The following is a 57,671-nucleotide window of genomic DNA, read 5'->3' as shown; positions in this document are numbered from 1 at the left end:
TCAGTCGCAGCACATACAAGGATCGCGCCGTCCATCTGAGCAGCACCAGTAATCATGTTTTTAACATAATCGGCGTGGCCCGGGCAGTCTACGTGAGCGTAGTGACGGATTGGAGAATCGTATTCTACGTGTGAAGTATTAATTGTAATACCACGTGCTTTTTCTTCAGGAGCTGAGTCGATTTGTGAGTAATCTTTCGCTTCACCGCCGTAAGTTTTTGCACAAATAGTTGCAATCGCAGCAGTTAAAGTTGTTTTACCATGGTCAACGTGACCAATTGTACCCACGTTTACGTGTGGTTTATTACGTTCAAACTTAGCCTTAGCCATTTTGATTTTCCTCGTTTACGTCGACACCAGTTTAGAGAAAAACAACCCTGAAAAACCTTCTTTATCGACATTCGCCTAAAAAACTAGACACCTAATACTTGAAAAGCAGACTATAATAGCCTGCTTCTTTAAAAACTTGTGGAATAACCACTAAACTGTATATCTGGAGCTCTTATCGAGATTTGAACTCGAGACCTCTCCCTTACCAAGGGAGTGCTCTACCACTGAGCTATAAGAGCGACATCTTCGATGGAGCGGGAGACGAGGATCGAACTCGCGACATGCAGCTTGGAAGGCTGCCACTCTACCAACTGAGTTACTCCCGCATGTTGGTACTGACCACTTCAATCGAAGTTAGATGGTGGTGAGAGAAGGATTCGAACCTTCGAAACTTTCGTAGCAGAGTTACAGTCTGCCCCCTTTGGCCGCTCGGGAATCTCACCATATCACACTTACACAGTGCTGTTCTTTCACTTCATACTACCACACTTTTAAGATGGTGCCGGCACACGGATTCGAACTGTGGACCTACTGATTACAAGTCAGTTGCTCTACCAACTGAGCTATGCCGGCTCTTTCTTAGTGTTTCGTACGTTTCGTATCGGAACGGTGTGCAGTTTAGCAAAACTCTGAATCGATGCAAGTGCTTTTTTCAAAAAAATCGCTAAAAACTCATAAAATCAATCCGTTTGACGATAATTCAACCGCTTTGATCACTGCGCGAGCTTTTATTTGGGTTTCATTCCATTCAGATTCAGGATTTGAGTCTGCAACTAACCCTGCTCCTGCTTGTACATAGACCTTTTTATCACGAATTACACAAGTGCGAATCGCAATCGACATGTCCATTTCACCATGCCAGCCTAAATATCCAACAGCACCGCCAAATACACCACGTTTCACAGGCTCAACTTCGTCAATAATTTCCATGGCACGAATTTTTGGTGCACCTGAAAGCGTCCCCGCTGGAAATGTTGCTTTAAACACATCCAAAGCATCGACATCATCACGGACTTCACCCTGTACATTAGAGACAATATGCATGACATGTGAATAACGTTCGATCACCATACGGTCAGTGACTTGCACTTTCCCAATTTTAGAAACACGTCCCACATCATTACGACCCAGGTCAATCAACATCAAATGTTCTGCAATTTCTTTTTCATCCGCCAATAGATCTTGCTCCAAAGCAAGATCCTCTTCTTTGGTTTTACCACGCGGGCGTGTACCCGCCAAAGGGCGTACTGTTGCGATGCCATTTTCTAAGCGAGAAAGAATTTCCGGTGACGAACCCACAATATGGAACGGCTTTTGATCCGTTAAGGTTTGTCCTTGTACCAAGAATAAATACGGCGATGGATTTAAATGGCGTAATGCACGGTAAACCTGCAATGCCTCACCATCAAAATCAGACACCATACGTTGACCAGGCACTACCTGCATCACATCTCCAGCACGAATATATTCTTTGACCTTTTCAACCGTCTCAAGGAATTTTGCTTTGCCTGTGATCGATTCAAAATGCGGTGCAGTATGTGGTTTCGCTTGCAAGCTGACGGGTATTGCGAGTAACTGCTCAAGCTGATCCAGCTTTTGCTGAGCTTGAGCATAAGCATCAGGCTGATTCACATCGGCATGATGAATTAAAAATAAGGTATCTTTTAAATTATCAAACACAATCACGGTTTGAGAGAGCATCAACCAAAGGTCGGGTAGCGTTACAGGATCAACAGCAGGCACGTTTTTCAGTTTTGGTTCAATATAGCGTACAGCGTCATAGCCTAAATAGCCCACCAATCCTCCAGTAAAGCTTGGTAGATCAGGTAATTCAACTTGAGTAGGGACTTTAAACTGGCTTTGAAACTCACGTATATAGTCAAAGGGATCAGCACAATCTTGCTGTTTAACCGTACCATCTGCCTGTTGAATGGTGAGTACACCTGCATTGCATGAAAAAACAGTCGATTCCCCTAGGCCAATCATCGAATATCGCGCCCAGTTTTCCCCACCTTCGACAGACTCAAATAGATAAGCTTGTTTTTGTTGTTTAAAACGTGCAAAAACAGAAAGTGGGGTTTCAGTATCCGCTAAACGTTGGCGGTAAACAGGAATGGTGTTATAGCCTGCTGCTTTTAATTGTTCAAATTGTACGAATGTGGTCATGAATCTTCTCTATGGTTTTAATTTCTGTGCGTTGTTTCTTTAGTGCTATCTCAAGCCCGCCATCGAAAAACCATAACCATCTTCATGCCTATCTCCTTATTCAATCTGCTTAAACCAATTCCACCAAACGATCGACCACTTGTTGTGGCTGGCAGTCATAGATACTCTCTCCATGATTATAGCCATAGCTGACCACAATACAATCAATACCTGCGCGTCTTGCCGCTTCAACATCATTACTTGAATCACCAATCATCAATGTTGCGGACGTTGTCGTATTCTGAGCTTGCACGCAATGCAACAATGGCAAAGGATGTGGTTTACGTTCAGCTAAACTATCACCACCAACAACCATTTTAAAATAAGGACTCAATTGCAGAATATCCAAAATGCCTTTCGCTAAATGTTCAGGCTTATTGGTGACACATGCCATAGCAATATCATGATTTTGACAATAGTCTAAAAAAGGCAGAACCCCTTCATAGACTTGAGTATTTACACAGAGTTCCTGAGCATAGACGTCAACAAATGTACTGAGGAGTTGTTCTTGCTGCTGCGCACTAACGTGCCCAAACAAATGCTCCAACACAGCCTCACATAGTTTAGCTGCACCCTTTCCGACCCAAACACGAACTTGCGCTTCAGTCACTGTCGCGAAGCCCAGTTTTTCCAAACTCAAATTCATCGCTCGATATAGATCAGCGGCGGAATCTACCAATGTTCCATCCAGATCAAATAAAACTAAATTACGGCTTTGTAACTGAGCAACAGACATATATTTCGACCCAAGAAATGAAAAAGGCATACCAACGTGGGCATGCCTTGATTGTAAAAGCTTCGCCCGATTATTTAAAGAACAGCCAAGCAATCACTGCTAAAATGATCAGTACAATAATCGAAATCAAACCAACAGAAGCGTTCTTTTGTTGCTCTTTTTCCTGAGCAACGCGTGAAACTGGCTCATCAATCGCGACAGGCTGTGGCTCAGGAACCACCTGAACACTCACACCTTCTGGAATTGGAGCAGGTTTTGGAATACCAACCTGTTGTGGCATACCATCACGACTGATCGGTGTTTCAACTGCTCGCTCAGCAATGCTTGGCATACCTTGATCATGTGATGCAGCCGTTACAGGCTCAATCTCAATTTCAGGTAATTCAATTTCAGCTGTCGCTGGCGCAAGTACAGAGAATACAAAGCTTGCAAATTGTACGATATCGCCATCATGTAATTCGGTTTCCTGCTCAACACGCACATCGTTGATAAATGTACCATTTGACGAATTGAGATCTTGTACCCAAAGCTGATTATCTTTTAACACTAAAGCTGCATGACGACGCGAGATATCCGCTGATTGCAACAAAATATCAGCATCTTGGTGTCGCCCCACCAACATGTCACGTTCGACATTCAGTTCTTGCCCCGTAAATTCACCTGTAATGGCTTGCAATTTCCAAGTCATAGATGCATATCCTTATATAATTTCTTGCAATCATAACATTGTGACATAAGCGCTTCTGTGCATCTACTGTGAAGACGCTGGACGGATTGTCGTAGTGGTCACTGTGTTTTTACTACGCTCTGTTTCCTTGACCGGAAGTTGCACCGTTTTCTGCTGTACTGGAGGCTCTTCAATCGCAACTGGTGTTGTCACTACCACTGTTTTTTTAGCTTGGGTCGCGGTTGGAACTTTTTGATAAGGTGAATTCACTATTGCGGGTTGCGGGTTATAAATATCCGTAACATTTTCTGGCAACTTAGCAAAATTACCATTCTTATCCATTGCTAATTGCAAACTATACAATTGATTATAGCGCTGTTGAGATAAACGTCTCACGTCATCCGAATCTCCAACAATGGTTGGATGAATAAAGACCAGCAGGTTACGTTTTTCTTTACTCTTTGAATCCGCGCGAAATAAACGCCCGACATAAGGAATATCACTGAGGATCGGTAAACCTTGGCGTCCCATCGTTGCATTATCAACGACCAAGCCACCCAATACCACTGTCTGCCCATGATCTGCCAATACGGAGGTCTTAATTGCCCGCTTGTTGGTAATTAAATCCGCGGCCTGACCTTTCCCTTCCACATTGGAAACTTCCTGTTCAACTTCCAAACGGACTGAACCACCCTCGCCAATATGCGGAACGACTTTCAGGGTTACACCAACATCTTTACGCTCAACCGTTGTATATGGGTTCACAGTACTATTGCCTGTCGTTGCCACAGAGCCCGTGACAAAAGGAACGTTTTGCCCCACAACAATATAAGCTTCTTCATTATCCATCGTTACGATGGATGGCGTAGAAAGAAGATTCGATTGGGTATTTTCTTTTAATGCTTGAATCAGTGCACCATAGAGTTGACGAGAACCATTGCTGCCTTCTTTATACTTGCCTAAACCAATTGCAGCACCAGTCCCCAGAGCAGCACCAGCACCAGCTGCACCACCCGTTAAATAACCAGCCGCAATTTTGGACAAGCTTGATCCAACATTGGAAAAGTTGATTAGCCCGACACCGCTATTTAAATCACCCATCGCCCATTGCACACCCAATTGGTCTGCATCAGTTCCAACCACTTCAATAATCGCAGCCTCAATTAACACCTGCTGACGACGTGTATCCAATTGCTGAATCGCTGCATCAATTTCACGCATCAACTGAGGGTCAGCTTTCACCACCAACGCGTTTTGTGTTGGATCGGCAATAATACTGACACCGCCCTGATTAAAACTGGTGATACCTGAGTTCTGACTATTATTCGAATTGCTATTTAAATTAATTGAAGGTGTCGAAACAGAAGAACCTGTTGATGAGCTTGAATTCTGATTGTTCGAAATTAAGTTATTAATCGAATTTGATCTATTATTATTGCTATTTGATGATGAAGATGACGCCGATTGTCCTGTCACCAAACCTTGTAAAATCTCAGCTAAGTTCTTTGCGCTGGCATATTTCAAACGAAAGACCTTAAGCCCCCCCAAACGATCTGCTGACGGTACATCCAACATTTCAATCATCTGACGTAAGCGTTTACGTGAATCTGGATCACCCTTAATCAAAATCCGATTGGTGCGATTATCCGCAATAATACGTACACGTGAACCAATAAAGTCCTTCGATGCACCTGTTGCACTCATGGTCTCCAACAAGCCAATGATTTCTTCAGCTTGGCTTGATTGTAAGCTAATCGCCTCAATATCATTTTGCCCTGTACCATCCAAATTACGCACAATATTTTCGAGCTGATAAATATTGGTTGCACGATCAGAGACAATTAAAGCATTGGTGCCAGCAACTGCCGCCAAATGTGCGAATTGTGGCATTAACGGGCGTAATGCAGGAATCAAATCATTCGGATTGGTATTTTGCAACCAAATCACACGCGTTACAATCTGATCCCCCCCTGCGCGACTACGTGCATCATAAGGAATCCCAGAGTTTTTCGCATTGCTATCTGGTACAAGCTTAACCGTATTCCCAGAAGGAAGCGCGACCACGCCATTAACGTTGAGTACACCTAAAAATAGGTCATACACTTCATCTTTATTGAGAGGCTTGTTGGAAATAACCGTCACATTACCGCGCACACGAGGATCAACAGCAAAGTTCTTCCCTGTAATATCTGCAACTTCATTAATAAATGCGGTTAAGTCTGCATCACGTAGATTAATCTTCCATGTTTGTGCTTGCACATTGGTACTGATTGTCGCGACCAAAGGTGCTGCGGCAAGTAATGCCCAAAGTGGACGTTGATGATTTAAAAAAGCCATAACCTGCACTTATTCCTAACTGATGTGTGACGTGTGATCACTAAAAACTTTGTTGTATGGTCATCACTTGATCACCACGTTTTATTTCTATTTTGGCATGCCCTTCACGACGTACTTGCTCTAATAATTGTACTTCGTTGAGTCCCTGCCCGACGCTTTGACCATTGATCGATAGAATACGATCACCAGAACGCAAACCCAAGGTATTTTTTAAATTCGATGGCGTCTTATCCGATATTTCATAACCATCTGTGCCACCACCGCTCACCCCCATATTTTTCAGATATTGATCGCGATTGTCCTGCATTTGTTGAATTGCCTGACCTAAAGCGGATTGTGGTGTGTTCTGTGTCGGTGCAACAGTTGGAGGCTGAACATTATTGGCACTATTAAGTACGGGTGCAATGGGTTGATATAAACCTTTGTCCAATCCCTTAAATTTAACTTCTCGGGTAGCACCGTTGCCTTGTTTCAAGATCACATGATCCCAATACACTTCTGCCAGTTGATATGACGTTGATCCCACCGTTTCGCCAACACGATAACGTTCAGCAGTATCATTCAACTTAATCACAGCAGAAGACAAGTAATTTGGCTGGCCTAACAATACACCTTGCAATTCCAAATTAACATTATCATCTGCCGAGGTCGCTGCCGGCTCATTAAATAGCGCAAAGGAGCTAATATTAGGGACTTGGGCTTGTTGTGAACCTAGATCAACCCGATCAAATTGCATCGGTTGTGGCGGCGCAACTACCCACCAAAATAAAGAAGCCAGTTTCCAACATAACCATAAGATGAGTAGTACTAAAATCAGACCACTGAGCTTGTCCAGCTTTTGCCAACGCAGTTGTTGCATTTTTTGAGTGATTGCTTTCATTAGAAACCACCTTGCAGCAGCGGCTGACGCGAACTGATCACATAAGTATCTAGCCCAGCCTTACCTTGGTAAGATGGAATATTCAACAGCATTCTTTGTGTTAGCTGCACATCCAACATCAAATTTGTGTCTAGGCTTAAATTTGCCATTTTCTGCTGACGTTGATCGCGGACATCAATTTTTAACTGCCCATTTTCATCTTTCAGATCAGCCACTAAAGATGGCATATTCATACGGTCCTGACGCTGGCCAAAAGTATAGCTCAACGCGCCACCACCCCAATTCAATTGACCTTCTGTCGCACTAAAGCCTTTTTCTTTTTGATAATTCAATTGTACGTCTTTCAATTGAATTGAATTTTCAGGCCATTGCCAGTTGGCAAAATATTTTAATGTTTCAGGTGAAATTTTACCCTGCAGGTCTTTGATCATCATTTTTTGACCTAAACCATAGGCAAAAATTCCATTGAACTGGGTATTACCACTATGAATATCGAGATCTGCGCCAACGCGTAGTAACAGCAAATCGAGGGGACGGGTTTTCCAATGCACTGATCCACGCAATTGACCGCGCTGCCAATCTGCTTGCCCCTGCCAGATATTACCACTAACATTATGTAATAATTGATTATCTTTTGAAAATTTCGCAATTAACCATGTTGCTGGAATTTGTAAAATAATAAAAATTAAAAATGCAAAAATGGCGAAAAGCCACCATCTCCATTGCTTGGTTTTTTTCTTCATTCCACCCTTACCAACATGCAAATATCATCCTTTTTGAGACAATCGCCCCCTGAATGACATTATGCATACTTTTTCAACATCGCCAATTCTCTCATATAAAAAAACCAAGCTTTTTAAGCCTGGCTTTTAATAAAGGATAAAGTCATCGTATGACAGAACGATGACTTTTAAACTTGTTTAGATTAAGAAATCTTCAAGTTTTGCACCTTTCTCTAACTCAGCAACTAACCAGCGTGGCTGTTTACCACGACCAGTCCAAGTTTCTTCAGCATTGCTTTTATTACGGTAGCGTGGCTCTACTGCTTTACGCGTTGTTTTCTTACGCTTTTGCTCGCCCACTTCCAATAATTCTTCAACACTGAAGCCAATCGCATCTGCAATTGCAATAATTTGATTATATGCATCTTCAATTGCTTGATCTTTTTTACTCGCAATTAAAGCTTCAGCTTCAGCTTGTAAACGTTTTAAATCTTCTACAGATAACTCGCTAATATCTGGTTTCATTAGAACCACTCCGACTTAATAGGGGAAATATATCACTCAAAAATAAAATGAATTTCAAATTCGATTCAATATTAATTTATAAATGATTAAATAATCAATATAAGATTACCCCACTTAATCATATATCAAGCACTAAATCGCATTTTATTTACAATAAACCCAAAAAAAAGCAGCCGTGTTATATAAAAACATATTTTATAAAAGTGAATAGCAGACTAGTAGCAATACGATTTATATTAATTTACTCTTAATTTTATCTAAAAAATTCTAATTTTATTGGGCTTATCAAGGTTCAAATACACCAATCTTTCCAAAGCAGCGTATTTGAACCTTATTATATGAATTTACTATATAATCAAACAAAAATAGACATAATCGTCTTTATAATAATTTAATGAGATATTAAAGAGTGATCCACGCTTTGCTCGAGTTGAATTATCTTTTGCCTAATCGTATCAGGGATATTTAATTTTTTTGAAGTTAGCTTATCAACACAGACCATAACCGCCTCACCAGTCGCGACCACTTGATTCTGTGTTTCACTCCATAACACATAATGCATACGAAAAGCGCTATTTCTTAACTCTTCAATCCTTGCACCAATATGCAGCACATCAGGGTAGAATACCGGACTTAAATATTTACACTGGCTTGATGCAACGACTGTCAATATATCCTGATCAAAGATATTCAACGCCATTAAATAAGCAATGCGTGCACTCTCGATATAACGATAATACTGCACATTATTTACATGACCAAAAGCATCCATATCTCCCCAAGCAACCGTTTGCTTAAGCACAACCGGATAGACAGACAGTTCCTTCATATTTTCACTCATATCTTAAAATTAAGAAAATTCACATCATTTTCAAATATTAAATTTAACTGCCTGATTAAATCAGGATTATCACCCAAAGTTGATTTAATCCTTAAATAGCTCATTAAAATATTATCTGGATATAAAGTTAATAATTGCTCTGCTTCTGCCTGCCGTTGTGTTGCCACATAAATATGCCATTTTGCAAAGCTAAGCATCGGCACACTGGTATAACGCTGTTCAAGTTGCATAATGCGCTGCTCGACATAGGCATAATCTGGGATCTGCTTCAATAATTGTTGTTGGAACCACAGATAAAATACTTCTGGATCAAACTGATCTTGCAATAAATGCAAAGCCAGATCTTCATGCTGCAAACTCATTTCTGGCATACGTGCCAATAATTTCAACCAGAGTACTTTACTACTGTATGGACGAGTTTGAATCTCATCCTGTAAAACCAGATAACGTTGCTGTAATGCAGCAAGATCGTCCACAGAAGCCTGATCAAATCGTATAAGTAACTGCTGTAGCCATAAGTCACGATGTTCTGCATCTAATAAACCGTATTGGGTTGTTTGCAAGAATAACCACGGCTCTTGTAAGGCAAGCTTCCCCCATAATGCAGTAATACGTTGCTGATAAGCTGTTTCAATCTCAGTCAACCACGGAGAAAGCTGATGCTGGGCAAGAAACTCTAGATGGGTCAGCGCTTTCTGTGTTTCCTGCCGCTCAAGATAAATATCTATGCGTTGTAATTCAGCTAGCTCAAATGCCATCGGTGCAGATTTTTCCAAACTCTGCAAGGCAGTTTCATAATCGCCATTCTTATAATCAAATTGCGCATCAATAATATGATTAAGCAATCCTGACTGAGTATAAACACGCTCAATAAATACTTGCTGATCTTTCGCCGCTTCCAACAGCCAGACAATGCCAAGCTGTTCATAAGGATGCAAATCTTTAAAATGAAGGATCGTTTCTTTTTTCCGCTGCTCGCGGGCAAAATATCGTTTACCGAATAACCAAGTTAATTGTGCCAATAAACTGATCAGAATAAATAGTCCAATGAGCCCTAAAACACCCGTTTGAAATTGCCAATCTCGCCAATAGATATAGACATAGCCATTTCCATAGCCATAACTCAATACAGAAAACAGTGCGAATAGCACCAAACTTGCAAGCACATAAATCAACAGTAAACGTTTCATAATGCCTTATCCCAACAAACCCAGTGCGGTTAATTTCGGTGTTGGTACTACAGGTAGATTTGAAATTTTCTCTAAGCGTAATTTCATTTGTTGACTATTTTGATCTGGTAATTCAGCAAGTAATTGCATCACTTCCAGAATAGATTTTCGATATTCTGTTCGTTGCCCTTGTTTTAAGGCTTGAGAAGCGAGTAACAAACGTAATTGTGCTTCTTTCAAGGTAATATTACGATTCATCAAGTTAGGTGAGTTGCGCTGTACTTTTTCTAATTTGAACCACTGCCACCACGATGCCGTTTCATTTTTTGTCATAGACACTTTCGGGTTTCGGATTTCTTGTTGAATCTTTTGATCTAATTGCTGCAACAAATTATCCAGTTGCTGCTGCTGTTGTGTCTGACTCAAAACATATTGTTGAATGGCTTGTTTATCCTGCTCAATCGACTTAACCAAGCTATGTTGTAACGCAGGAGATACTGCATATTGCACAATATGCTGTTGCACTTGATTAAGTTGATCCAGCGCATAGATAAACTGTTGTTGATCCAATGCAAATTGAACCAATTGCATTTGCTGCTTAATCAAAATAACTGGTGCAATCCCCGTCACCGTAGTCGGGATGGAGACACTATCTGTGGGCTCTACCGAGCTGGTATTTTGCAACTGGCGTTGTACTGCAACAAATTGATCATTCAATAAAGCATAACGCTGCTCAGTTTGATCTAATTGCTGTTGTAACTGCGGTACAGTTTGAGAATATTGTGCAACATCGTAACTGAGTTTAGCTAACCACAATAAACTCAATCCTAATATTAGATAACCAATTTTTCTCATACATGTCCTTGCCAATCACTCATGCGTTGAATGATCTCTGATGCAGATAAATTTTCAAGCTGAATAATGTTAAATCCTTGAGCAGTCTGGTCCCGCACCTGTCTCATAATCTGAACCAGACGTGAGCCTAAAACCAAATAAACCCACTCTGTCGCACATGCATGCTGTCCACATAGCTGCTGCCAATAGTTCCAACTCGCTTCACTACTAATCAACACCGCAACAGGCTGATTTAAACTTATTTTTTTTACAATTTCAGGAAATTTAGAAAAACTTTGTTCTGGGCATTGCCGGCGATAAAGCACAAAATTCAGAATCTCAACACCTTGTTGCTGCAATTGCTGCATCATAAACTGCCGCCCTCCCAAACCACGCCAGAATGCAATTTTCTTTAAATGCATCTGCTGTTTTAGGATAGGAAGCTCCAGCATTCCCTCTGAAGTTTCCACCTCAGGAACAACACTTGCTATTTTAAATTGGGCTAAAGCCTTTGCTGTAGTTTGCCCCACTGCGACCCATTGAATATGTTTAAGCTGATCAAGTTGTAATCCCGCTTGCTGTAAATAACGCATCCCAATATCAACAGCAGTCGGACTAACCACCACAATCACTTGAGTCTCAGCCAAGGCGAAGTAAAGTTGTTGCAAAGCTTCAGAAAAAGGTTCTGCAACCAACTCAAGTAAAGGCAGCGCTTCAACCTGATAACCAACTTCTCTCAGAGCTTGAGTTAAAACAGAAGCACGGTCATCAGGACGTGTATTAATAAACAGCATTAATACAACGCTTTGAGCAATTCACCCGCACCTTGCGCTAACAAGCGCTGAGCAAGCTGCTCACCGAGTTGCTCAGCATCAACTGTTGCACCAACCAATTGCTCTTTCAACAAAGTCTTGCCATCTACACTGCCAACACGCCCTTCAATGTGTAATTGATCATTGGCCAAAATCGCATAACCTGCAATCGGCACTTGGCAACCCCCTTCCAGATAGGCATTAAAGGCACGTTCTGCACGTACACAAATCGAGGTTTCTTCATGCTGTAAGGGTTGGATCAACTTTAATAATTCCACATCATCCGTACGACACTCTAAACCAAGCGCACCTTGCCCCACCGCGGGTAAACTTACAACAGGGGTTAAGCAATGGCGAATTCTATCCGCGAGGCCTAACCGTTTTAAACCAGCACTGGCCAAGATGATCGCATCATACAAACCATCATCCAGCTTGGATAAACGCGTCCCTACGTTTCCACGTAAATCGATAATTTCTAAATCAGGACGGAGCTGTAAAATTTGACACTTACGGCGTAGGCTCGATGTACCTACTTTCGCACCTTGTGGCAACTCATCAAAATGTGAATATTGGTTTGAGACAAACGCATCTAAAGGATCTTCACGTTCACAGATCACGGCCAAGCTTAAACCTTCTGGTAAATGCATCGGTACATCTTTCATTGAATGTACAGCTAAATCCGCACGACCATCCAGCAATGCTGCTTCTAGCTCTTTTACGAATAAACCTTTACCACCAATTTTAGCTAACGGTGTATCTAAAATCTTGTCGCCTTGGGTGACAAACTTAACCAATTCAACCGTTAAATCCGGATAAAGCGCATTTAAACGAGAACGAATATGTTCCGCCTGCCAAAGTGCAAGAGGGCTTTGTCGAGTCGCAATTTTTAAGGTTTTCATAAATTCAAGTTAAGTATTGATCAAAGCAATTGTTCCAAACTTAACTTGATCACCTGAAATTGCAAGTAAAAATTCATAAAGTGATCAATCATTCAGCTGAAAAGCGGGGTTTTATAATTGATGCATACACTCTCTTAAACTCGGCAAGTGGCGACGGCTGACAGACAATCGCTCCTCCAACTCACGCAAACGCACCTGATATTGCCCAGCAGCCACCAATTCCAACCCTTCGAGATAGTCGAGCGAGACTAAGGCATTACGATGAATACGGATAAAACGGTCTGCAAATTCTAATTCCAAGTCTTTCAGTGTTTCATCAATTAGCACACTGCCATTTTTATGGCGAACAGTGACATATTTCTGATCTGCTAAAAAATAATAAACATTTTCCAATGGAATCAGTTCTACCCCGCGATAGGTTTTCGCAGCAATTTGATGGCGTTGTGTTTTGGTATCGTACATATCGTCTTGTTGTTTTAAACCAGTCATTTGTGCTTGTGTAAGGTGAGTTAAATGATTAAACACCTGTTGTAAATCTTGTTGTGCAACAGGTTTAAGTAAATATCCTTGTGCTTGAAATTTAAATGCTTCCAATGCATGTTGATCATATGCCGTACAGAAAATAATCGCAGGTCTAGGATTGAGCTGATTGAGTTGTTCAGCACATTCCAAACCATTCATTCCTGGCATTTGAATATCTAATAAAACGACATCAGGTGAGTCGTTTTCAATATGATTTAACACATCCTGACCATGATGCGCCGTCGCAATGACTTCGTGCCCCATCTGGGTCACTAAACGTGACAAACGCTCTACTGCGAGAGGCTCATCATCAGCAATCAGAACTCTCATCCTCTCCTCCTTGTCACCGTTAACTTCATCCATATTTTTTATGGTTAACTTGACTTATTATTTTACTCGATAGTGGTAGCTCACCACCGTCGTATATAACGACGTTCCCCCATAAATCTGAAACTTAACCGTTTGCCCATAATAAGCTTTCAGGCGCTGCTTCACATTGTCTATCGCAATACCATTTCCCTTTCTCGATTTTATTGTATCGTGAGAATAAGGGTTAGTAATGACTATACTGACTTGATTTTGCAATATTTCAACCAATACGCTAACGGTCGAAGGTTGCAAAACTTTCTCCACCCCATGAAAAATACTATTCTCAAGCAAAGGTTGCAACGTTAATAACGGAATCGTCACTCGTTTTAATTCAATGGGTGTCGCCTGTATGTTCCATTCTACATTCAAACGGGCACCTAAACGCATCTTTTCTATACTTAAATATTGCTGACATAAGTCAATTTCCTCAGCCAAGCTCACCAACTTCAGTTCTTGAAAACTCGCTCGGAATAAGCGCGACAAATTAATCAACATATTTTCAGCTTTTTCAGGGTCAATCGCAATTAAGCTCACCACACTATTCATACTATTAAATAAGAAATGAGGGTGTATCCGTGCCTGCATCGCCTGAATTCGCGCATTCAATTCACTATATTGCTGATTCATCCATTGCTCACGCATATACAAGTAACGCAAACAGAAAGCGCCTAACAAAACCCCATAGCTTAAATGTAAACTGCTCCCATGAAATAAGATCTCCTCTGAAAATGAACCTGAACGTGCAGCCCAATATTGAATAATATTGATCGCACAGGTAGTCAACAGTACAATCAGTTGCAACAGTACAAAGCCCATTATCAAGGCGACTTTCTGACTAAACTTAGCAAAAAAATCCTTAAAATAATCAACTAGTGTTGCGAAAGACAAAATCACCCAATTAATAAAAACCATATATTGCAGTACACGGAAGCCCTCTAAGGCTTGCCATGAGCGAGCTTCAGCCAAAGCCAACACCATCGCCAAGACATTACTTGCAACAATTAATTCTAATAAGTATTGCCATTGCCCAATTTTCGTAAAAAAATAGGAGCCTGATGGATTCCCCTGACGAGTTTGCGATAACTTCTTACGTCGAGTTTCGGCAACTGCGTTTGGATTTGCTATACTCTTTTTTATTTTGCTGAGCCGCCATGACCACATCTTCTCAATCCTCTTCTTCAGCCAGCCCGAATCAAACCTCTGGAATGTGGGGCGGTCGCTTCTCTGAAGCAACAGATGCTTTTGTTGCAGAATTTACCGCATCTGTGCAATTTGACCAACGTTTTTATAAACAAGATATTGCAGGTTCAATTGCGCATGCCACCATGCTTGCCAAAGTAGGTGTCCTCACTGAAGCTGAACGCGATGACATTATTCAAGGTTTAAGCACTATTCAAGCTGAAATTGAAGCTGGTAACTTTGAATGGCGCATTGATTTAGAAGATGTACACATGAACATTGAGTCTCGTTTGACTCAACGTATTGGCATTACAGGAAAAAAATTACATACTGGCCGTAGCCGTAATGACCAAGTTGCAACCGATATCCGTTTATATTTGCGTGATGAAATTGACGACATCTTAGGTCTATTATTACGCTTACAAAAAGGCTTACTGGGTTTGGCTAGTCAAAACACCAACACCATTATGCCAGGTTTCACTCATCTACAAACGGCTCAACCCGTGACCTTTGGTCATCACCTGTTAGCATGGTTTGAGATGTTAGTCCGTGATACTGAGCGTCTACAAGACTGCCGTAAACGTGTGAATCGCATGCCACTTGGTTCAGCCGCCTTAGCTGGAACAACCTATCCGATTGATCGTGCTTACACCGCAGAACTTCTTGGCTTTGAAGCAGTTTCAGAAAACTCATTAGATGCAGTTTCTGATCGTGACTTTGCCATTGAGTTTAATGCAGCTGCATCTTTGATCATGATGCATTTATCACGTATGTCAGAAGAGCTTATTTTATGGACTTCGGCACAATTCAAGTTCGTGAATATTCCTGATCGCTTCTGCACAGGCTCATCCATCATGCCACAGAAGAAAAACCCAGATGTGCCTGAGCTGGTTCGTGGTAAGTCAGGTCGTGTTTTTGGTGACTTAATTAGCCTATTAACTTTAATGAAAGGCCAACCATTGGCTTATAACAAAGACAACCAAGAAGACAAAGAACCATTGTTTGATGCAATTGATACCGTTCGTGGTTCATTGATGGCATTTGCCGATATGGTTCCAGCCTTAGTGCCAAATATCGAGATTATGCGTGAAGCAGCTTTACGTGGTTTCTCTACTGCAACCGATCTTGCAGACTACCTCGTCAAAAAAGGCGTGGCTTTCCGCGATGCACATGAAATTGTTGGTAAAGCGGTCGCTTTAGGTGTAGCTGAAGAAAAAGATTTATCTGAATTGACACTTGAACAACTGCAACAGTTCTCTGATTTGATCACAGCAGATGTATTTGACAAAGCATTGACGCTAGAAGCTTCTGTCAATGCGCGTGATCACATTGGTGGAACCTCTCCAAAACAAGTTGAAGCTGCGATTGCCCGTGCGCACACTCGCCTAGAACAGTTATACGCTTAAGGATTTATGATGACTAGACAAGTACTTTGCCGCAAATACAAACAAGAGCTTGAAGGCTTAGACTTTGCGCCATTTCCAGGCGCCAAAGGCCAAGAGTTCTTTGAAACAGTTTCAAAACAGGCATGGCAAGAATGGTTAAAACATCAAACCACCCTGATTAATGAAAAACGTTTGAATGTATTTGAACCTGATGCGAAGAAGTTCCTCGAAGAACAACGTGAGAAGTTCTTTAATAACGATGAAAGCGTAGAAAAAGCGGAAGGTTGGACTGAACAAAAATAAGTCGTTTTGTCTCACCCTGCTGTAAAAAGAGAGCTGTATTTCAGTTCTCTTTTTACATGATATTTACATAAGTAATAAAGCCTTACAGAGTATACACACTTGTCTACATGACTCTTTCGGGTAGCGTGTTTATAGTTATATTCAGAAGGACAAAGAGATACGTTGATATCTCACGTAACGCATGATATTTCTCTCCCAGACTTTCCCCCGAAGTCTGGGATTTTTTTATTACGCCTCTCTCAAAATTAAAAAACCGCTCTAGTTAGAGCGGTCAGTGATTATTTTACTTTTACCATTATTTTTGATGCACTTTCTGTTCAATTTCTTCAATACTGGTATGACGTACATCGGTACCTTTCGCCATATAAATAACTTGTTCTGAAATATTACGTGCATGATCACCGATGCGCTCTAATGAACGCAATACCCACATCACGTTAATCACACGTGAGATATGACGCGGATCTTCAATCATATAGGTCATTAAAGTACGTGTTGCCGACTGATATTCACGATCAATATCCACATCCGCCATCACCACTTTCAAGGCTTGCTCCACATCTAAACGTGCAAAAGCATCTAATGCATCATGAATCATGACACGTACTTGGTTTCCAATATGACGTGTTTCCATATAACCACGAGGAGACTCACCTTCTTCACACAGGTTTTGCGCAATGCGTGCAATTTTTGCAGCTTCATCACCAATACGCTCTAAATCGGTATTGGCTTTACTCATTGCGATCACCATACGCAAATCAATTGCTGCAGGGTGACGACGTGCGAGAATTAAGGTTAAACCTTCATCAATATCACGTTCGAATTGGTTCACTGCATTGTCTTTAAACTGCACATCAATGGCTAAGTTCGCATCTGTGTCTAATAAAGCATGAATTGAGTTAGCAACTTGTTGCTCCACTAATCCACCCATGGTCATAAACTTGGTGTGCACATCTTGCAAGTCTTCATTAAATTGTGAAGAAATATGATGACTTAACACAGGATTGCTTGGGCTCACAGTATGCCTCCACTAGACACATGGAAAAAATGATTGGTGATTAAAACATAGAAATGATGAAACTTTTATGACAATAGCACGGATTCGTCCCCTGTTGATTGGTGTGAATTGATACAACAAAAATAAAAAAATCTGTTAGTCTAAATGCCTAGCTTGACGGAGCGCAGTTAACAAACTGCTGAGATTATCTTAATTACGCAATTTAAAGATAAGTACCGTTGAACCTGATCAGGTTAACACCTGCGTAGGAATCAAGCCCAACAAAAACTTCGCCTGCATTTATCTCATTCACGAGGTGAATCCGCCATGGTTTTTGGTCGTGCTTGATTCGTTAATGCCATACATAAGGATCATGCCATGAACCAATTAACGAATCTTTCCCCTGCTGATATTTCTGCTCAACATGAGCAAGCTGCAAAAGATTTAACCCGAATATTACCTGCATCTCGAAAAGTCTATGTTGAAGGTTCTCGCCCTGATATCCAAGTTCCCTTCCGTGAAATTAGCTTAACCGAAACGCCGACTGGCTTAGGTGGTGAACACAATCCACCCGTCATGGTCTATGACACTTCAGGCGTATATACCGATCCAAATGTACAAATCGACCTGAACAAAGGCTTACCTTTAGTGCGTCAAACATGGATTGAAGAACGCCAAGATACCGATGTACTTTCTGGTCTTAGCTCTGAGTTTGGTCAAGCACGTTTAAAAGATATTCGTACAGCTGAAATCCGTTTTGCCCACATTCAAAACCCACGTCGCGCGCAAACAGGAAAAAATGTCACGCAAATGCACTATGCCAAGCAAGGTGTTATTACTCCTGAAATGGAATATATCGCCATTCGTGAGAACCAGCGCCAACGTGAAAATGTAGATATGCGTCAGCATCCAGGGCAAAACTTTGGTGCACAAAACTTAAGAGAGATTACACCTGAGTTTGTCCGTCAGGAAATTGCTGCGGGTCGTGCCATTATTCCGGCCAATATTAATCACCCAGAATGCGAACCGATGATCATTGGTCGTAACTTTTTGGTGAAGATTAATGCCAATATTGGGAACTCTGCACTTGGTTCATCTATTGATGAAGAAGTCGCGAAGATGACGTGGGCAACCCGCTGGGGTGCCGACACCATCATGGATTTATCGACAGGTAAAAATATTCATGAAACCCGCGAGTGGATTATCCGCAACTCACCTGTTCCAATCGGAACTGTACCGATCTATCAAGCACTCGAAAAAGTCGATGGTGTAGCTGAAGACCTAACATGGGAAATCTTTAAAGACACCTTGATTGAACAAGCCGAACAAGGCGTTGACTACTTCACCATTCACGCAGGTGTATTACTGCGTTATGTACCCATGACCGCAAATCGTCTCACGGGCATAGTGTCTCGTGGCGGTTCGATTATGGCGCAATGGTGCTTGGCCCATCATGAAGAAAACTTCTTGTACACGCATTTTGATGAAATCTGCGAAATCATGAAGGCCTATGACGTGTCATTCAGTTTGGGAGATGGTTTACGTCCAGGTTGTGTGCAAGATGCCAATGACGAAGCGCAGTTTAGTGAGCTTAAAACATTGGGTGAATTAACGCATCGCGCTTGGGAACATGATGTACAAGTCATGATTGAAGGTCCTGGTCACGTGCCAATGCATATGATTAAAGAAAATATGGATCTTCAACTCGAAGTCTGTAAAGAGGCGCCTTTCTACACCCTTGGCCCACTCACCACAGATATCGCACCAGGTTATGACCATATCACCTCTGCGATTGGTGCTGCAATGATTGGTTGGTACGGTACGGCGATGCTGTGCTATGTCACGCCAAAAGAACACTTAGGTTTACCGAACAAGAAAGACGTCAAAGACGGTATTATCACCTACAAGATTGCAGCACATGCAGCTGACTTGGCCAAAGGCCATCCAGGTGCACAAGTCCGAGATAATGCCTTATCTAAAGCACGCTTTGAATTCCGTTGGGATGACCAATTTAATTTAAGCTTAGATCCAGACACAGCACGCAGCATGCATGATGAAACGCTTCCCAAAGAAGCGCATAAATCTGCACACTTCTGTTCGATGTGTGGACCAAAATTCTGTTCGATGAAAATCACCCAGAATGTGCGAGATTACGCGCAAAATCAACACAATGCCAAGCAGTCAAATGATGCCGAAACAGAAGTTGAAGCAGGTCTCAATGCGATGAAAACCGCTTATCAGGAACATGGTCAAAAATTGTACCACAAGGTGTAAATCAACTAAAAAAAGATTTTCCTGCGAATCATTCTCGGTTAGGATGAGATATGTACAATCTCATCCTGATTGAAGATGAATATTCTTGACCACGCCAGCTATTCAGCAACCGACGTTACGATAGAATCTCGAGAGCCTTTATTTCGAGGATTCATTCAAGTTGAGAAAGTGAGTTTAAAACATCGGTTATTTCACCGAGAAGATTTTTCACCTTTAATTCAACGTGAATTGGTTCATCGTCCAGAAGCCGCTGGCGTTTTACTATATAATGACCAACAACAACGCTTTGCACTGATTGAACAATTTCGTGTCGGTGCATTGAGTGATCCAGTGTCGCCATGGCAACTCGAAGTCATCGCGGGGGTACTTGATGGAAATGAATCGCCTGAAAGCTGTATCCGCCGTGAAAGCCTAGAGGAATCTGGCAGTGAGATCACCACATTAAAACATTTATTTAGCTTCTACCCTTCTGCTGGCGCATGTTCTGAATTTTTTCATTTATATGTAGCAGAAGTTGATTTGCCAAAGGACGGGGGCATTTTTGGGATGCCAGATGAAGGGGAAAATATTCAACTTCATCTATTTGATTATTCCGCATTAGAAGCATTATTAAATAACGGGCGGTTGAGAAACGCACCTGTAATCATGGCATTGCAGTGGCTGTCTCAACATATACAACTACAACAAAGATAAAAATCTGAAGGGGCTAACGACGGTGACTTTCCAAGTCTCATCATTATCGCAACAAGATTTTGTGATGATACAGATTACTGATACACATTTATTAGAGTATCCACATTTAGAATTTGTCGGGATGCAGCCCGAACAAAGTTTTCATGCTGTAATCGACTTGATGCGCCAGCAACATCCTCATATTGACCTCATTGTACACACCGGTGATTTGGCACAATCGCCAACACCATTGACATATAAACGCTATGTACAACATATGCAAAGCGTGGGAATTCCCTTTTTCCATACGCCAGGCAACCATGACGATGTGGCGCATTTTCCATTTCATGAAACAGATCCAACTCAGCCAACGGTGATTGAACTAGGTCAATGGTGCATTATTTTATTAAATAGCGCACAACCAAAACGTATTGATGGAAAAATTGCTGACGCACAATTGCAGCAACTCACCCAATTACTTGCACAACAACATGATCGTCATGTGCTGATTGCTTGTCATCATCATCCTTTTGCGATGCAATCGGCATGGATTGACCAACACAAGCTCAAAAACTCCTCAGACCTGTTGGAAACAATCCAACCATTCTCCAATGTCAAAGCAATAGTCTGTGGTCATGTACATCAAGATTCGATCAATACATGGCAAGGTGTTGAATTTTTATCTACCCCTTCAACCTGTATCCAATTCAAACCAAGAAGCGATAAATTTGCACTCGATGAAGAGCATCCTGGTTACCGCTATATCTGCCTTAAAGCGAACGGTGAACTGGAAACTCAGGTCTATCGTTTACCGACATCGCAACGAATGAGTAGTTCTGAAGTTTTAGGATATGATTAAACTTTTGATTACAAATTACATTGTCAATTTCAGACAAAATCTGGACGGGAATGACTACCATCTTGCTCAAAAACTCTATATGATGTCGACCCTTGATGGGAAAAACCATCTCAGGTTTCTATAAAAACACTTGCATATCACCATATTTTTTGCGTATAGATAGTACGTGTAAGATGAGGAATGCCCTATATGGCGAATGACAACCAAAATCAAGTCTTGGACGAACAGACAGAAGTGATCGACGATCAAAAATTGGCTGTAAAACGTACACGCAAAACCAAACCAAAAGCTTCAGAAAGCGGTACAACTGCGAGCTTATTTGGAATTGCGCCTTATCAGCCAAAGAAAAATGAAGAATATATGTCTGAAGGACAACTTGAGCATTTCCGCCAAATTTTAAATGCATGGAAAGCAGAGTTAATGTCTGAAGTTGATCGTACTTTAAATACGATGCAAGACGAATCTAGTGCACTTCCTGACGTCAATGACCGCGCGACGCAAGAAGAAGAATTTGCGATTGAATTACGTACACGTGACCGTGAACGCAAACTCATCCGTAAAATCGAACAATCGATTGAAGCCATTCAAAACGAAGACTACGGTTTCTGTGAAACTTGTGGTATCGAGATTGGCTTACGTCGTTTAGAAGCTCGCCCAACTGCGACTTTATGTATCGATTGCAAAACTTTGGCTGAAATCAAAGAAAAGCAAAATAACGGTTAATTTTGAAAACCGTGTTGAGCCATGAAGTTAAGCAAAGCGATGCTTTGCTTAATCTTCGCTCATATGTGGGTCGGTTTGCGCCATCGCCAACCGGCCCATTGCATTTTGGCTCCCTGCTCACCGCAGTTGCCAGTTATTGCGACGCCAAAGCCAATCACGGCCAATGGCTGGTTCGGATTGAAGATACCGACATCCCTCGCATTTATCCCAATAGCGAAGCACACATTCTCTCTTGCATTGATGCCTTTCAATTTGAACCCGATGCAGAAATTATTTTTCAAAAAGATCGTTTCGAGATCTATGAGCAGGTGCTTGAGCAACTCAAGCAATTCAATGCGATTTATGCCTGCCAATGTACCCGTAAAATGCTGGGTTCCAATCATATCTATGCCGGAACCTGCCGCAATCTCAATCTTGATTTTGCTGATCAGGCCGTTCGCTTAAAAGTTTCCGACCAACTGATTTGCTTTCAAGATCGATTACAAGGCCAGCAGTGTTCTAACTTACAGCATGATCTGGGTGATTTTGTATTAAAGCGTCGTGATGGCATTATCAGCTATCAATTGGCAGTAGTGGTCGATGATTATCTGCAAGGCATCACGCATGTTGTACGCGGTGCGGACTTACTCGATAACACCGCTCGACAAATCTGGTTAGGTTCTTTACTGGGTTATCCAAGTTTAAGCTATATGCATTTACCACTTGCCATGAACGATCAAGGGCAAAAACTGTCTAAACAGAATCTGGCACAAGCATTGGATATCACTCAAGCCCCCAAACTATTACAGCAAGCGATCTTGGCTTTAGGCCAACCTGCGGTGGAACTGAATCAACCGCGGATTATGCTACAACAAGCCGTGCAGCAATGGGATGTCAAGCTGATTCCAAAAGGTGAGCATTTAACTGGAATCTATTTATAAAAACAATTAACTAAAATAAAATCAATCACCAAAATAAAAAGCTTTCATCACATTAAAAATTTGAGACAACAAATTAAAGGGGAAACATATGTCTTTAGGTGCAATTTATTTATGGGAACCTGAAATTTTTACAGCCGAGATTCCTTCGCTGAATGATTCTGAGCGTGCAGCTTATGATTTATATCAACAGCACCGAGATACTGAGAGTCAAGGCAAGACACTACAGGCATGGATTAATTATATTGTTATAAAAGTAACCGATCCAAAATATAGCGAGTTCTTTTCTAATGAAATAGAGGACTGGGTTATAGGTTTACAGCACGGTCTAACAACGGCACCGTGTGCGATATTAGAATTAGAACATTTCGATATTTTGGCGCAAGGTGATGCGTTATACAGAGTATTTTATGAAGCTGTTCGGGCTTCAGGAGTCGGTTTTTATGAACCACGCTTTGCGGCATGGGGAGTAAGCGTTCTCCAAGTCCCAACCAATGCGGTCTCAGCAATTCTTAAATCTTTTCTTAAACCCTTAAGCACTGAACAACAGGTCTTTGATCTGGACAATATTCAGGCGCCACGAAATATAAAAAAAGCTGAAGAATTGTTTAAGCTATGGTGTTTACATCACCCCGTTTTAAAAAAGCTAGAGTTACATCGGTTTTATCGAAATTATGATTTTATTGACCCCCAATGGAATCGCCCTGACGCTGAAACTAATATGAATAGTGGAATGAGACATTTCATACTTATTAGCGATAGAAAAAGTATTTTTTATCAACTCAAAGTTATCTTGTGGAGTTTAACCCAATCTCCAGACATTGATCTGACTTTGGATTTGACAAATCATTTCTTAACAGAAGAGATGAAAAGTAAATTTACCAAGAAACTTAAAGTTAGAGTCGACATACCAGATATTAGAGATACAACAAAAAGAGTATCTGGAGCTGAACAATTTTATGCATTAAATTTTAATTTAAACTCAAGATGGGAAAGTAACTATGGCATCCAAATTTTTTTCCCAGAGTTTGATCGACTTGTAAATTTTTTGCATCAGCATTTCGCAAACGGCAATCTCAAAAGTCTACAAACATGGGCATATGGAGATGCGATTGATCATATTCTAGTGCAAATGCATTGGTCACAGGAACTCATGATTATTGCGCTTGGGTTAGATAAGGATTATTTAGAAAAACGTTATCAATATCATGCTGAAATTCTTCGTCATGAAAAAAAAGACGCTGAACTTAATTACTTAAATGATAGCTATGCAGAATATAAAATATTAATGAATTTGGTTGAAGAGGCTGGTACCGCATTACCGCCATATCAAAAAATACAATAAATACAGATTCCCCTCTTCCTTTATCTCACATCATATTTGGATAAAGAAAGAGGGAGAGACGTCTATCAGAAATTTGATTCTTCTTTTACAGGATTCAACTCTTGCGTTGACGCATCAATTTTTAGAATCAAGCTAATCATCGCCGCACACATCATGAGTGATGTACCGCCATAACTAATGAAAGGCAGAGTCAAACCTTTGGTTGGCATCAAGCCCATATTCATGCCTGCATTGACCAAAATCTGCATCAGGAAGATGATACTAATCCCGTAGGCCAAATAACCTGCACGTAAGTAGTTATGTTGCAAGGCACGGTGACCAATACGGATACAACACGCCAGCATGGTAAACGACAGCATCATCACAATCGACACACCAAAGAAACCAAACTCCTCACCTAACACCGCCAACATAAAGTCGGTATGCGCTTCAGGTAGATATGAGAGCTTCTGTACACTGTGCCCTAAGCCCGTACCAAACCACTCACCACGACCAAAGGCCATCAAAGCATTGGAGAGCTGATACCCCACACCCAAAGGATCTGCCCAAGGGTTAGTAAACGAAATCAAGCGTTGGAAGCGGAATGGTTCGAAAATAATTAATGCACTGACACCCGCAAAGATTGCACCCAGCATAATCAAGAACTGCGTTGCAGGTGCACCCGCCAAGAAGAATACACCCACCATCATTAACACGATAACAACAGTTGCGCCCAAGTCAGGCTCAGCAACAATAAAACCAACCGTTAAAGCCATCACCCCGCTTAAACGCAATAAGCCTTTCCAGTGGGTACGGACCTCTTTGGCTCGACGCACCACATAGTCTGCGGTGAAAATCGCCATCACAATTTTGGCAATCTCGGTTGGCTGCAAGGTAAAGCCACCGACCTTAATCCAGCGATGGGCACCATTCACTTCAGAACCCACCACCAGCACCGCCAACAGCAATACGATGGTAATGAGCCATAAAGGAAAGGCATTTTTAAACCACAGATTTAATGACACCCGATAAGTCAGAAACGCCACCAGCGCAGCCACGACAATTGAGATACCATGACGAATCAAGAAATAAAATGGGCTTTCATGGATATATTCTGCATATGGCATCGAAGCAGATGCCACCATAACCGAACCGAAACACAGTAAAGAAATCACACAAAAAATCAGGATATTCCGCGCTGTCATTTCTGCTGGAAGCTTGGGTAAACGATTCAGCAACTGCGAAATCTTTTGCACCGTATTTTGGGCTAAATCAGCCATAGTCTTGTTCCTAGTTCTTCTTTTCGTTCAAGGCATTTACACATGCCACGAATTGATGCCCACGATCATTGTAGCTTTTAAACATATCAAAGCTTGCACAAGCCGGCGAAAGTAAAACGACATCTTCCGCTTGTGTGGCTTTTTGAGCCAGTTCGACCGCTTCTTTTAAGCTATTTGCATGCTGAATAACTGTTGTACCTTGAATCGCCTGTTCAATCACCGCAGCATCTTCACCAATGAGAATCACTGATTTCACATATTTTTGAATTGCATCACGGAGAGGCTTGAAATCCTGCCCCTTACCTTGCCCACCTAAGATCAAGGCTAACTTCCCTTTGTTCACTTCAATTGCAGCACCAAGACCATCAATTGCAGCTAGCGTCGCACCAACATTGGTTCCTTTAGAATCATTGTAATAGCGTACACCATCAATCGTTTCGACATACTCACAACGATGTTCCAAGCCCTTAAAATGCTTAAGCGTTTCAAACATCGAATCCGTAGGTAAACCAATCGCCTCACCCAATGCCAAACATGCCAATGCATTGGCAACGTTGTGCATCCCTTGAATATACATCTCAGAGGTTCTCAACAAACGCTCTCTTCCACGCGCTAACCACATGCTGCCATCGGCATCACGTAATACACCATATTGATTTAAATCAGGTGCATTCAGACCAAAACTTTGCATTGGCGTAACATCTGGAACCAATGGACGGCTTAGATTGTCATCACGGTTATAAACGACTTTTTTCACACCCTGAAAAATACGATGTTTGGCTTTGTGATAACCCAACATATCGCCATGACGATCTAGGTGATCTTCACTCATATTCAACACCACAGCAACTTCTGCATTTAAATGTGATGTGGTTTCAAGTTGAAAGCTCGATAACTCTAAAATAATCAGATCAGGTTTATCTTTTAATAAATCCAATGCAGGGCGACCTAAATTGCCACCGACAGCCACATTTTTGCCAGCCTCTTGTGCCATCAAGCCGATTAATGTGGTCACGGTACTTTTTGCATTTGATCCTGTAATCGCAATAATTGGCACCTCAGTCGCACGGCGTAATAATTGAATATCACCAACAACTGGAATACCTTTTTCAATGGCCTGTTGAATTTCTGGAAGTTGAGGTGCAAGCCCTGGACTGAGAATAATTTCTTCTGCTTGTAATAAAAGCTCGGTATCGAGTTGACCAAAACTGGTACGAACACCTGTTGGAATCTGATCATGTCCAGGTGGGGTTGCGCGTGAATCTGTTACTGCAACTTGGTAGCCCTGTTCATGTAGAAAGTTAACTGCTGACACACCCGAAATACCCAAGCCAGCCACAACTTTTAATCCACCACGTTGTATTAACATTTTCGCCCCATTTTTTGCAGATTACAGAATGGCAAAAATGTTAGCACTTTACTGTTTTAAATGCTTTTTCAGTTTTGGTTTTATTCAATCTTTTTTGTGTCAGTGCGTAAAAGCTTAGGCAGGTATAAAAAAGCCAATCCCCAATAAAACTAGGATCACAACCCCCAGCCAATCTACAGATTTAAATACATAGTGCTTGAATTTAAGTTCAATCAATTCGGGTTTTAACCATAGATACGTCAAGATGGAACATGAAAGTAGCCATAAAACTGTTTCTTTATAAATATTCAGATTTTTTGACAAAGCAGAGAGATAAAGCAAAGTCATCAATAGCACAAAACCCAATAAAATCCATTTATGTTTTAAGCTTAACGATGTCTTCTCACTCATATCCGTCTGATTCATTTTTTCTTTTCCAAAAAAAATTGCCCATCTTAAGATGGGCAATTTTAAGATTGCGCTTAACGCCATTTCACTGTTTGAACAGGCTCTGCTTTTTTATTCTCCGCTTCATCCGTAGAACAACCACAATTTCCGCCACAACCAGCTGCCATTTTCGGTTTTAACCATGTCGCCAAACGTTGCCAACCTAGTCGCTGACAAAGATTTGACAGACTCAGAAATGCTGAACTTGCTGTTTGAGGAAGCACCTTCTTAAACACTACAACAGCACTCCACAGCACCAATACAGCAACAATCAAGTACTCAAACATAAGCTACTCCTTTTACCCCCAAATGCGTGATGCAATTTGGTAGGTGAAGAACGACATTAAATAAGCCAAACCAAATAGATAAACCGTCATGACCGCGACATGTTTCCATGAGCCTGTTTCACGGCGTACTGTTGCTAAAGTGGCTAAACAATGTGGTGCATAGATAAACCAGACCAATAATGACAAGCCAGTTGCCAATGACCAACCCGAACCATCAGCACTGATCAGATGAGTCAAACCTTGTGCAACTGCATCATCATCTGCCCCTGATAAGGCATACACGGTACCCAAAGCAGCAACCACAACTTCACGTGCAGCCATAGCTGGAATAAGTGCAACGACAATCTGCCAGTTAAAACCTAAAGGCGCGAAAATTGGATGTAATAAATGCCCAAGCATACCCGCCAAGCTATAATCAATCGCAGGTTGTGTCGCACCTTCAGGAGCTTGTGGGAAAGTACACAAGAACCAAAGAATTACGGTCAAGGCAACAATGATTCCACCAACACGACGCAAGAAGATTTTTGCACGCTCTAGTAAACCGATTGCCACACTTCTCATATCAGGAAAACGATAGCTTGGTAATTCCATCAACAAAGCATGCTGGGTTTTGTCCTTTTGCAAAAATTTCATCACAAATGCAACACAGAGCGCACTTACAATGCCACCCATATATAAACCGAACAGCACGAGACCTTGCAAATTAAAGATCCCCAATACCGTTTCACTTGGAATAAATGCACCAATCAACAAGGCATAAACAGGCAAGCGTGCAGAACAGGTCATTAACGGCGCAACCATGATCGTGGTAAAACGATCACGTGGATCACTAATACTGCGGGTTGCCATAATGCCCGGAATTGCACAAGCAAAACTCGATAACAACGGGATAAAAGAGCGCCCACTCAAACCCGCTTTGAACATTAATTTGTCAAGCAAAAATGCGGCACGTGGTAGATAACCCGACTCTTCCAGTACAAGAATGAAGAAGAATAGGATTAAAATTTGCGGTAAGAATGCAACCACAGTCCCCGCACCAGCAAGCACACCATCAACCAACAAGCTTTGCAGCACAGGATGACTAATTGTTTCCGTCAACCACTCTCCCAACCATGGCACTACACCATCTTCGATTGCGCCCTTAAATGGTTCTGCCCATGAAAAAACAGCTTGGAAGACGATGAACATCATGATTGCAAGGCTAAGTAGGCCAAGCACTGGATGTAGGAAAATCTTATCTAGAAAATCAGTACGCTTATCTTCCTGATCAACAAAGTTCACCACATCTTTGAAAATCACTTCAATTTTTTGATGTGGCGTGCCTGCCAGACCACTGAGCTCAGTCTGAGGAACAGAGTACTTTCCTTGATCCAATGCGTGCAATAAGTTTTCAATGCCCGAACTACGTACTGCAACCGTTTCAACCACAGGTACACCGAGACGCTCAGAAAGTTTTTGTGTATTGATCTGGATACCGCGACGACGCGCTTCATCCATCATATTCAACACCACAAGGATAGGACGACCCAACTCAATAATTTCTAACACCAAACCAAGATGTAGCTTTAAGTTGGTTGCATCCACCACACACAAGAAGGCATCTTGTTGCCCTTCTTCCGCAATTTTACCTTGGCAGACATCACGGGTAATTTCTTCATCTGGGCTGGTCGCCTGTAAACTATAGGTTCCTGGCAAATCCAGAACACGCACCGCTTTCCCCGAAGGAAGCTGAAAGTGCCCGACTTTACGTTCAACCGTCACACCCGCATAGTTGGCAACTTTTTGGCGTGTACCAGTCAAATGGTTAAATAAAGATGTCTTACCACAGTTTGGATTTCCCACAAGGGCAACACGTAACGCATCACTCATGCAGGTGCTCCTTCAAGTTGAATTTCAATTTTATCCGCTTCCGCTTTTCGTAACGCAAAACGCGTAAAACCGAGCTGGATTAGAATCGGATCCCCACCAAAGATACCTTTGGTAATCACCTGTACTTGTGTACCTGGCACAAAGCCTAAACTTTCTAAACGAACTGCAACTAAATCTGGCTGTTCTGTCTCATCGACCACGCGATTTACTTTCGTAATCATCGCTGTTTGCTTGACTTTTAATGCTGACAATCGCACCGCTTCTAACCCTTAACCCTTTTTTGCTAGTATACAAGCAAATGAGAATAATTACCAAAACCAATCTCAGTGGCATTTGCTTCTGTGACAGATCGACAACAATTCATTTTTCTTTTACAGTGCAATTCAACCAAAAATAAATCAGGGCAGTGTTCTCCCTAAAATACCCGCCCCTCTTTCACTGAGAAATATCTTCAACGCCTTATGTTAAATAAAAAGCCTCGTATTCCCGCTGCGGTTAACATCCCTGAAAATTTGAGTTTTTTACAGGGTTTTCGGGATTATCTAGTGGCTCAAACCGTGAGCCCACATACCCGTAACGCCTATTTATCCGACCTGATTCAATGTGCTGAATTACATCAAACCGCCGCATTACCGCAATGGTCTAGTGATGACATTGCGGATGTTCTTATCGCCCTCACCAAAGCAGGGAAAAGTCCTCGTTCGATTGCACGTTGTCTATCTGCTTTAAGACAGTTTTATAAGTTTTTAAGAGAACAAAAATTACGGGACGATAATCCTGTTGCCACCCACCATTCCCCTAAAATTGGTCGTGCCTTGCCCAAGGATTTATCTGAACAAGATGTAGAAGCATTAATCAATGCACCTGACATCAATACAGCATTAGGCCTACGTGATCGTGCCATGTTCGAAGTCCTGTACGCCTGTGGTCTACGTGTTTCAGAATTACTAAATTTACGTTTAGAACTGATCAACCTAAAACAGGGCTTTGTTCGAATCACAGGTAAGGGTAATAAAGAACGTCTCGTTCCGTTGGGTCAATTTGCCTGTGATTGGATCGAAAGATATTTGGCTGAGTCACGTCCACAGCTGTATAAAAGCAGCACGGATTATCTGTTTCTCACTCAACATGGCGGTCTCATGAGTCGACAGAATTTTTGGTATGCGATTAAGCGTTATGCCCTACAAGCTAATATTCAAGCGGAATTGTCTCCCCATACCTTACGCCATGCTTTCGCAACTCATCTACTCAATCACGGCGCAGATTTACGTGTGGTGCAAATGCTACTTGGACATAGTGACCTATCTACTACGCAAATTTACACCCATGTCGCGCAACAGCGAATGCAGGAATTACATGGTAAATACCATCCACGTGGCTAAAACCACCATTTATCTAGGATTCAGGCAAAACTTGATGCTGTTCACAGAGCCTATGCAAGATTTAACGAAGTGATTCATTTTTTTTGTTATGCTAGGCCCCTTATACAAATGAATTCGTACAAAAAAGGTTCTATATGTTGTTTACTCGGTCTCAGCTTGTAATTGCTTGTACATTAGCATCAACATTATTAGTCAGTGCTTGCTCAAAAGAAAACTCAGCACAAAAACAAGATGCGCTCACAGCAAGTGCACCAGCGACAGGTGAAGCATCAACATTAAACGAACGCAATGCACAACAGCGTTTGGTCTCGACCTTAGAAAAAAACTTTAAAACAGCCAATATCAACGCGAAAATCCTGAGCATCAAAAAAACTGAAGTTCCAAACCTTTATTGGGTGAGTCTGGAAGGGATGGGTTCAGTCTATGCCACTGCTGATGGTCAATACATTATTCAAGGTGATGTAGTGCGTTTAGGTGATAAACAACTGCACAATGTCAGCGATGCCTTACAAGCAACCGAAAATAAAAAACATTTAGCCTCACTCAAAACTGAAGACTTAATCGTTTATCCTGCGCAAGGTGGCAAAGCTAAACATGTGATTTATGTGTTTACAGATTCAAGCTGCCCTTATTGCCATAAACTGCATGAACACTTAGCAGAGATTAATGCCAAAGGAATTGAAGTGCGTTATATCGCTTGGCCACGTGGCGAACAATTCATGCCAACTATGCAGGCTATCTGGTGTAGCCAAGATCGTAAAGCTGCATTTGAGCAAGCAACTCAAGGCCAACCTGTGACTGCAGCAGAATGTAAGAACCCAGTACGTGACCAATATCAATTGGGTTTAAATATGGGTGTAAATGGTACACCAGCGATTTATAACGTCGAAGGTGAATATTTAGGTGGTTACATGACCCCTGAAGAAATTGTTCAACGCTTAAACAAATAAGCTAAAAATCCCTTTCAAAATAACAAAGACTCGGGCGACAGATTAAAGATGATCTTAGCCCTAGTGTCTGCGCATTTTTTTAGCTATGATCAAGCTTCATTAAAATGATTGAATATAATGGAGTGTGACGTGAAACCAGTTCGTCTGGCGATACTCGGTCTTGGTACTGTAGGTGGTGGAGCCCTTAAATTACTACAAGAAAATGCTGCGGAAATTAAACGCCGTACCGGTCGAGAAATTCAAATTACACACGTAGGCACACGCCGTCCACGTCCAGATTTACAGCTCGAAGGCATTCAACAAAGTGATGACCTGATGGAAATCGTACGTCAACCTGATGTTGATGTTGTAGTCGAAGTCATGGGTGGCATTCATCCTGCTTATGAAGTCATCATGGAAGCCATTAAACATGGCAAACAGGTTGTGACTGCAAACAAAGCTTTACTGGCTGAACATGGCAATGAACTGTTTAAAGCAGCTGAAGACAATGCTGTTCAGATTGCCTATGAAGCAGCTGTTGCTGGTGGTATCCCAATCATTAAAGTGATCCGTGAAGGTCTTGCTGCTAACCATATTGAATGGCTTGCAGGCATCATTAATGGTACAGGTAACTTCATTCTGACTGAAATGCGTGAAAAAGGCCGTGCCTTTGAAGACGTTTTAAAAGAAGCGCAAGAACTTGGTTATGCTGAAGCTGATCCAACCTTTGATGTGGAAGGCATTGATGCTGCACATAAGCTCACGATTTTGGCGTCATGTGCTTTTGGTATTCCATTGCAATTTAATAAGGTCTATACCGAAGGCATCAGCAAAATCACTGCTCAAGATGTGAAATATGCAGAAGAACTTGGTTTCCGTATCAAGCACTTAGGTATCGCACGTCGCGCAGATAAAGGCATTGAGTTACGTGTACATCCAACTTTAATTCCTGCTGAAGAATTGATTGCTAACGTCAATGGCGTTAAAAATGCAGTGTTAGTACAAGCCAATGCAGTTGGTCCTACTTTGTATTACGGTGCTGGTGCAGGCGCAGGTCCAACTGCTTCTGCTGTGGTTGCTGACGTGATTGATATCGTTCGTGATATTTCATATACCGAAGATGGCGCAGGAACAATTCCTCAGCTTGCTTTTGAAGCATTGACTAACGTGCCAATCTTGAGCCGTGAAGAAATGACCACTGGTTACTACATCCGTCTCAATGCTGAAGACCAAACAGGCGTACTCGCTGATGTCACTACGATTCTAAGCCGTGCAGGTATTAGTATTGATGCCATCATGCAGCAATCACGCTTAAAAGACTTGATTCCTATCGTGATTTTAACAGATCCGATCGTTGAATCAAAAATGGATGAAGCACTAGCACAAATTCAAGCATTACCTGCAATTCGTGGCGAAATCGTAAGAATTCGTTTAGAATCGCTCGATAGTTAATCAGGTTGAGGGAAAATGACTTCCCTCACCCCGCTCTACCTCATATTGGAACACCATCATGTCGAATGCCAATCGTTATACTGGTCTTGTAGATCGTTATCGTGACCGTTTACCTGTGTCTGCAACTACACGCGCAATTTCTTTAGGTGAAGGGAATACCCCACTGATTAAACTAGAGAACATTCCACGTATTATTGGCAAAAACGTCGAAATCTATGTGAAATACGAAGGTCTGAATCCAACTGGTTCATTTAAAGACCGTGGTATGACCATGGCGGTGACCAAAGCAGTTGAAGAAGGCTCTAAAGCAATTATCTGTGCATCTACAGGTAATACTTCTGCAGCGGCAGCAGCGTATGCAGCACGTGCAGGCATCAAAGCGTTTGTTCTAATCCCAGAAGGCAAAATTGCTATGGGTAAAATGGCGCAGGCAATGATGTACGGCGCGATCACTATGCAAATCCGTGGTAACTTCGATGACGGCATGCGTTTGGTTAAAGAAGTTGCAGATCAAGCACCTGTAACGATTGTAAACTCAATCAACCCATACCGTCTGCAAGGTCAAAAAACCATTGCTTATGAAATCGTAGAAGCATTGGGTCGTGCTCCTGATTATCACTGCTTACCAGTCGGTAATGCTGGTAACATCACAGCACACTGGATGGGCTATACCGAAGCAGTTGCAAACCAACCTGCAGATCAATTTGAACAAGTGATTTATGATGCTGCAACAGATCAATTCACTGGTCCTAAGCCAGAAGGCTTACCAACAATGGTCGGTTATCAAGCTTCTGGTGCTGCTCCATTCTTACGTGGTGCGCCAGTAGAGAACCCAGAAACTGTTGCAACAGCAATTCGTATCGGTAATCCACAAAGCTGGAACCATGCTAAAGCAGTGGTACGTGATTCTAAAGGTTGGTTTGATGAACTGACTGATGCTGAAATTCTAGAAGCGCAACGTTTGCTTTCAATGTATGAAGGTGTGTTTGTTGAACCTGCGTCAGCAGCATCTATTGGTGGTGCGATCCGTGATCTTAAAGCAGGTAAAATTGCTGAAGGTTCTGTGATTGTATGTACAGTGACAGGCAATGGCTTAAAAGACCCAGACACTGCAATCAAGCAATGTGCTGATGCCGTGATGTTGTCGATTGACGCGACTATGGATCAAGTGAAAGATTCTATTCTTTCAAATATGTAAGCATACGTACTGAAATAAAAAAACCAGTGCCTGCAACTGGTTTTTTTATGGTCTGAATATAGAAATTACTCTTTGCAGCAACCATAAAAAAACTCCCCATAAAGAGGAGTTTTTTGACTTAAGAGAACTAAACGCGTTTTGGCAAAGTGCTTAACCAGCTTAATAAATTCGTTGCATCGCTATTACGTGCTTGCGAACTTGGCGCACCTAATAACACCACAACCGCTGGACGTGAATTCACAGTGGTATGCATCACTACACAACGACCTGCTTCATTGATATAGCCTGTTTTTGACAAGTTAATGTTCCAACCGCCATTACGTACCAACGCATTGGTATTATTGGATTTCAGCACACGGTAACCTAAATTAAAGTCATAGGTCGGCGTGGTAGAGAATTGACGAATCAAGCCGTATTGTGAAGCGCTACTTACCAGAATACCCAAATCACGTGCTGAAGAAACATTATGTGGATCTAAACCTGTAGATTCAGCATAACGCGTAGACGTCATGCCCAATTGCCTCGCTTTTGCATTCATTGCCGCAATAAATGCAGAACGACCACCTGGATAGGTACGTGCTAATGCAGCTGCAGCTGGATTCTCAGACTTCATTAATGCAAACAAAAGTGCTTCTGCGCGATTCATGGTATCGCCTGCACGTAGGGTTGAACTTGAGTTCTTACCGCCAGCACCAGCAAAGTCGATTGACTCTAGCGTAATTTCTTCTGACATGTTTAAACGAGCATCTGCCGTGACGACAGCCGTCATCAACTTAGTAATCGATGCAATGGGTACCGACATATTACTGTTTTTACTGTACAGTACTTCACCCGTTTGCGCGTCCATCACCAAAGCAGCGCGTGCATTGACTGAAGGCTGACTGCTGTAGCCAAAGGTATCGCGAATCTGTGTCGACGACTGTTGCGGCGTACTTGAAGAAGTAATTGTTGCCGAACCACCGTTACGCAATGTTGTGGTAACAGAGGTTGAACCTTGTGGGCTAATTTCTACTGGATCATCATCTTCCATAAACTGACTTGCATCAGTTGCAGACCAATTCATCGAAGCTGAACCGCTCACACGCGAAGAAGCTGGATTGTTATTCACAACCAGTTCAGCAAAACTTGTTGAACTCCAGGCCAACAAGATAGACATGCTTAAAACATGCATGATAGATTTTTTAGAATTTTTCACGACACAATACTCAACTCAGGACGCTGCACATTTGCGCTTAATACCATTATGCCTTACATTTAAACAAATCGGGTAAAGCTTTTATAGACACAATTGTGTACAACTATTCGCTAAAAACGAAGAATAGGATTGCTAATTTTGTCGTTTCATTGCAAGCTAATTTTGCTTTATGTAACAAAAAACCAGTTTTTTTGAAAAAAGGAGGTCTTCTTGATCACTGTTCTCGTTGTTGATGATCATGAACTCGTACGCACAGGAATTTGTCGTATGTTGGAAGACCACCCCGATGTAGAGGTCATTGGGCAAGCTGAATCAGGTGAAGAGGCCATTGCATTAGTCCGTCAGAAACACCCGCAAGTAGTGTTGTTAGATGTGAATATGCCAGGTATTGGTGGGGTGGAAACTACTCGCCGCTTATTACAAAGCGCACCTGAAACAAAAGTGATTGCCGTCAGCGGTCTTGCTGAAGAACCCTATCCATCCCTGTTATTAAAAGCAGGAGCGAAAGGCTATATCACCAAAGGTGCACCGATTTCTGAAATGGTTCGTGCTATCAACAAAGTCATGCAAGGCGGAAAATACTTTAGTGCTGATATTGCCGAGCAACTGGCCAGCTCCTATCTTTCGGATACTCAGCAATCGCCATTTGATGCCTTGTCAGAGCGGGAGATGCAAGTTGCCATGATGGTGGTGAATTGTATTAGTGCTCAAGAAATCGCTGACAAATTATTCGTAAGCGTCAAAACTGTAAATACCTATCGTTATCGTATTTTTGAAAAATTGAGCATTGATAGTGATGTCAAACTCACCCATCTTGCGATTCGTTATGGACTCATTAAACCTTAAAATAACAGTAAGTGCCTATGTTAGGGAAAATTGCGTCGTCAGTCTCACAAACTGTCTATCGGCTTGGGGTTTGGTATAGCGGCTATCGGCTAATCATTTCGATTAGCCTGCTGTTAATTTATTTACTCACTGCTGAACAACTTTCCAGCAACTATGTTTATCCCTTCTTATATTTTTATACCTTGATTTGCTATATCGCATTCAACATTTTTCAACTGTTTTTACTACATCTTGTCCCAATACAGACCTCAAAGCAGTTGATTTTTATCTTTCTGATTGATGTCATTTGCCTAAGCTTAATCACTTTTTCTGCAGGTGGTCCAAATCTGCAACTCAGCTTGCTTTACGTCATTATTATTTTTTCTTCTGCGATATTATTAAACGCTCACCTGTCGCTGATTATTACTTTATTTGCCGTCATTATGGTGGTTTACCAACGTTTTTTAGGTGACTTTTTTGAGGCCAATAATTTAAATCACCTCGGAAATAGCGTTTTTCTGGCGTTTTTATTTTTTGTAGTTCATGCCATTGGTCGTATTGCAGTACAGCGTTTTAAAATTCTAGAAACCTTAACCTTTCATCAATCCATTGAAATCCATCAACTACAGAATATTAACCGCTATATCTTAGAACAAATCGAAGATGGCTATTTAGTACTGGATGAAAGTAATCATATCGTATTAACCAATCCAGCAGCCAATGCGCTATTAGGTATCCATTTACCGATTTCCTTAGAAAAAACGCCACTGATCAAATTACAACCCGACTTATTTGAACTGGTTCAGTTTAGTGACTTAGAGGATGGCGAAGAATTCAGTTTTGAATCACAGCAAAGTTCATACACCATCAACGTTCGGGTTAAGCATCTAATTGTTCCCGAACAAGCCTTAGTGTTATTGATCTTAAAAGACGCACAAAAACTGACTCAGCAAGTTCAGCAATTGAAACTCGCCGCACTTGGTCAGCTGTCAGCCAGTATTGCCCATGAAATTCGCAATCCTTTGGCTGCTATTGTGCAAGCCAATGAATTATTCAAAGACAGTGATACCCACCAACAAGAAATGCTGTCGCGCATGATTAGCAAACAAGCCAAACGGATTGATAGCATCGTGCAAGACACCTTAGCAATGGCACGAAATAAACCGACAGAAGCACAAGAAATTGATCTGAGCTCCTTCTTTGAAAGTTTACTCAATGAAGATCTTGCAGATGCTAAACAACAAATTCAAATTAAACTCACAGAGCAAACCAACATCTTATTTGATGAAAAACAATTACGCCAAGTGCTGATTAATTTAATTAGAAATGCGTTAAGACATAATGCAACTGATGCGCCTTATATCGAAGTCGAGGTGCACGAAAAAGACGGACGAACTTGCATTGATGTCATCGATTTTGGGACGGGTGTCTCAAAACGGGATATTTCTCAACTGTTCAAACCATTTTTTAGTACCGAAATTAAAGGAACTGGTTTAGGATTGTATTTGTCTCATACTTTTTGCGAGGCAAATCATGCAAAGCTCACTTATATAGAGCGACAACAAGGAGCATGCTTCAGGATTGAATGCTCAAAAACTCATTGATTTATAGATTAGGTTTCTCGGGGAAATGGCAACAAAACAACCACTCGTCTTATTGGTAGACGACGAAGAAGATTTATGTCTTTTAATGCAGATGACGCTGGCGCGTATGGGCATCAAGACACATCTGGCCTATCGGGTCGAACAGGCAAAAAAGTTCTTTACTGAATTCCAGTACGATGCTTGCTTAACAGATTTAAATCTTCCAGATGGCAATGGTTTGGATCTGGTCAAACACGTGACACAGAACTATCCCAATACGCCTATTGCGGTACTGACTGCCTATGGCAATATGGATATTGCCATTTCAGCCTTAAAAGCAGGCGCATTTGATTTTGTCAGTAAACCTGTCAACCAGATGCATTTGGATCAATTGATTCAGAAAGCATTGAACCGTCCACAACCTGAACAAGAGGCTGCCGAAACAGCCTTAGAGAACAAGCTGTTAATTGGACGTTCTGCACCTATTCAACAGCTCCGCATCGCCTTAAAGAAAATTGCACGTTCCCAGGCCCCAGTATTCATTACAGGTGAATCAGGAACAGGCAAAGAAGTGGTTGCGAATCTGGTCCACCGTTTAAGTAATCGCAGCGAAGGCCCTTTTATTGCGATTAACTGTGGGGCGATTCCAACTGAATTGATGGAAAGTGAACTATTCGGGCATAAAAAAGGCAGTTTTACTGGCGCAACTCAGGACAAGCAAGGCTTAATTCTCTCTGCACACGGCGGTAGTTTGTTCTTGGATGAAATTGCCGAACTACCTTTAAATATGCAGGTCAAATTGCTGCGTGCCGTACAGGAAAAGAAAATTCGTCCCGTTGGTTCAGATCAAGAGATTGATGTGGATTTCCGTGTGATTAGTGCCAGTCACCAAGATTTGGAACTGTTGGTACAGCAAGGTCGTTTCCGTCAAGATTTGTTCTTCCGTATTCATGTGATGGATATCGTACTGCCTCCTTTACGTGAACGTGGACAGGATATTTTGTTATTGGCCAATCACTTTATTCAAAAGATTAGTCAAGAATGGGACCTCACTGCGAAATCGTTATCTTCACGTGCAGAGCAGTTCTTATTACAGCAATATTTCCCAGGTAATGTGCGCGAATTACGCAATATTATTGAACGTGCGATTACGCTGAGTGACGATGACAATATTGATTTGGCACATCTCCAAACTGCACCTTTACGTAGTTCATTGGCAAACCCAGCACCTTCATTTTCCAATACGACAACTGAAGAAGTTGAAACACCGCAATATTCTGCAAGTCCAAACATGAGTTCAAAGAAGCTTCCACCCGAAGGTTTGGAGCGCTATTTGGAGAATATTGAAAAAGAAATTCTTCTGAATGCATTGAATCTTACCCATTGGAATCGAACCTTAGCCGCGAAGAAGTTGGGAATGACTTTCCGTTCTCTACGCTACCGTTTGAAAAAATTCGGTTTAGATACTGAAGATGATGAATAATCAATATTAAAAAAAACCCCTCAACTGAGGGGCTTTTTTTAATATCTACTTTTTAAAACCAGATCTGTGACATGCTCAAGATAATTATCTTCTTTCATCTCGGCAGACAAAGCATAGGTCTGATTTGGCTGAATACCTTGACCTTCAATCATATTGCCATTGGGAGTGTAATAGTGTGATACCGTCATCTGCAATGCAGCGCCACTTGGTAAGGGAAATAACTTTTGTACCACACCTTTACCATAACTATTTTCACCGACCACCCATGCACGCTTATGCTCTTTTAATGCTGCTGTAAAGACTTCAGCAGCAGAAGCAGAACGACGGTTGATTAAAATGCCTAATTTCATATTTTGAAATTCATTAGAAGGAAGTGCTTGGAATTGCTGATCACCTTCAGAACGGCTTTTAGTCGTGACAATTAAACCCTGATTTAAAAATAGGTCAGCCGCTTCAACTGAGGCTGAAAGCAAGCCCCCTGGGTTATTGCGTAGATCGAATACCACGGCCTTAAGTTTGGTCGAACTATATTCTTCAATCAAACGTTTAATCTCATTCGCCGTATCTTGCTGAAAAACACGTATTTTCAGCACCAATACCTGATTGTGCAATAAAACGGGTTCAATATCAGTTTCGACTTTCTTGTTTCTCACCAAAATGGTCGTACTATTATTCTCTGTTTGTATCTGGACAGTACTTCCAATCGAGCCATAGAGCAGACCTTGTACTTGGTCTTGATTTAAGCTTTTCAGTTCTTGGTTATCCACTTTTAGGATAACTTGTCCATTGCGTAAACCGAGTTTACTCGAATCCGAACCTGACTTCAGATCCTGAATTTGCCACGTTTTCGAATGTGCATCATAATTTAAATTGAAATCGACAGAAGCTAAATCGCCCTCTGTATACTGGATCAGTTGACGGTATTCTTCTGCAGATAAATAACGGGAATAACGATCTAGACCACTGACCAAGCCCTTAATCGACTGTTGGAATAAAGCATCATCCGACTTTTTATCGACATAGTTATCTTTGACGATGCCGTAAATCTGTACAAATTGTTGAATAGATTCAATCGGGACTTCAGCATTACCAGACTTGGAGTCTTCATTCGACCACCCAGAAGAATGGGTGATTGGTGCGGCTGAGAGACTATGTCCCCAACACATCAACACACTTGCACATAACGCTCGGTAAATGTTGTTGTGTTGGATCATTGATTCACCTTATTTTAAAGTAATTAAGTTCTTGCCTTGCATTTCAGGCGGCACAGGAATGTCCATCAAATGCAAGAGTGTTGGTGCTACATCCGCCAATACGCCATCTTCAGCAATCGTTGCTTGTGTTGGACCAACATAAATAAATGGAACCAACTCTGTGGTATGTTGGGTATGAACCTGTCCACTATCATAGTCTTGCATTTGCTCTACATTACCATGATCCGCTGTAATTAACATATGCCCTTTGTTTGCCATCACTGCATCGTAAACACGGCCTAGACAGCTATCGACTGTTTCAACGGCTTTCACCGCAGCATCAAACACACCCGTATGCCCAACCATATCACCATTGGCATAGTTCACGACTAAAAGGTCAAACTCACCAGAATTGATTGCATTGACTAACTCATCAGTTACTTCATAAGCACTCATTTCTGGTTTTAAATCGTAGGTTGCAACATTCGGCGAAGGAATGAGAATACGTTTTTCACCTTCATATTCATCTTCACGACCACCACTGAAGAAGAAAGTGACGTGTGCATACTTCTCAGTTTCAGCAATACGCAATTGGGTCTTACCCAAACTTGACAGATATTCACCAATCGAGTTTTTAAGTCCTTCTGGCATATACGCCACAGGTGCATCAATACTCGCTTGATAACGGGTCAACATGACAAACTTAGACAGGTTTGGAACGACTTTACGGGTAAATCCAGCAAAATCTTTTTCAACAAAAGCACGCGTAATCTCACGCGCACGATCGGCACGGAAGTTCATAAAAACAACACTGTCACCATCTTGCACTTTAGCAATTTCGCCAATACGTGTTGCTTTAACAAACTCATCATTTTCATTCGCAGCGTAAGCAAGCTCTAAACCTTCAACTGCTGAGTTGGCGACACGTACTGCCTCACCTTCAGTCATGAGGCGATAGGCTTGTTCAACACGATCCCAACGATTATCACGGTCCATCGCAAAGTAACGACCAATCATCGAAACGATACGACCCTGATTTGGATATTGTGCAAATAAAGCATCTAGTTTTTCTAATGATGGCTTTGCACTTCGTGGTGGAGTGTCACGTCCATCTAGGAAGGCATGTAGATATACTGTCGCACCACGTTTTAATGCTAGCTCACACATTGCCACAATATGGTCTTCATGTGAATGAACACCGCCTTGAGACAACAGGCCCATCACATGTACAGCACCCTTTGCTAGTTTGGCTTTTTCTACAGCATCAACTAAAACTTCATGCTCAAAAAAAGCACCAGTGCGGATATCTTTAGTAATTCGAGTGAAATCTTGGTACAGCACACGACCTGCACCTAAATTCATATGACCGACTTCAGAGTTGCCCATTTGACCATCAGGCAAGCCGACATCTTCGCCTGAACCTGAGATTAAACTATTTGGATGCTTGGCCTTCATCGCAGTGAGGTTTGGCGTTTTTGCTGCTAAAAAAGCATTATCTTCAACTGCTTCACGATGTCCTACGCCATCCATAATCACCAGAACGTGAGGAATTTTGCCAGCATTTGCATCCGTCATAATGGACTCTCTGTTTGTCATTTGATCGGTCTATTTTACCGAAATTTAATCGAATTCTCCATGACCTGACTGATGGCTTTCATCAATCCTGATCATAGAACCTCTCCATCAAGCTTAACGTGCTCGATAAAGCAGATAGCTTCCCACCATAAAGATCAGCACCACTGGCATCAGTACAAACCATGCAGGTGAAGGTGCATACACTAAGCTTGCATAGCCCAAGAAATCTTGAAGATAGAAGAAGCCTAAACCTGTGAACAGTGAAATCACCAAACGGAAACCCATTGACTGTTGACGTAACGGCCCAAAAATGAAGGAGCAAGCAATCAACACCAAGGTAATTAAAGAAAATGGTGAGGTCACTTTCTGCCAAAAGGCCAATTCATAGGTCTTCGGAACCTGACTATATTCATCCATATAGCGCATGAAACTAATCAATTGGCTTGGAGATAAATCTTCAGGGTCCAAGGTCACCATATGTACATATTTCGGCTGTAATGCTAAACCAAGCGATTGCTGCTCATGATCCGTTTTAATGGCATTGCCTTGCGCCAGTAAATCCACTTGATGTGATTGGGACAACTGCCATTCACCATCTTTAATAAACTGTCCTTTTTCAGCGGTCACAAAAGACTGCAAGCGATGGTCCTGATCAAAATCAATGGTTTGAATATTGCGTAACTGACCTTGTGAGTTGGCATAATCAATATAGATAAAGCGCTGCCCTTCACGTGACCAATAGCCTTTGACTTCGCCCAAAGCTGCTACACTGCGTTGTTTTTTAATACTTTGAGCTTGTTCGTTGGTATAAGGAATCACCCATTCACTCAACACAAAAGACAGTACGATCAATAACAGCGCTGAACGCATGACCCAGCCAACAATTCGCCATAAACTGATACCAACAGAACGCATTACGATCAGTTCACTATTCGAAGCAAGTGCGCCCAGTCCTAAAACAGAGCCAATCAATGCAGCAACAGGCAGGATTTCATATAAATAACGCGGCGCACCCCACATCACAAACAGAAAAGCCTGCCACGCATTATAGTTAGGTTTCAGCGAACCCAATTCACCAAGGTACGTAAATAATACTTGTAGGAAAGATAACACCAGCGTTGTTCCGAGCATGGCTAGAACCGTGGTTTTTGTCACATGTTTGGCGACTATTCGACGTGCTAACATCACAACCCCACTCGCTGCATACTTTTCTTAATTTTAGGCGCTAATTTTTGTTTACGTGCAAAAATTGCGGCTGCAATGGCATAAACCAAAATCACAGCTGGATAAGCCCAAATGTCCAACTCATCTTTACTGATTCGAGTCTTAATTGCGATCAATACCACAATTAAGCTGGCAAAAATAAAGATCGCAGGAATCAAACGATAATAACGCCCTTGACGCGGACTCACTTCAGACAATGCGACAGCAAGCATCAAACCCACAATAATGATAAATGGCCCAAAGATACGCCAACCTAACTCACTACGCACCACGGAGTCATCCCGTTTCTGCCAAAGCTTGGACATTGACAATGCTTCTACATCATCACTTTCAAATTTCACATCTTTATCATTTTCTAAACGTAAGCGATAAGATTGAAATTCTGCCTGAAGATAACGTGGCTGATTAGGATAAATCTCGTAACGGCGGCCTTGAACCAAGTCCACGACATTCGCCGTATCATTAGCAACTTCAACACGGGTGGCTTCTTTCGCCAAAATCATGATGTCTGGTTTATCTTCTTGGTTGGATTTTTGATAGAAGAAAATCTCTTTTAAATTCTTACGATCTTCAGACAATGAGTCTGCATAAATCGTAAAAGGTCCTGAAGAAATAAACTCCTTGGGACGAACCAAGTCAAAGCCCGTGCGTACCGCTTGTGTGCTGGTCAGTTTTTCAAACTCACGTAAGCCCCATGGTCCCATCCAAATCATTAAACAGGTTTGCACCACCAGATAGACCAACGTCATCGGTAACAACATGCGTGCCAACTGGTTACGACTCACACCACTGCCATTTAACACCGCCATTTCATGGTCAACATAAAGACGACCAAACACCAGCATCAAGGCAATGAAGAAACCCAAAGGAAGAATCAGCGTTAAAAACTCGGGCAAACGATAGCCGATGATGCTAAATAAAATGCCTGCATCTAAACGACCTTGAGCTGCCACGCCAAAATATTTGATTAAACGACCACCCATCATAATCAGGGTTAATAAACCTATGACGACGAGAGATGTCGAAACCACTTGTTTGACGAGATAACGCCGAATAATCAAAGTAATACTTCCAAAAAGCCCAATTGAAGGTAACGCTAGTTTACCCGAATGTTAAAAATATAAAACCTATCGCTTGTTGCGGATTGCAACCTCATATCTGAAAGTGTTTAATGGACTTATCTTTATTTTTCACTCATCAGGTTCCATACAAACAATGAAATTTACCCTTCATAACGCATTCCCAACTCAGGCGTCTAGCGAATCTTTGTGGATTTTGGTTGATTCAGAACAATTACAACAGAACTTAAATACATATCAAATCAACCACCTAGAAGAAGTGCTTAACGCAACACAATTCAAAGCAGGTTTTAACGAAAGCTTAGCCTTAATTGCCAATATTTCCGCACAAGCCAATGCTCACCTGCTCGGACTCGGAAAAAGTGCCGAGTTAAAAGCCACAAAATTAGCAAAACTCGCACAAACTATTATCAAATCATCACAAAATAAATTTAAACAAATTAGTGTCGATCTTTCCGCACTTCCAACCGATTTACATTCACTATTTGTCTTGAGCCTGACTCAAGCAGCGTATGGTTATGATGAATTTAAATCGAAAAAAAATGAATTTGTATTAGAAACAATCCATCTTGTTGCCAACCAAACTACTTTAGATAATGCACAACTGAATCTAATTCATGCAGTGCAATCAGGTCAAAACTACGCACGTGATCTCGGCAACCGTCCAGGTAATATTTGCTTCCCTGAATATTTGGCAGATCAAGCAATTGCACTTGCAGCACAATATCCAGCGCTTTTAAAAGTCACAGTGCTTGATGAGCAGCAAATAGCGGACTTGGGGATGTATGCATTCCTTGCAGTCAGCAAAGGCTCTGACCGCCCGGGTCGCATTATTACACTCGAATACAATGCCAAAGTAGATCAAGCCCCTGTCGTGCTTGTCGGTAAAGGTGTGACCTTTGATACAGGTGGTATTTCATTAAAACCAGGCCTAGGCATGGATGAAATGAAATTTGATATGTGCGGCGCAGCTTCTGTTCTTGGAACCATTCAAGCACTATGCGAAGCACAATTGCCAATTCATGTAGTCGGTGCGATTGCAGCTGCTGAGAATATGCCTTCCGCTCATGCTACTCGCCCAGGTGATATTGTGACCAGTATGAGCGGTCAGACTATTGAAATCCTGAATACCGATGCAGAAGGCCGTCTGGTTCTCTGTGATACCTTAACGTATATCAAGCGCTTTAACCCTGCGCTGGTGATTGATATTGCAACCCTCACAGGTGCCTGTGTGGTTGCGCTAGGTAAAGTGGTGAGTGGCTTATTTACGCCAGATGATGAACTTGCCCAAGACCTACAACAGGCAGGCGAACAGTCACTAGACCGAGTATGGCGTATGCCAGTGATGGAAGAGTATCAAGAATTACTCGACTCTCCTTTTGCCGATATTGCCAACATTGGCGGTCCATATGGTGGCGCAATTACTGCTGCGTGTTTCCTCGAACGTTTCACTCGTGATTATCGTTGGGCACACCTCGATGTCGCAGGTACAGCGTGGTTATCGGGTGCAGCTAAAGGTGCTACAGGTCGTCCAGTGCCATTACTGATGCAGTTTTTAGCAAATCGTGTTGCAACGAAAAACTAAAACATGCCACAAATCAGCTTTTATCTATTTGAAAATAGTAAAGAACGGCAAGTCGAAAGTGCTTGCCGTTTATGCCGTAAGATTCTGAATCAGCATCCACACATCTGGTGGTATTGCGCTGATTCAGGGCAGCAAACGGAGTTAGATGAGAAACTTTGGAACTTTGATCCACTCAGCTTTATTCCACATGGCATTGATCAGCCGCATAGTCCTGTGTGTATTTCAGCGGAATTACCTCCGTCGAATGATTGGATCGTGTTTAATTTTAACAATCATGCACTTGAACAAACTCAAGATTTTCGCCACATTATCGAAATTATTGAAAATAATGAAACGGCAAAACAGATCGGGCGGGAAAAATTTAAAATGTATCGTCGTTTAGGTATCGAACCTCGAACATTTAAATTATAAATCGGCAATAAACAGCATCATTTGAGGAGTGTCTTGTGGCATTAAATGTAGGTCAGGACTTTAAAAAACGTTGGTTAAATGCACCTGAGGCTGTCCGTCAGACCTATCAGGATGATTTAGCACGTATTTGTGATCTACTGCTACCAAAAACACTGACTCAGACATGGACACAACATGAGGAAAATGCGCAGCAACTTTCTCAGCAGCGTATTGATCAAGCCTATGCCGACTTAAAAGCAGACTTGATTGAACAAGCACGTATTCGTAAACAACTGGCTTTGGAAAAGGCATTGGAAGAAAAGCGTGCAGCTGAAGCCGCCTATGCAGCACAACTGCAAGCCGATGAAGCCCGTCAATTTGAACAACAGACTGAAAACCTGCTTGCCTTACGTGGTCATATTGATCAGGAAATTGCACAGCAAACTGAACGCTATCAAAGTAATCCTGAACAGCCAAGTATCGATTATTCAAAGGCTCAACGTGTTGTGATCGATGATCAGCAAATTCTTTCAGAGTTAGAAAGTGTTCGTGTACGACTTGAATTAGAAGCCGAAGGTTTAATTGAGCAAGCGGTAACTGTATTCCGCGCCAAGTTACATGCCCTCGCGCAAGATGAAATTGACTATATCTTGAAAAATAGTGAATTTTCAGACGAAAAATAATAAAAAAGCCCAGTTCAAACTGGGCTTTTTTATACTTCATCTTTTATTTTAAAAAACCATTTTCAGCCAAGAATGCCATACTGATATTCGATTCAGTTTTCTGTTCCGCAGCCTTATCACCTAGCAATAAACGCTCGATATAACGTGCCAAGACATCTACTTCCAAATTGACTTTGCTTCCAACCTGCCAAGTACCAATATTGGTACGTTCTGCAGTATGTGGTATTAAATTCAAGCTTAAAATATTGCCGCGCAAATGGTTAATAGTCAGACTAATCCCATCGACAGTGACTGAACCTTTTTCGGCTAAATATTTAGCCAACTCAACAGGCGCTGTCACTTCAAAATACAGTGAACGTGCATCATGTCGCACTAAGGTAATTTCACCTAAACCATCCACATGTCCACTGACAATATGCCCACCAAAACGTGTGGTTGGTAACATCGCTTTTTCGACATTAACGGCTTGACCGACTTTCCATTGGCCTAATGTGGTACGGTTTAAACTCTCTCGCGAAACGTCAGCTGCATACCAGTTTTCACCCCATTCAATCACGGTCAGGCAGATCCCGTTAGTGGCAATCGAATCCCCCAAATGTACATCAGACATATCCAAATCCGTTTGAATACATAAACGAACATCACCACCTACACTCTGTAGGCTCTCAACCTTACCTAAACTTTCAATAATGCCTGTAAACATGGGAGTTTCAACCTATCTTTATTGCAGTATGTACCACTGTAAAGAAGATACCTTAAAGCAAAGAACTAGAGATAACAAGGCATGTACAGTCCAAATACAGGCAAATAAAAAGGGCAATCCGTTGACTGCCCTTCAGATTCTTGATCTGGTCTTTATTACATTTCAGACACTTGCTTTTCAGCAATTTCTTTTTCTTTTACTACAACAGGATTGTTGACTAAAAAATGACTAAAAAACAGCTTATAACCAAGTACGCCCAAACAAGCCCCTACGATTGGTGCAATAATCGGGACGATGAAATATGGAATATCGCGTCCACCGGTAAATGCAACAGGTCCCCAGCCAGAGAAATAAGCCACAATTTTTGGGCCAAAATCACGGGCAGGATTCATAGCAAAGCCAGTCAATGGGCCAAAAGATGCACCAATCACTGCAACCAATAAACCGACCAAGATCGGTGCCAAAGCACCACGCGGTAAACCATTGCTATCATCACCAATCGCCATAATCAGCCAAAGCAATAACATGGTGATAAACATTTCCACCATAAAGGCCTGACCAAGCGAGAGCAGATGATGTGGATAGGTTGAGAAAATTCCCGCCAATTCTAAACTTTCAACACTGCCCCGCACCATATGATGGGTTTGCTCATAGTCCACAAATAAATTGCTATACAGACCATAAACCAGAAGTGCACCTACAGCAGCACCAGCAACTTGTGAAATGATATAGAAAGGCACTTTACGTTTTTCAAAACCAGCAAACAGTGCCAAAGCGATGGTCACTGCGGGATTAAGATGTGCCCCAGAAATGCCAGCAGACAAATACACTGCCAATGCAACAGCCAAACCCCATACAATACTAATTTCCCACAAGCCTAAACTCGCTCCCGCAAGCTTAAGTGCAGCCACCACACCAATACCAAATGATAAAAAAATTGCGGTAGCAAAAAATTCAGCTACACATTGCCCCAATAAGGTGGGTTCCGAGCGACTCATAACAACCTCTCTTGGTCATCGCTGCAAATAGGCAAGACCCTAAATTAAGCTCGGCAAACTATAGTTATTTTTAGATATGGTCAATATCATTTGGTAAAAATTTGAACGATTGGTTAAAGTATTTCCAGCTTTATATTCAGTGAACATGACGATAAAAACAGAAGAATAAATAGTTCTATTCATTTGTTTTACATCAGTATTTTTTAATTATTATTTTCTATCATTCAACTTAAAAGCATGACTATGCACATATAAACCAACTCAAAATTGGTAGATATTTACTATAAAAACATAGGCTTATCTTACAAATCGATCACAACAATCTAATTAACCGATACTCAGCGAATACTGGATACAAAAACACCACTTTGTTGCCAAAATGGTGTCTTTTTTCTTTTACCAAAGTGCCAGTTGGGTACTGTTACCTGTGGTATCTACACCACCCAATTCAGCGAAATGGTACAACTGCCCCAAGAGCTGCCGTAATGGTGGTCCAGACTTGGCATGGGTGTCCGTGATCACAATAAACTCAAGTACGCGAGCACGTTCAGACTGGCGTTGTTTACTGACCCGATAACGTGGAACATCTTGAGTCAATAAGGTCACTTTACCGCGCTTCAAATTGGCAGTCAGTAAGTCCTTCGGCTCAATATTTCCATCAGTCGAATAACTGGTCAAAATATAACGCGCATTAATCGTTTCCAATAACTTTTCATAGGCCTCTTTGGCATATTTAGAAGAGTTATAAGGACTTGGACGTTCTTTACGCCAAGCTCGATCAATACCACTTTTAAAACCTTTGGTGTCTGGGGATGGCAAGTCAACTTGATCCCATAAAGTCAGTGCATTCAGAACATGATAGTTACTGCTATAGGCATGCTGATTATAGGGTGGATCAAGATAGGCGACATCAACCTCAAAACTACTCATTTGATTGGCCAGATGCTGTGCATCGACACACCACATTTCAGCAGCAGGACGCTTAGCATCTCCAATCTCACAGAAGCGACTTGGTGTCAGCCACAATAAAGATTCAATCCGCTCCAAGGCAGTTTGGGTACGTCCGCCCCAGCCCTGATGGAAACTTTTAAAGACACCACTGGTATTACTGACGAAACTTGCGGAATACAGTAGCGGTGCCAATAAAGCACTCATCTCTACATCATTAATTGCACCTTGCGCTTGCCATGTTGCAATCTGCTGACGAATCGCATCAATCCGCATACCGTTACGGCGTTTGAAGAACAAACGATCACGGGCAGGATCATACACATCATCATTACGTGGACATAAATTATGCGTGACCCAGCCTTTGACCTCAGGTAAGCGATTCAGATAATCAATGGCTTTCTGATAGCCACCTAACTCTTTAAAAGCAGGTGCATCGACACAAGCTAAAATGGCATTGTTCAAGGCATGACTATACGGTTCCCAGTCATTGGCAATCACGCGATAACCATTTTGGCGGGCTAACCGCGAAACAACCCCACTCCCCGCAAAGAAATCAGCAAAAATCGGTGGATTCTTTTTCTTGCTATTCAATGTACCTGTAATCTCAAGTGCTTCTAAAATGAGGTGAAGCAGTCGACGCTTATTACCGAGATAAGGCACTAACTGATGAAAAAGATATTCGTCAGTCGTACGGGCAGCATGACGACGTTTGTGATAAACCGATGGTTCTGGATTCATATCATCTCTTGGATAGGGAGCAATCTTAGGCGTATGTCTTGCCCAAGTTGGGTTACATTGACCAACTCAAAACGGAGCTGCTCTGCCATTTTGCTAAATTCAGCATTAAACATAGCCCGAGCAGATTGACCAAGTAAAGTTGGCGCAACATAACTAATCATTTCATCAACCAATCCTTGTTGTAAAAAGGCCGTTGATAAAGTCGCACCTGCCTCAACCAAAACATCATAAATTTGATGTTGTTGAGACAAAGTCTGCAATAACTGGTTTAAAGGTTGCGGTGGCAATTGTATCACGCCTAAATCAGCAAGTTCTTGACGAAATGGTGTCATCACCATCACCGTTTCAGATTGCTGTAGAATTTTTGCAGAAAGTGGTAATTGCCCTTGTCGATCCAAAACGATCCGTTTTGGTTGCACCACTGTTGTCAGATCAACGCCTTCTAATGCACGCACATTTAGTTCGCAATCATCGGCCAAAACCGTTTGAATACCAGTGATCACCGCACCCGAAATTGCCCGCCAATGTTGGACATCTTGTCGAGCTGCTGTGCCAGTAATCCACTTTGATTCACCCGAAGCCATCGCAGTACGGCCATCCAGACTTGATGCTATTTTTAAACGTACATAAGGCAGGCCAGTTGACATGGCCTTCAAAAAACCCAAGTTGAGCGTTTTTGCACTTTCCGTACAAATTCCCGTTTCAACCTCAATGCCAGCATCTTGTAAAATCTTAACGCCTTTACCTGCGACCAGTGGATTTGGATCAGAACAGGCAATGACGACTTTTTTCACTTGAGCTTTGACCAAAGCCTCCGCACAAGGCGGTGTTCGACCATAATGTGCACAAGGTTCTAAAGTGACATATGCAGTTGCATCTTTGGCATTCTCAGCTGCTTGACGCAGGGCAAAAACTTCCGCATGCGGCTGACCAGCTTTAGGATGATAGCCTTCCCCAATCAGTTGACCGTCTTTGACAATGACGCAACCGACATTTGGATTCGGCTTCGTCGAATATTGACCACGTCGAGCTAAGGCAATGGCTTGTTGCATCCAGTGCTGATGTTCAGATAAATGATCTTGGGTTAACTCAGACATGATCTCTCGAATTTAAGCTTCATTTTCACGTTGTTGCATTTGCTCAATTTGATGGCGAAATGCTTCTACATCTTGGAAATCTTGGTACACAGAAGCAAATCGAACATAGGCAACATGATCCAATGCAAATAATGCCTGCATAACGATTTCACCAATGGTTCTGGATTTGACATCACGCTCGCCTAGACGGCGGATCTGCGATTGAATATCACTGAGTACGGTTTCAATTTGTTCCTGAGTGACAGGACGTTTTTGTAAGGCATGCATTAAAGAACGGCGTAGTTTGGCCTCATCAAAAGGTTCATTTTTACCGTCTGATTTGATCACGCGAGGCATGACCACATCATAACTTTCAAAGGTGGTAAAACGCTCCCCACAAATGACACACTCACGACGACGACGAATCTGGCAGCCTTCGGCAGCCAAACGGGAGTCTATGACTTTACTATCAGCAGCGTTACAAAATGGACAATGCATAGTTGCGCGATTATTTACTCACTTTGCTTAAGTGTAGCAAAGTTTCTTCAATTGCAGAACTAGCACCCTAAAGCCATAAAAAAACAGCCCCATAAGGCTGTTTTTTTTAATCACATCTTGCACTGATTATTCGATACGTTCGCCATGTTGGCTCAGGTCAAGACCCATACGTTCATCATCAGCGCTAACACGGATACCAATCACTAGATCAATTACTTTCAGGATAATGAAGGTCACAATTGCGCTATACGCGATTGTTGCTAACACACCCTCGATTTGTACCCACAACTGACCGATAAAGGTTGGTGCAAGTGCAACATTTGCTGCTTTGATGATTTCATCACTGTAGAACACACCAGTAAGAATCGCACCAACGATACCACCAACAGCATGTAAACCAAACGCATCCAGAGCATCATCCGCTTTAAGCAGGCGTTTCAGTGCAGTAATCCCCCAGAAGCACACAACACCACCAATTAAGCCCATGATTAATGCGCCACCTACACCAACGAAACCAGCAGCAGGCGTAATCACCACTAAACCAGCAACCGCACCTGATGCACCACCAAGAACTGATGCTTTACCACGAACAAGACGTTCAACAATGAGCCATGAGAATGCAGCAGCGGCAGCAGCTACTTGAGTTACAAGAATCGCCATACTTGCACGCGCACCAGCACCTAAAGCACTACCACCGTTAAAGCCGAACCAACCTACCCAAATCAAGCTTGCGCCAATCACAGTTAAAGTTAAGTTATGTGGTGCCATAGATTCACGGCCAAGGCCTGTACGTTTCCCTAACATGTATGCTGCAACCAAACCTGCAACACCTGCGTTAATATGAACAACCGTACCACCAGCAAAATCTAATGCGCCTGCTTTGAATAACCAGCCATCAGCCGCCCATACCCAGTGAGTGATTGGTGCATAAACCAAAATGACCCATACTGCGATAAATGCCATAAATGCTGAATATTTCATACGATCAGCAATCGAACCACTGATAATCGCAACAGTGATGATCGCAAACGTCATTTGGAAAATAACAAATAAGCTTTCAGGAATTGTTCCACTTAAGGCATCAAATGCAACGCCATTCAGCATCGCCTTGCCCAAGTCGCCCACATAAGCACCTGAACCAGAGAAAGCCAATGAGTAACCGGCAATTACCCAGATTAAACTCACTAAGATCGCCGCAGAAAGGCTGAACATCATGGTGCTGAGTACGTTTTTCTTACGCACCATACCACCATAGAACAGAGCCAAACCAGGAATAGTCATCAACAGAACCAATGCTGTTGAAACAAGAACCCAAGCTGTATCACCTGTATCCACTGTTGCTACAGCAGCAGGAGCAGCCTCTTCAGGAGCTGGAGCTTCAACGGCTACAATTTCAGTTGTTGCAGCACCCGTATCAGCAACGGCTACAGTTTGTTCAGTTACTGGTGTTGATGCAGCATCTTCTGCCCAAACCACCGCTGAACCACCTAAGAGTGCGCCAGATAGACTGAGCGCCATAAGCATTTTTTTCATTCGTGTCCCCCAACCTTATTTTGTGAGCTATTTCTCTTATTTCTAACTCAGCAAAGTTTGTGCCAATTTAGACAGCATCTGGCCCAGTTTCACCCGTACGGATACGGATTACTTGCTCTAAATTCGTGACAAAAATTTTGCCGTCACCAATTTTGCCTGTGCTTGCGACACGAGTGATTGATTCAATGACTGCGTCCACCATTTCATCACTAATTGCAATTTCAATCTTCACTTTCGGTAAGAAATCAACCACATACTCTGCACCACGATACAGTTCTGTATGACCTTTTTGACGTCCGAAACCTTTGACTTCAGTTACGGTAATCCCTTGAACACCAATCTCAGAGAGTGCTTCACGCACATCATCTAATTTAAATGGTTTTACAATTGCAGTTACAAGCTTCATGTTTGTTTTCCTTCGGCTTATTTTCACCAGTAAGGTTTTATGTTCAATTTTCATGCCAATATTTAAAGGTTGGGGGTTTTTAAATATTGGGCACAAGCTTTCTTTATAACCTATTTAGGCTTGAAGATGTAGATAGTGCATCGAAAATAAGTTTCATTTCGCTATATTGAATGAAATCAACCAGTCACTCATCCTTCTGTCCCGAAGTGTGCTAGAGGAATATAGCCAGCAGTGATACACTGAGCAGCAAATATACATAACCTATTGAGCACTTTATGATTGAGACTCTTTTACAGGCAATTTTGCAACAAGTTGACCAACCTAAAAAAGACCTAGAAAAAAACTTACGTGCGTTACTCAGTGAAAGCATCGAAAAGTTAGACCTTGTCTCTAAACAAGAGCTTGATCGCCAACGAACTGCTCTCAATACGGCCAATCAACGCCTCACTGAGCTGCAACAGCAAATGAAAATACTTGAAGAAATCGTTCAGAATAAAAAATAAGCACCAATTCGGTGCGAATAGCACCGAAAAATGATTAAAAATAAAGCACCACAATGGAACAATAATAAGATGTCTTTTGCCAAAATTTATACGAGAGGCTTATTGGGTCTACACGCCCCACAAATTGAAGTTGAAGTCCACATCAGTTCAGGCTTGCCTTCACTCACAATTGTAGGTCTACCTGAAGCTGCAGTACGTGAAAGTAAAGATCGTGTCCGCTCAGCCATTATTAATAGCGGTTTTCAGTTTCCAACCAAGCGCTTAACCATCAATTTGGCACCAGCAGATCTCCCTAAAGATGGTTCTAGACTTGATTTACCCATTGCTCTTGGCATCTTGATTGCTTCAGGACAATTACCAGAAAATAGCACTGAAGGCTTTGAATTTATTGGTGAACTGGCATTAGATGGACATTTACGCCCGATTTCAGGCGCATTGACCATCGCGATGGCCTGCCAACAAGCGCAGCATCGTCTGTTGCTGCCTAATGGCAATTTAGAAGAGGCCAACCAACTCCCCAATTTTGAGGTATATGCGGCCAATCACCTACAGGATGTCTGTGCACATTTTTCGGGCAATTCTCAAATTACTGCTGCACCACAAAGATCAATTCATGGTTTAACGTCTTATCAACTCGACCTCGCAGATGTTAAAGGACAGTTACGACCACGTCGTGCCTTAGAGATTGCAGCAGCAGGTGGGCATTCGCTCTTATTTAAAGGCCCTCCTGGTACAGGTAAAACCTTACTCGCCTCTCGCCTTCCCTCCATTTTACCGCCACCCAATGCACAGGAAAATTTAGAGGTCGCCAGTATTTATTCAGTCGCCAATGCACAACATAGCTTTGGGCAACGACCCTTTCGTGCACCACACCATACCGCATCCGCAATTGCTTTGGTCGGCGGTGGCTGTCATTTACAAACAACTATGCGACATTCCAAAGAACTATGCGATAAATTACAGATTTTATCTTTACATTAATCTTTATTTGAAATAAATCATTGAATATAAAAAATAATTCAATATAATTTAAAATAATATCAAAGTACAAACTATATATTTGGATCTTGCAATGTATAATATTTTTTTAAATAATATTAAAGCAGCACGCAAATTAAAAACACAAAAAAATATTGCTGAAGTAAGCCTGAGTATTTTTAGAATACTTATTCAACATATTTGTATTTCAAATGCGGAATATATAAATATTTTAGCTAAAGAAAGTTCGGAAAATATGTCAAAAATTGATATTAGTTTCATTGAGCTATCTCAACCAGCCGATGGAACATGCGTTGATTTTATAAGTAACTCTCTAACACAGATAGCCAAATTAAAAAATAGTTCTTTATCTAGATTCTACTTTGAAGATAAAGATATTTCAAACGAACCTGCATTAGTAGAATGGCTACAAATCAAAGAAATATCTTTAAGAAATATCTTACATACATATGTTGAAGATCGAAATGAAAGTATCTTTGGTCATGGTATTTCATCAACTAATTTATTTTTAGACATCGATATTATTGAATATATTTTAGACAAATTAAAAATTTATCTGCCTGAAAGCAAAGGTGACGATTTTTTATTTTTTCCTAAAATTTTTAATATCTCCACTCCTATTCAAACATTAAGATTATTTGATGGAAATCCTACGTGTTACAGAAAAATCAAAAAAACTAATAATGGTATGATTCATGTTACTGCTAAAGTTCAAACGTCCTTAACAAACGCTACTGATCAATCTTATGAAGTACCAAATAAAATTTTTAATATTTCTACAAAAAAAACTTATGAGGTATATGAATATAATGATTGGAATCCGCTAATTTTTTTACCAGAGAGAGCTATATCTGTAGCTGACTTTACAGGACGAAAAAAAGAAATCACTGAGCTTATTGACTGGTTTAATGATCCAGAAGACTCAAAACGATGTCTTGTATATGGTGATGGTGGCATTGGAAAAACAACTCTCATTTTAGAATTTATGCATCGTGTCCTTGAAGGTTCTATTGAGGTCGAATGGAAACCCAGTGTTATTACTTTTTACACAGCAAAAAAGACTCGTTGGGGAATACATGGTTTAGAATCACTTACGAACAACAATCTAGGCGTTGCAGATGTCGCTTTACATATAGCACAACTATTAGAAGTCAAACTTGACAATAGTTGGTATCAAAAAGATGCAGAAACTATTATTCAAAAATTAAAAGGCTTACTTGAAAAAGAGAAGATTAAAAAAAATGAGCATCTCATTATTTTAGATAATACAGAAACTATGGCTGAAAATGATGATGATATTATTAATCTAGGTAAGCAAATACACTTACTTTCCCGTTATGCTGGAAGAGTAATTCTTACTTCTCGTCGTACAGAAAGACTTGAAGCAAGACCAATTGAAACAACTAAATGGTCCGATGAAGAAGGTATAGAATATATTCAAAAAAGAGGAGATATATTAAATATTGATGCAATAAAGAAGGCTGGCATACCTACTTTAAAAAAAATCACTAGAGAACTCAACAATAAACCATTGATTTTGAATGTTTTCATTCAATTTGCAAATGAACTACAAAGCTCACTTAATAGCGCATTAGATAAAGTGAAAAGATTACAGGAAAAAGACTTAGGGATGTTCTTGTTTTCTGATGTTTGGGAAAGATTTAATGAAAAAGAAAAGCGCTTTTTACTTCTCTTAACCTATTTTGGTCCTGATCATGATCAATATTTTATGCAATTAGCTTCTGATAAAGCTAATTTAACTTTTTCTTTAGCTCAGAG

The 57,671-nt window shown here is 41.6% G+C and carries 54 protein-coding genes, 4 tRNA genes, 1 pseudogene and 1 riboswitch (2 of these 60 cut by a window edge); of the genes and pseudogenes, 21 read left to right on the top strand and 38 right to left on the bottom strand.

From position 1 onward, the window contains the following. The 19 genes from tuf to F885_RS13500 form a co-directional block, all read right to left on the bottom strand. Positions 1-329, bottom strand: the 5' portion of a protein-coding gene (gene tuf, locus F885_RS13410; RefSeq protein ID WP_004802222.1) for an elongation factor Tu. The gene continues 862 nt to the left of window position 1, outside the view; 329 of the gene's 1,191 nt are visible here — the first part of the coding sequence; the start codon lies at positions 327-329; its stop codon lies off the left edge, out of view. 164 nt (positions 330-493) lie between these two features. Further along, positions 494-568: transfer RNA gene (locus F885_RS13415), tRNA-Thr, on the bottom strand. A gap of 11 nt (positions 569-579) precedes the next feature. After that, a tRNA-Gly gene (locus F885_RS13420) sits at positions 580-655 on the bottom strand. A 33-nt stretch (positions 656-688) separates the two neighbouring features. Continuing rightward, a tRNA-Tyr gene (locus tag F885_RS13425) sits at positions 689-772 on the bottom strand. Between the two features lie 54 nt (positions 773-826). Continuing rightward, a tRNA-Thr gene (locus tag F885_RS13430) sits at positions 827-902 on the bottom strand. Positions 903-1,001: 99 nt separating this feature from the next. After that, positions 1,002-2,495 carry an anthranilate synthase component I gene (trpE, locus tag F885_RS13435; RefSeq protein WP_005314857.1) on the bottom strand — a complete coding sequence of 498 codons (1,494 nt, stop codon included), beginning with the start codon at positions 2,493-2,495 and terminating at the stop codon, positions 1,002-1,004. A 109-nt stretch (positions 2,496-2,604) separates the two neighbouring features. After that, the gene (locus F885_RS13440; protein WP_004802217.1) at positions 2,605-3,270 is read right to left on the bottom strand and encodes a phosphoglycolate phosphatase; all 666 of its coding nucleotides are present in this window, start codon (positions 3,268-3,270) and stop codon (positions 2,605-2,607) included. A 70-nt stretch (positions 3,271-3,340) separates the two neighbouring features. Beyond that, the gene (locus F885_RS13445) at positions 3,341-3,958 is read right to left on the bottom strand and encodes an FHA domain-containing protein (RefSeq protein WP_005314855.1); all 618 of its coding nucleotides are present in this window, start codon (positions 3,956-3,958) and stop codon (positions 3,341-3,343) included. 63 nt (positions 3,959-4,021) lie between these two features. After that, entirely contained in the window at positions 4,022-6,274 is a 2,253-nt protein-coding gene (gene gspD / locus F885_RS13450) for a type II secretion system secretin GspD (protein WP_004802213.1), read from the bottom strand. A 40-nt stretch (positions 6,275-6,314) separates the two neighbouring features. After that, the gene (locus tag F885_RS13455) at positions 6,315-7,154 is read right to left on the bottom strand and encodes a type II secretion system protein N (RefSeq protein ID WP_005314853.1); all 840 of its coding nucleotides are present in this window, start codon (positions 7,152-7,154) and stop codon (positions 6,315-6,317) included. Beyond that, positions 7,154-7,897, bottom strand: a complete 744-nt coding sequence (gene gspN, locus F885_RS13460) for a type II secretion system protein N (RefSeq protein ID WP_005200559.1) — start codon at positions 7,895-7,897, stop codon at positions 7,154-7,156. The genes F885_RS13455 and gspN overlap by 1 nt, the downstream gene beginning before the upstream one ends. 177 nt (positions 7,898-8,074) lie before the next feature. Beyond that, a complete protein-coding gene (locus F885_RS13465; protein WP_004802206.1) occupies positions 8,075-8,401 on the bottom strand; it encodes an H-NS histone family protein in 327 nt (108 codons plus the stop codon). A 391-nt stretch (positions 8,402-8,792) separates the two neighbouring features. Continuing rightward, positions 8,793-9,230, bottom strand: coding sequence for an acyl-CoA thioesterase (locus F885_RS13470; RefSeq protein ID WP_005314851.1), 438 nt, complete (start codon positions 9,228-9,230; stop codon positions 8,793-8,795). Between the two features lie 8 nt (positions 9,231-9,238). Continuing rightward, positions 9,239-10,432, bottom strand: a complete 1,194-nt coding sequence (locus tag F885_RS13475; protein ID WP_005314848.1) for a hypothetical protein — start codon at positions 10,430-10,432, stop codon at positions 9,239-9,241. A gap of 6 nt (positions 10,433-10,438) precedes the next feature. After that, positions 10,439-11,266 (bottom strand): hypothetical protein, encoded by an 828-nt coding sequence (locus F885_RS13480; protein WP_005314846.1) that lies wholly within the window; start codon positions 11,264-11,266, stop codon positions 10,439-10,441. Beyond that, positions 11,263-12,039: a uroporphyrinogen-III synthase gene (locus F885_RS13485; RefSeq protein ID WP_005314843.1), complete on the bottom strand. Its 777-nt coding sequence runs from the start codon at positions 12,037-12,039 to the stop codon at positions 11,263-11,265. The genes F885_RS13480 and F885_RS13485 overlap by 4 nt, the downstream gene beginning before the upstream one ends. Continuing rightward, complete coding sequence (gene hemC, locus F885_RS13490; RefSeq protein ID WP_005314840.1) at positions 12,039-12,956, bottom strand: hydroxymethylbilane synthase; 918 nt, start codon at positions 12,954-12,956, stop codon at positions 12,039-12,041. Before hemC ends, F885_RS13485 begins: the two co-directional genes overlap by 1 nt. Before the next feature lie 111 nt (positions 12,957-13,067). Beyond that, positions 13,068-13,808, bottom strand: coding sequence for a LytR/AlgR family response regulator transcription factor (locus F885_RS13495; protein WP_004802194.1), 741 nt, complete (start codon positions 13,806-13,808; stop codon positions 13,068-13,070). Positions 13,809-13,865: 57 nt separating this feature from the next. After that, positions 13,866-15,008 carry a sensor histidine kinase gene (locus F885_RS13500; RefSeq protein WP_005314837.1) on the bottom strand — a complete coding sequence of 381 codons (1,143 nt, stop codon included), beginning with the start codon at positions 15,006-15,008 and terminating at the stop codon, positions 13,866-13,868. Here F885_RS13500 and argH point away from each other — a divergent pair. Further along, a complete protein-coding gene (gene argH / locus F885_RS13505; RefSeq protein WP_032859170.1) occupies positions 14,999-16,432 on the top strand; it encodes an argininosuccinate lyase in 1,434 nt (477 codons plus the stop codon). The genes F885_RS13500 and argH overlap by 10 nt on opposite strands. A 9-nt stretch (positions 16,433-16,441) precedes the next feature. Further along, a complete protein-coding gene (locus F885_RS13510) occupies positions 16,442-16,714 on the top strand; it encodes an oxidative damage protection protein (RefSeq protein WP_005154766.1) in 273 nt (90 codons plus the stop codon). A gap of 295 nt (positions 16,715-17,009) precedes the next feature. Here F885_RS13510 and phoU read toward each other — a convergent pair whose 3' ends face one another. Then, positions 17,010-17,732 carry a phosphate signaling complex protein PhoU gene (gene phoU, locus F885_RS13515; protein WP_004802187.1) on the bottom strand — a complete coding sequence of 241 codons (723 nt, stop codon included), beginning with the start codon at positions 17,730-17,732 and terminating at the stop codon, positions 17,010-17,012. Between the two features lie 147 nt (positions 17,733-17,879). Further along, positions 17,880-18,000: riboswitch (TPP riboswitch) on the top strand. A gap of 89 nt (positions 18,001-18,089) precedes the next feature. On the opposite strand from phoU, the gene thiC reads away from it, so the two are divergent. The 6 genes from thiC (at position 18,090) to F885_RS13545 (ending at position 24,501) form a co-directional block, all read left to right on the top strand. Beyond that, the gene (thiC, locus tag F885_RS13520) at positions 18,090-19,985 is read left to right on the top strand and encodes a phosphomethylpyrimidine synthase ThiC (protein ID WP_005314830.1); all 1,896 of its coding nucleotides are present in this window, start codon (positions 18,090-18,092) and stop codon (positions 19,983-19,985) included. 75 nt (positions 19,986-20,060) lie between these two features. Further along, positions 20,061-20,678: an NUDIX domain-containing protein gene (locus F885_RS13525; RefSeq protein WP_005314826.1), complete on the top strand. Its 618-nt coding sequence runs from the start codon at positions 20,061-20,063 to the stop codon at positions 20,676-20,678. 22 nt (positions 20,679-20,700) lie between these two features. Further along, on the top strand, positions 20,701-21,516 hold the full coding sequence (cpdA, locus tag F885_RS13530) for a 3',5'-cyclic-AMP phosphodiesterase (RefSeq protein WP_004802181.1): 816 nt from the start codon (positions 20,701-20,703) through the stop codon (positions 21,514-21,516). Between the two features lie 189 nt (positions 21,517-21,705). Continuing rightward, positions 21,706-22,239 carry an RNA polymerase-binding protein DksA gene (gene dksA / locus F885_RS13535; protein WP_004802178.1) on the top strand — a complete coding sequence of 178 codons (534 nt, stop codon included), beginning with the start codon at positions 21,706-21,708 and terminating at the stop codon, positions 22,237-22,239. 11 nt (positions 22,240-22,250) lie between these two features. Beyond that, positions 22,251-23,159 (top strand): tRNA glutamyl-Q(34) synthetase GluQRS, encoded by a 909-nt coding sequence (gene gluQRS / locus F885_RS13540; RefSeq protein WP_005314823.1) that lies wholly within the window; start codon positions 22,251-22,253, stop codon positions 23,157-23,159. Positions 23,160-23,247: 88 nt separating this feature from the next. Beyond that, the gene (locus F885_RS13545; RefSeq protein ID WP_005314820.1) at positions 23,248-24,501 is read left to right on the top strand and encodes a hypothetical protein; all 1,254 of its coding nucleotides are present in this window, start codon (positions 23,248-23,250) and stop codon (positions 24,499-24,501) included. 65 nt (positions 24,502-24,566) lie between these two features. Here the strand turns inward: F885_RS13545 and ftsW are convergent, their stop codons facing one another. The 6 genes from ftsW to F885_RS13575 all read right to left on the bottom strand — a co-directional run bounded on the left by ftsW (position 24,567) and on the right by F885_RS13575 (position 29,968). Further along, positions 24,567-25,760, bottom strand: coding sequence for a putative lipid II flippase FtsW (gene ftsW / locus F885_RS13550; protein WP_005314817.1), 1,194 nt, complete (start codon positions 25,758-25,760; stop codon positions 24,567-24,569). A 10-nt stretch (positions 25,761-25,770) separates the two neighbouring features. After that, positions 25,771-27,129, bottom strand: coding sequence for a UDP-N-acetylmuramoyl-L-alanine--D-glutamate ligase (murD, locus tag F885_RS13555; protein WP_005314814.1), 1,359 nt, complete (start codon positions 27,127-27,129; stop codon positions 25,771-25,773). Between the two features lie 114 nt (positions 27,130-27,243). Beyond that, positions 27,244-27,534 carry a hypothetical protein gene (locus F885_RS13560; RefSeq protein WP_005314811.1) on the bottom strand — a complete coding sequence of 97 codons (291 nt, stop codon included), beginning with the start codon at positions 27,532-27,534 and terminating at the stop codon, positions 27,244-27,246. A gap of 56 nt (positions 27,535-27,590) precedes the next feature. Next, on the bottom strand, positions 27,591-27,842 hold the full coding sequence (locus F885_RS13565; protein ID WP_005200588.1) for a DUF6587 family protein: 252 nt from the start codon (positions 27,840-27,842) through the stop codon (positions 27,591-27,593). 12 nt (positions 27,843-27,854) lie between these two features. Then, positions 27,855-29,711: a ferrous iron transporter B gene (gene feoB / locus F885_RS13570; RefSeq protein WP_004802164.1), complete on the bottom strand. Its 1,857-nt coding sequence runs from the start codon at positions 29,709-29,711 to the stop codon at positions 27,855-27,857. Beyond that, positions 29,708-29,968: a FeoA family protein gene (locus tag F885_RS13575; RefSeq protein WP_004656347.1), complete on the bottom strand. Its 261-nt coding sequence runs from the start codon at positions 29,966-29,968 to the stop codon at positions 29,708-29,710. Before F885_RS13575 ends, feoB begins: the two co-directional genes overlap by 4 nt. A gap of 204 nt (positions 29,969-30,172) precedes the next feature. On the opposite strand from F885_RS13575, the gene xerD reads away from it, so the two are divergent. The 4 genes from xerD (at position 30,173) to thrC (ending at position 34,672) form a co-directional block, all read left to right on the top strand. Beyond that, positions 30,173-31,093: a site-specific tyrosine recombinase XerD gene (gene xerD / locus F885_RS13580; protein WP_005314807.1), complete on the top strand. Its 921-nt coding sequence runs from the start codon at positions 30,173-30,175 to the stop codon at positions 31,091-31,093. Positions 31,094-31,227: 134 nt separating this feature from the next. Continuing rightward, positions 31,228-32,043 (top strand): DsbC family protein, encoded by an 816-nt coding sequence (locus F885_RS13585; protein ID WP_005314793.1) that lies wholly within the window; start codon positions 31,228-31,230, stop codon positions 32,041-32,043. A gap of 129 nt (positions 32,044-32,172) precedes the next feature. Beyond that, a complete protein-coding gene (locus F885_RS13590; RefSeq protein WP_005314789.1) occupies positions 32,173-33,474 on the top strand; it encodes a homoserine dehydrogenase in 1,302 nt (433 codons plus the stop codon). 58 nt (positions 33,475-33,532) lie between these two features. Next, positions 33,533-34,672, top strand: a complete 1,140-nt coding sequence (thrC, locus tag F885_RS13595; RefSeq protein ID WP_004802157.1) for a threonine synthase — start codon at positions 33,533-33,535, stop codon at positions 34,670-34,672. A gap of 127 nt (positions 34,673-34,799) precedes the next feature. Here thrC and pbpG read toward each other — a convergent pair whose 3' ends face one another. Then, a complete protein-coding gene (pbpG, locus tag F885_RS13600) occupies positions 34,800-35,867 on the bottom strand; it encodes a D-alanyl-D-alanine endopeptidase PBP7/8 (protein WP_157411984.1) in 1,068 nt (355 codons plus the stop codon). 210 nt (positions 35,868-36,077) lie between these two features. On the opposite strand from pbpG, the gene gacA reads away from it, so the two are divergent. Genes gacA through F885_RS13615 form a run of 3 tightly spaced genes read left to right on the top strand, consistent with a single transcriptional unit; the run spans position 36,078 to position 39,758 of the window. Then, the gene (gacA, locus tag F885_RS13605) at positions 36,078-36,713 is read left to right on the top strand and encodes a response regulator transcription factor GacA (RefSeq protein WP_004802154.1); all 636 of its coding nucleotides are present in this window, start codon (positions 36,078-36,080) and stop codon (positions 36,711-36,713) included. A gap of 17 nt (positions 36,714-36,730) precedes the next feature. Beyond that, positions 36,731-38,296: a sensor histidine kinase gene (locus F885_RS13610; RefSeq protein WP_004802151.1), complete on the top strand. Its 1,566-nt coding sequence runs from the start codon at positions 36,731-36,733 to the stop codon at positions 38,294-38,296. Positions 38,297-38,321: 25 nt separating this feature from the next. After that, complete coding sequence (locus tag F885_RS13615) at positions 38,322-39,758, top strand: sigma-54-dependent transcriptional regulator (protein ID WP_004802148.1); 1,437 nt, start codon at positions 38,322-38,324, stop codon at positions 39,756-39,758. Between the two features lie 38 nt (positions 39,759-39,796). On the opposite strand, the gene F885_RS13620 is transcribed toward F885_RS13615, so the two are convergent. From F885_RS13620 to lptF, 4 genes are all read right to left on the bottom strand, one after another. Further along, entirely contained in the window at positions 39,797-40,972 is a 1,176-nt protein-coding gene (locus tag F885_RS13620; protein ID WP_005314780.1) for a S41 family peptidase, read from the bottom strand. 9 nt (positions 40,973-40,981) lie between these two features. Beyond that, positions 40,982-42,526: a 2,3-bisphosphoglycerate-independent phosphoglycerate mutase gene (gene gpmI / locus F885_RS13625; RefSeq protein WP_005200599.1), complete on the bottom strand. Its 1,545-nt coding sequence runs from the start codon at positions 42,524-42,526 to the stop codon at positions 40,982-40,984. A gap of 114 nt (positions 42,527-42,640) precedes the next feature. Then, a complete protein-coding gene (lptG, locus tag F885_RS13630; RefSeq protein ID WP_004802141.1) occupies positions 42,641-43,711 on the bottom strand; it encodes an LPS export ABC transporter permease LptG in 1,071 nt (356 codons plus the stop codon). Further along, complete coding sequence (gene lptF, locus F885_RS13635; RefSeq protein WP_004802139.1) at positions 43,711-44,811, bottom strand: LPS export ABC transporter permease LptF; 1,101 nt, start codon at positions 44,809-44,811, stop codon at positions 43,711-43,713. Before lptF ends, lptG begins: the two co-directional genes overlap by 1 nt. Positions 44,812-44,965: 154 nt before the next feature. Here lptF and F885_RS13640 point away from each other — a divergent pair, with 154 nt between their 5' ends. Genes F885_RS13640 through blhA form a run of 3 tightly spaced genes read left to right on the top strand, consistent with a single transcriptional unit; the run spans position 44,966 to position 47,487 of the window. Further along, on the top strand, positions 44,966-46,414 hold the full coding sequence (locus F885_RS13640) for a leucyl aminopeptidase (RefSeq protein WP_005314779.1): 1,449 nt from the start codon (positions 44,966-44,968) through the stop codon (positions 46,412-46,414). A gap of 3 nt (positions 46,415-46,417) precedes the next feature. Then, positions 46,418-46,825, top strand: a complete 408-nt coding sequence (locus F885_RS13645; RefSeq protein WP_005314778.1) for a DNA polymerase III subunit chi — start codon at positions 46,418-46,420, stop codon at positions 46,823-46,825. Positions 46,826-46,860: 35 nt separating this feature from the next. Next, complete coding sequence (gene blhA / locus F885_RS13650) at positions 46,861-47,487, top strand: cell division protein BlhA (RefSeq protein WP_005314777.1); 627 nt, start codon at positions 46,861-46,863, stop codon at positions 47,485-47,487. 43 nt (positions 47,488-47,530) lie between these two features. On the opposite strand, the gene F885_RS13655 is transcribed toward blhA, so the two are convergent. The 7 genes from F885_RS13655 to glnK all read right to left on the bottom strand — a co-directional run bounded on the left by F885_RS13655 (position 47,531) and on the right by glnK (position 54,390). Next, entirely contained in the window at positions 47,531-48,190 is a 660-nt protein-coding gene (locus F885_RS13655; protein ID WP_005314776.1) for a riboflavin synthase, read from the bottom strand. A 155-nt stretch (positions 48,191-48,345) separates the two neighbouring features. Then, positions 48,346-49,188 carry an MIP/aquaporin family protein gene (locus F885_RS13660; RefSeq protein ID WP_004802130.1) on the bottom strand — a complete coding sequence of 281 codons (843 nt, stop codon included), beginning with the start codon at positions 49,186-49,188 and terminating at the stop codon, positions 48,346-48,348. A gap of 396 nt (positions 49,189-49,584) precedes the next feature. Next, positions 49,585-50,877 carry a DNA adenine methylase gene (locus F885_RS13665; protein WP_004802129.1) on the bottom strand — a complete coding sequence of 431 codons (1,293 nt, stop codon included), beginning with the start codon at positions 50,875-50,877 and terminating at the stop codon, positions 49,585-49,587. After that, the gene (gene ribD, locus F885_RS13670) at positions 50,874-51,974 is read right to left on the bottom strand and encodes a bifunctional diaminohydroxyphosphoribosylaminopyrimidine deaminase/5-amino-6-(5-phosphoribosylamino)uracil reductase RibD (protein WP_005314773.1); all 1,101 of its coding nucleotides are present in this window, start codon (positions 51,972-51,974) and stop codon (positions 50,874-50,876) included. The genes F885_RS13665 and ribD overlap by 4 nt, the downstream gene beginning before the upstream one ends. A 12-nt stretch (positions 51,975-51,986) precedes the next feature. Further along, on the bottom strand, positions 51,987-52,451 hold the full coding sequence (nrdR, locus tag F885_RS13675; RefSeq protein ID WP_004656377.1) for a transcriptional regulator NrdR: 465 nt from the start codon (positions 52,449-52,451) through the stop codon (positions 51,987-51,989). Positions 52,452-52,577: 126 nt separating this feature from the next. After that, positions 52,578-53,984, bottom strand: a complete 1,407-nt coding sequence (locus F885_RS13680) for an ammonium transporter (RefSeq protein ID WP_005200614.1) — start codon at positions 53,982-53,984, stop codon at positions 52,578-52,580. 67 nt (positions 53,985-54,051) lie between these two features. Further along, positions 54,052-54,390, bottom strand: a complete 339-nt coding sequence (gene glnK / locus F885_RS13685) for a P-II family nitrogen regulator (RefSeq protein ID WP_004656379.1) — start codon at positions 54,388-54,390, stop codon at positions 54,052-54,054. 275 nt (positions 54,391-54,665) lie between these two features. Here glnK and F885_RS13690 point away from each other — a divergent pair, with 275 nt between their 5' ends. The 3 genes and pseudogenes from F885_RS13690 to F885_RS13700 all read left to right on the top strand — a co-directional run. Further along, positions 54,666-54,893 carry an accessory factor UbiK family protein gene (locus F885_RS13690; protein WP_004802123.1) on the top strand — a complete coding sequence of 76 codons (228 nt, stop codon included), beginning with the start codon at positions 54,666-54,668 and terminating at the stop codon, positions 54,891-54,893. A 69-nt stretch (positions 54,894-54,962) separates the two neighbouring features. Beyond that, positions 54,963-55,808: pseudogene (locus F885_RS13695) on the top strand (YifB family Mg chelatase-like AAA ATPase); the annotation flags it as partial. A 157-nt stretch (positions 55,809-55,965) separates the two neighbouring features. Beyond that, positions 55,966-57,671, top strand: the 5' portion of a protein-coding gene (locus F885_RS13700) for a hypothetical protein (protein WP_005314765.1). The gene runs 709 nt beyond the window's last position; only the first 1,706 of its 2,415 coding nucleotides appear in the window; it begins with the start codon at positions 55,966-55,968; its stop codon lies beyond the right edge, outside the window.

It is taken from the genome of Acinetobacter higginsii (genome assembly GCF_000369845.1).
In the GTDB taxonomy this organism is placed as follows: Bacteria; Pseudomonadota; Gammaproteobacteria; order Pseudomonadales; family Moraxellaceae; genus Acinetobacter; species Acinetobacter higginsii.
The sequence above is the reverse complement of the archived record's forward strand: the minus strand, read 5'-3'. Positions and strand labels throughout refer to the sequence as shown.

What these genes read in the sequence shown, in the direction of transcription:
- trpE (WP_005314857.1), bottom strand. Translation starts at nt 2,495, where the DNA reads ATGACCACATTCGTACAATTTGAACAATTAAAAGCAGCAGGCTATAAC.
- F885_RS13440 (WP_004802217.1), bottom strand. Translation starts at nt 3,270, where the DNA reads ATGTCTGTTGCTCAGTTACAAAGCCGTAATTTAGTTTTATTTGATCTG.
- F885_RS13445 (WP_005314855.1), bottom strand. Translation starts at nt 3,958, where the DNA reads ATGACTTGGAAATTGCAAGCCATTACAGGTGAATTTACGGGGCAAGAA.
- gspD (WP_004802213.1), bottom strand. Translation starts at nt 6,274, where the DNA reads ATGGCTTTTTTAAATCATCAACGTCCACTTTGGGCATTACTTGCCGCA.
- F885_RS13455 (WP_005314853.1), bottom strand. Translation starts at nt 7,154, where the DNA reads ATGAAAGCAATCACTCAAAAAATGCAACAACTGCGTTGGCAAAAGCTG.
- gspN (WP_005200559.1), bottom strand. Translation starts at nt 7,897, where the DNA reads ATGAAGAAAAAAACCAAGCAATGGAGATGGTGGCTTTTCGCCATTTTT.
- F885_RS13465 (WP_004802206.1), bottom strand. Translation starts at nt 8,401, where the DNA reads ATGAAACCAGATATTAGCGAGTTATCTGTAGAAGATTTAAAACGTTTA.
- F885_RS13470 (WP_005314851.1), bottom strand. Translation starts at nt 9,230, where the DNA reads ATGAAGGAACTGTCTGTCTATCCGGTTGTGCTTAAGCAAACGGTTGCT.
- F885_RS13475 (WP_005314848.1), bottom strand. Translation starts at nt 10,432, where the DNA reads ATGAAACGTTTACTGTTGATTTATGTGCTTGCAAGTTTGGTGCTATTC.
- F885_RS13480 (WP_005314846.1), bottom strand. Translation starts at nt 11,266, where the DNA reads ATGAGAAAAATTGGTTATCTAATATTAGGATTGAGTTTATTGTGGTTA.
- F885_RS13485 (WP_005314843.1), bottom strand. Translation starts at nt 12,039, where the DNA reads ATGCTGTTTATTAATACACGTCCTGATGACCGTGCTTCTGTTTTAACT.
- hemC (WP_005314840.1), bottom strand. Translation starts at nt 12,956, where the DNA reads ATGAAAACCTTAAAAATTGCGACTCGACAAAGCCCTCTTGCACTTTGG.
- F885_RS13495 (WP_004802194.1), bottom strand. Translation starts at nt 13,808, where the DNA reads ATGAGAGTTCTGATTGCTGATGATGAGCCTCTCGCAGTAGAGCGTTTG.
- argH (WP_032859170.1), top strand. Translation starts at nt 14,999, where the DNA reads ATGACCACATCTTCTCAATCCTCTTCTTCAGCCAGCCCGAATCAAACC.
- F885_RS13500 (WP_005314837.1), bottom strand. Translation starts at nt 15,008, where the DNA reads ATGTGGTCATGGCGGCTCAGCAAAATAAAAAAGAGTATAGCAAATCCA.
- F885_RS13510 (WP_005154766.1), top strand. Translation starts at nt 16,442, where the DNA reads ATGACTAGACAAGTACTTTGCCGCAAATACAAACAAGAGCTTGAAGGC.
- thiC (WP_005314830.1), top strand. Translation starts at nt 18,090, where the DNA reads ATGAACCAATTAACGAATCTTTCCCCTGCTGATATTTCTGCTCAACAT.
- F885_RS13525 (WP_005314826.1), top strand. Translation starts at nt 20,061, where the DNA reads ATGAATATTCTTGACCACGCCAGCTATTCAGCAACCGACGTTACGATA.
- dksA (WP_004802178.1), top strand. Translation starts at nt 21,706, where the DNA reads ATGGCGAATGACAACCAAAATCAAGTCTTGGACGAACAGACAGAAGTG.
- F885_RS13545 (WP_005314820.1), top strand. Translation starts at nt 23,248, where the DNA reads ATGTCTTTAGGTGCAATTTATTTATGGGAACCTGAAATTTTTACAGCC.
- ftsW (WP_005314817.1), bottom strand. Translation starts at nt 25,760, where the DNA reads ATGGCTGATTTAGCCCAAAATACGGTGCAAAAGATTTCGCAGTTGCTG.
- murD (WP_005314814.1), bottom strand. Translation starts at nt 27,129, where the DNA reads ATGTTAATACAACGTGGTGGATTAAAAGTTGTGGCTGGCTTGGGTATT.
- F885_RS13560 (WP_005314811.1), bottom strand. Translation starts at nt 27,534, where the DNA reads ATGAATCAGACGGATATGAGTGAGAAGACATCGTTAAGCTTAAAACAT.
- F885_RS13565 (WP_005200588.1), bottom strand. Translation starts at nt 27,842, where the DNA reads ATGTTTGAGTACTTGATTGTTGCTGTATTGGTGCTGTGGAGTGCTGTT.
- feoB (WP_004802164.1), bottom strand. Translation starts at nt 29,711, where the DNA reads ATGAGTGATGCGTTACGTGTTGCCCTTGTGGGAAATCCAAACTGTGGT.
- xerD (WP_005314807.1), top strand. Translation starts at nt 30,173, where the DNA reads ATGTTAAATAAAAAGCCTCGTATTCCCGCTGCGGTTAACATCCCTGAA.
- F885_RS13585 (WP_005314793.1), top strand. Translation starts at nt 31,228, where the DNA reads ATGTTGTTTACTCGGTCTCAGCTTGTAATTGCTTGTACATTAGCATCA.
- thrC (WP_004802157.1), top strand. Translation starts at nt 33,533, where the DNA reads ATGTCGAATGCCAATCGTTATACTGGTCTTGTAGATCGTTATCGTGAC.
- F885_RS13610 (WP_004802151.1), top strand. Translation starts at nt 36,731, where the DNA reads ATGTTAGGGAAAATTGCGTCGTCAGTCTCACAAACTGTCTATCGGCTT.
- F885_RS13615 (WP_004802148.1), top strand. Translation starts at nt 38,322, where the DNA reads ATGGCAACAAAACAACCACTCGTCTTATTGGTAGACGACGAAGAAGAT.
- F885_RS13620 (WP_005314780.1), bottom strand. Translation starts at nt 40,972, where the DNA reads ATGATCCAACACAACAACATTTACCGAGCGTTATGTGCAAGTGTGTTG.
- gpmI (WP_005200599.1), bottom strand. Translation starts at nt 42,526, where the DNA reads ATGACGGATGCAAATGCTGGCAAAATTCCTCACGTTCTGGTGATTATG.
- lptG (WP_004802141.1), bottom strand. Translation starts at nt 43,711, where the DNA reads ATGTTAGCACGTCGAATAGTCGCCAAACATGTGACAAAAACCACGGTT.
- F885_RS13640 (WP_005314779.1), top strand. Translation starts at nt 44,966, where the DNA reads ATGAAATTTACCCTTCATAACGCATTCCCAACTCAGGCGTCTAGCGAA.
- F885_RS13645 (WP_005314778.1), top strand. Translation starts at nt 46,418, where the DNA reads ATGCCACAAATCAGCTTTTATCTATTTGAAAATAGTAAAGAACGGCAA.
- F885_RS13655 (WP_005314776.1), bottom strand. Translation starts at nt 48,190, where the DNA reads ATGTTTACAGGCATTATTGAAAGTTTAGGTAAGGTTGAGAGCCTACAG.
- F885_RS13660 (WP_004802130.1), bottom strand. Translation starts at nt 49,188, where the DNA reads ATGAGTCGCTCGGAACCCACCTTATTGGGGCAATGTGTAGCTGAATTT.
- F885_RS13665 (WP_004802129.1), bottom strand. Translation starts at nt 50,877, where the DNA reads ATGAATCCAGAACCATCGGTTTATCACAAACGTCGTCATGCTGCCCGT.
- ribD (WP_005314773.1), bottom strand. Translation starts at nt 51,974, where the DNA reads ATGTCTGAGTTAACCCAAGATCATTTATCTGAACATCAGCACTGGATG.
- nrdR (WP_004656377.1), bottom strand. Translation starts at nt 52,451, where the DNA reads ATGCATTGTCCATTTTGTAACGCTGCTGATAGTAAAGTCATAGACTCC.
- F885_RS13680 (WP_005200614.1), bottom strand. Translation starts at nt 53,984, where the DNA reads ATGAAAAAAATGCTTATGGCGCTCAGTCTATCTGGCGCACTCTTAGGT.
- glnK (WP_004656379.1), bottom strand. Translation starts at nt 54,390, where the DNA reads ATGAAGCTTGTAACTGCAATTGTAAAACCATTTAAATTAGATGATGTG.
- F885_RS13690 (WP_004802123.1), top strand. Translation starts at nt 54,666, where the DNA reads ATGATTGAGACTCTTTTACAGGCAATTTTGCAACAAGTTGACCAACCT.